The organism is Modicisalibacter ilicicola DSM 19980, assembly GCF_900128925.1.
Classification (GTDB): Bacteria; Pseudomonadota; Gammaproteobacteria; order Pseudomonadales; family Halomonadaceae; genus Modicisalibacter; species Modicisalibacter ilicicola.
In genome coordinates, this window is sequence record NZ_FQUJ01000023.1 from 1 (window position 1) to 41351 (window position 41351).

At 63.4% G+C, this 41351-nt stretch carries 33 protein-coding genes and 1 CRISPR repeat array; of the genes, 8 read left to right on the top strand and 25 right to left on the bottom strand.

Features of this window, described 5'->3' with window-relative positions:
- From BUA41_RS17615 to pgaA, 11 genes are all read right to left on the bottom strand, one after another.
- Nucleotides 1–477: NAD(P)/FAD-dependent oxidoreductase (locus BUA41_RS17615; protein ID WP_139249168.1), on the bottom strand; the 477-nt coding region annotated here is incomplete at its 3' end.
- 71 nt (nucleotides 478–548) lie between these two features.
- Nucleotides 549–1673, bottom strand: coding sequence for an acyl-CoA dehydrogenase family protein (locus tag BUA41_RS17620; protein WP_072825364.1), 1125 nt, complete (start codon nucleotides 1671–1673; stop codon nucleotides 549–551).
- A 9-nt stretch (nucleotides 1674–1682) separates the two neighbouring features.
- The gene (locus BUA41_RS17625; protein WP_072825366.1) at nucleotides 1683–2879 is read right to left on the bottom strand and encodes an acyl-CoA dehydrogenase family protein; all 1197 of its coding nucleotides are present in this window, start codon (nucleotides 2877–2879) and stop codon (nucleotides 1683–1685) included.
- A 27-nt stretch (nucleotides 2880–2906) separates the two neighbouring features.
- Nucleotides 2907–4508, bottom strand: coding sequence for an enoyl-CoA hydratase/isomerase family protein (locus BUA41_RS17630; RefSeq protein WP_072825368.1), 1602 nt, complete (start codon nucleotides 4506–4508; stop codon nucleotides 2907–2909).
- A gap of 175 nt (nucleotides 4509–4683) precedes the next feature.
- Entirely contained in the window at nucleotides 4684–5829 is a 1146-nt protein-coding gene (locus BUA41_RS17635; protein ID WP_072825370.1) for a TAXI family TRAP transporter solute-binding subunit, read from the bottom strand.
- 62 nt (nucleotides 5830–5891) lie between these two features.
- Nucleotides 5892–7901, bottom strand: coding sequence for a TRAP transporter permease (locus tag BUA41_RS17640; protein ID WP_072825372.1), 2010 nt, complete (start codon nucleotides 7899–7901; stop codon nucleotides 5892–5894).
- Between the two features lie 68 nt (nucleotides 7902–7969).
- On the bottom strand, nucleotides 7970–9133 hold the full coding sequence (locus BUA41_RS17645) for a TAXI family TRAP transporter solute-binding subunit (protein WP_072825374.1): 1164 nt from the start codon (nucleotides 9131–9133) through the stop codon (nucleotides 7970–7972).
- A 345-nt stretch (nucleotides 9134–9478) separates the two neighbouring features.
- Nucleotides 9479–9871: a hypothetical protein gene (locus tag BUA41_RS17650; RefSeq protein ID WP_139249169.1), complete on the bottom strand. Its 393-nt coding sequence runs from the start codon at nucleotides 9869–9871 to the stop codon at nucleotides 9479–9481.
- Nucleotides 9861–11111 carry a poly-beta-1,6-N-acetyl-D-glucosamine synthase gene (gene pgaC, locus BUA41_RS17655; protein WP_072825379.1) on the bottom strand — a complete coding sequence of 417 codons (1251 nt, stop codon included), beginning with the start codon at nucleotides 11109–11111 and terminating at the stop codon, nucleotides 9861–9863. The genes BUA41_RS17650 and pgaC overlap by 11 nt, the downstream gene beginning before the upstream one ends.
- Nucleotides 11108–13054: a poly-beta-1,6-N-acetyl-D-glucosamine N-deacetylase PgaB gene (gene pgaB, locus BUA41_RS17660; RefSeq protein WP_245791955.1), complete on the bottom strand. Its 1947-nt coding sequence runs from the start codon at nucleotides 13052–13054 to the stop codon at nucleotides 11108–11110. The genes pgaC and pgaB overlap by 4 nt, the downstream gene beginning before the upstream one ends.
- Nucleotides 13051–15474, bottom strand: a complete 2424-nt coding sequence (gene pgaA / locus BUA41_RS17665) for a poly-beta-1,6 N-acetyl-D-glucosamine export porin PgaA (RefSeq protein WP_072825383.1) — start codon at nucleotides 15472–15474, stop codon at nucleotides 13051–13053. Before pgaA ends, pgaB begins: the two co-directional genes overlap by 4 nt.
- A 752-nt stretch (nucleotides 15475–16226) precedes the next feature.
- Between pgaA and BUA41_RS17670 the strand changes: the two genes are divergently transcribed.
- Nucleotides 16227–17102: a DMT family transporter gene (locus BUA41_RS17670; RefSeq protein ID WP_072825385.1), complete on the top strand. Its 876-nt coding sequence runs from the start codon at nucleotides 16227–16229 to the stop codon at nucleotides 17100–17102.
- Between the two features lie 65 nt (nucleotides 17103–17167).
- Here the strand turns inward: BUA41_RS17670 and BUA41_RS17675 are convergent, their stop codons facing one another.
- The 3 genes from BUA41_RS17675 to BUA41_RS17685 all read right to left on the bottom strand — a co-directional run bounded on the left by BUA41_RS17675 (nucleotide 17168) and on the right by BUA41_RS17685 (nucleotide 19004).
- A complete protein-coding gene (locus tag BUA41_RS17675; protein ID WP_072825387.1) occupies nucleotides 17168–17806 on the bottom strand; it encodes a peroxiredoxin in 639 nt (212 codons plus the stop codon).
- Between the two features lie 43 nt (nucleotides 17807–17849).
- Nucleotides 17850–18407, bottom strand: coding sequence for a ferritin-like domain-containing protein (locus BUA41_RS17680; RefSeq protein WP_072825389.1), 558 nt, complete (start codon nucleotides 18405–18407; stop codon nucleotides 17850–17852).
- A 108-nt stretch (nucleotides 18408–18515) separates the two neighbouring features.
- Nucleotides 18516–19004, bottom strand: coding sequence for a C40 family peptidase (locus BUA41_RS17685; protein WP_245791956.1), 489 nt, complete (start codon nucleotides 19002–19004; stop codon nucleotides 18516–18518).
- Between the two features lie 199 nt (nucleotides 19005–19203).
- On the opposite strand from BUA41_RS17685, the gene BUA41_RS17690 reads away from it, so the two are divergent.
- Nucleotides 19204–20172: an ABC transporter substrate-binding protein gene (locus tag BUA41_RS17690; RefSeq protein WP_072825393.1), complete on the top strand. Its 969-nt coding sequence runs from the start codon at nucleotides 19204–19206 to the stop codon at nucleotides 20170–20172.
- Between the two features lie 70 nt (nucleotides 20173–20242).
- Here BUA41_RS17690 and gloA read toward each other — a convergent pair whose 3' ends face one another.
- From gloA to BUA41_RS17740, 11 genes are all read right to left on the bottom strand, one after another.
- Nucleotides 20243–20779 (bottom strand): lactoylglutathione lyase, encoded by a 537-nt coding sequence (gloA, locus tag BUA41_RS17695; protein ID WP_072825395.1) that lies wholly within the window; start codon nucleotides 20777–20779, stop codon nucleotides 20243–20245.
- Between the two features lie 79 nt (nucleotides 20780–20858).
- Complete coding sequence (locus tag BUA41_RS17700) at nucleotides 20859–21977, bottom strand: lipocalin-like domain-containing protein (RefSeq protein WP_072825397.1); 1119 nt, start codon at nucleotides 21975–21977, stop codon at nucleotides 20859–20861.
- Nucleotides 21974–24448 carry an FtsX-like permease family protein gene (locus BUA41_RS17705; protein WP_245791957.1) on the bottom strand — a complete coding sequence of 825 codons (2475 nt, stop codon included), beginning with the start codon at nucleotides 24446–24448 and terminating at the stop codon, nucleotides 21974–21976. Before BUA41_RS17705 ends, BUA41_RS17700 begins: the two co-directional genes overlap by 4 nt.
- On the bottom strand, nucleotides 24445–25110 hold the full coding sequence (locus BUA41_RS17710; RefSeq protein ID WP_072825399.1) for an ABC transporter ATP-binding protein: 666 nt from the start codon (nucleotides 25108–25110) through the stop codon (nucleotides 24445–24447). Before BUA41_RS17710 ends, BUA41_RS17705 begins: the two co-directional genes overlap by 4 nt.
- Nucleotides 25111–25124: 14 nt before the next feature.
- A complete protein-coding gene (locus tag BUA41_RS17715; protein WP_072825401.1) occupies nucleotides 25125–26069 on the bottom strand; it encodes a metal ABC transporter solute-binding protein, Zn/Mn family in 945 nt (314 codons plus the stop codon).
- Nucleotides 26069–26992, bottom strand: coding sequence for a metal ABC transporter permease (locus BUA41_RS17720; RefSeq protein ID WP_072825403.1), 924 nt, complete (start codon nucleotides 26990–26992; stop codon nucleotides 26069–26071). Before BUA41_RS17720 ends, BUA41_RS17715 begins: the two co-directional genes overlap by 1 nt.
- On the bottom strand, nucleotides 26989–27714 hold the full coding sequence (locus BUA41_RS17725; RefSeq protein WP_072825405.1) for a metal ABC transporter ATP-binding protein: 726 nt from the start codon (nucleotides 27712–27714) through the stop codon (nucleotides 26989–26991). The genes BUA41_RS17720 and BUA41_RS17725 overlap by 4 nt, the downstream gene beginning before the upstream one ends.
- Nucleotides 27714–27854, bottom strand: a complete 141-nt coding sequence (locus tag BUA41_RS19335; RefSeq protein ID WP_175547005.1) for a hypothetical protein — start codon at nucleotides 27852–27854, stop codon at nucleotides 27714–27716. The genes BUA41_RS17725 and BUA41_RS19335 overlap by 1 nt, the downstream gene beginning before the upstream one ends.
- A 75-nt stretch (nucleotides 27855–27929) precedes the next feature.
- On the bottom strand, nucleotides 27930–28709 hold the full coding sequence (locus BUA41_RS17730; RefSeq protein ID WP_072825407.1) for an SDR family oxidoreductase: 780 nt from the start codon (nucleotides 28707–28709) through the stop codon (nucleotides 27930–27932).
- A gap of 24 nt (nucleotides 28710–28733) precedes the next feature.
- Complete coding sequence (locus BUA41_RS17735) at nucleotides 28734–30575, bottom strand: PHA/PHB synthase family protein (RefSeq protein WP_072825409.1); 1842 nt, start codon at nucleotides 30573–30575, stop codon at nucleotides 28734–28736.
- A 117-nt stretch (nucleotides 30576–30692) separates the two neighbouring features.
- Entirely contained in the window at nucleotides 30693–31370 is a 678-nt protein-coding gene (locus BUA41_RS17740; protein ID WP_072825411.1) for a hypothetical protein, read from the bottom strand.
- Nucleotides 31371–31527: 157 nt separating this feature from the next.
- On the opposite strand from BUA41_RS17740, the gene cas1f reads away from it, so the two are divergent.
- The 6 genes from cas1f (at nucleotide 31528) to cas6f (ending at nucleotide 40228) form a co-directional block, all read left to right on the top strand.
- Complete coding sequence (gene cas1f, locus BUA41_RS17745) at nucleotides 31528–32505, top strand: type I-F CRISPR-associated endonuclease Cas1f (protein ID WP_072825412.1); 978 nt, start codon at nucleotides 31528–31530, stop codon at nucleotides 32503–32505.
- Nucleotides 32502–35837 (top strand): type I-F CRISPR-associated helicase Cas3f, encoded by a 3336-nt coding sequence (gene cas3f, locus BUA41_RS17750; RefSeq protein ID WP_072825414.1) that lies wholly within the window; start codon nucleotides 32502–32504, stop codon nucleotides 35835–35837. Before cas1f ends, cas3f begins: the two co-directional genes overlap by 4 nt.
- A gap of 489 nt (nucleotides 35838–36326) precedes the next feature.
- Nucleotides 36327–37634 (top strand): type I-F CRISPR-associated protein Csy1, encoded by a 1308-nt coding sequence (gene csy1, locus BUA41_RS17755; protein WP_084671801.1) that lies wholly within the window; start codon nucleotides 36327–36329, stop codon nucleotides 37632–37634.
- Nucleotides 37631–38602, top strand: coding sequence for a type I-F CRISPR-associated protein Csy2 (gene csy2 / locus BUA41_RS17760; protein ID WP_072825418.1), 972 nt, complete (start codon nucleotides 37631–37633; stop codon nucleotides 38600–38602). Before csy1 ends, csy2 begins: the two co-directional genes overlap by 4 nt.
- 15 nt (nucleotides 38603–38617) lie before the next feature.
- The gene (gene csy3 / locus BUA41_RS17765; RefSeq protein WP_072825421.1) at nucleotides 38618–39655 is read left to right on the top strand and encodes a type I-F CRISPR-associated protein Csy3; all 1038 of its coding nucleotides are present in this window, start codon (nucleotides 38618–38620) and stop codon (nucleotides 39653–39655) included.
- A 3-nt stretch (nucleotides 39656–39658) separates the two neighbouring features.
- Complete coding sequence (cas6f, locus tag BUA41_RS17770; protein WP_072825423.1) at nucleotides 39659–40228, top strand: type I-F CRISPR-associated endoribonuclease Cas6/Csy4; 570 nt, start codon at nucleotides 39659–39661, stop codon at nucleotides 40226–40228.
- Nucleotides 40229–40357: 129 nt separating this feature from the next.
- Nucleotides 40358–41346: a CRISPR direct-repeat array (repeat unit 29 nt; unit sequence GTTCGCTGCCGCCCAGGCAGCTCAGAAAA).
- The last annotated feature ends 5 nt before the right edge of the window (nucleotides 41347–41351 follow it).

The following is a 41351-nucleotide window of genomic DNA, read 5'->3' on the forward strand; positions in this document are numbered from 1 at the left end:
GATGCCGCGCACGATACCGTCGTCGTCGATCAAGGCTTCCTGGGCGGCGAAGCCGGGGAAGATCTCCACCCCCAGGGCCTCGGCCTGTTCGCCCAGCCAGCGGCACAGGTTGCCGGCGCTGATCACGTAGTTGGGCGACGCGCCGCCGACGTTGTGCATGGTTCGGGGCACCAGGGCGTTGGGCAGCTTCTGGGCCGCCTCGGCATTCTTGAGCAGATAGACCTCGTCGCGAATCGCCGGGGTGGTCAAGGGCGCGCCGCGCTCGCTCCAGTCGGGGAAGAGCTCGTCCAGCGCCCGGGGCTCGAACACCGCGCCGGAGAGAATGTGCGCCCCCACCTCGGAGCCTTTCTCGACCACGCACACGCTGAGCTCGCGTTCGGCCTCGGCGGCCTGCTGCATCAGCCGGCAGGCGGCGGCAAGGCCCGAGGGGCCTGCACCGACGATGACTACGTCGAAGTCCATTGATTCACGTTCCATGTCATCTCCCATGACGGTAGTGAATGACGACACTCACGAGGCGCGACAAGGGGCAAGCCGGCGCCAGGGGGTCAGGCTGCCGAGTCGAGGCGCGCCATGACGGTCTCGAGATGATAGTCGCGATCGCCGAGGGCGTGATCGAGCATGATCAGTCGCTTGGCGTAGTGAGCGACATAGCACTCCTCGGTCATGCCCATGCCGCCGTGTAGCTGAATGGCCTGTTCGGCGACGAACTGCGCGGCCTCGCCGACATAGGCCTTGGCGGCGGCCACACGGTAGTCGCGCTGCTCCTCGGGAAGCGTCAGGCTGGCCGCCGCGAGAATGGCCATCGAACGCGCCTGCTCGAGATGCAGACGCATGTCGACCATGCGGTGTTGCAGCACCTGTTGGCGACTCAATGGCGCACCGAACTGCTGACGCTCCTTGAGATACTCCAGCGTCTGCTCGCAGGCGACCTCCATGGCGCCGACGGCTTCGGCGCACAGGGCGGCACGACCCAGGGCGAGGGCCTCGCCAAGCGCGGCGAGTAAGGCCTCGCCGCTGGCCAGCAGGGCCGGGGCGGGCAGGGTGACATCGATGTCGATATCGCTGGCGCGCTGGTCATCGAGGGTGGTGTAGTCCCGACGTTGCAGGCCCTCGGCGTCCGCGGGGACGATGAACAGGCCGAGCGAGTCGTCGGCAAGACCGGCGGTGACCAGCAGTGCCGCGGCACCGGGGGCGTTGAGCACGACCTGCTTGCGCCCCTGCAGACGCCAGCCGTCGTCGCTGCGTTCGGCGCGGGTGGCCGGAGTGTCGATGTCGTAGCGACTGGCGGCCTCGTGCCAGGCCAGGGCGAGTTGATGCTCTCCCTCCAGCAGCGATGTCAGCCATCGGTCGCGTAGGGTGTCGTCGGCCAGCCTGGCCAGCAGCGTGCCGGGGATTACCAGGCCGTCGAGATAGGCCTCGGGGACCAGGCCACGGCCCAGTGCCTGCATGATCAGCATCAGGTCGATGCCGTCGCCGCCGAGTCCGCCGGCGTCTTCGCCGAAGGGCATGGCCAGCAGACCCAGTTCGGCGAAGGTGTTCCACAGCGCGGAGGGCGCGGTGCCGCGCTCCTGGATCAGCCTGCGGCGCTGCTCGGGAGTGCAGCGATCGGCGACCAGGCGGGTCACGGTCTCGTCGAGCATGCGCTGCTCGTCGCTCAGGGAAAAGTCCATGACGGCTCCTTACATGCCGAGAATCGTCTTGGCGACGATGTTCTTCTGGATTTCGTTGGCGCCGCCATAGATCGACAGCTTGCGGCGGTTGAAGTATTGCGCGGTTGCCGCGGCAGCGAAGGACTGGTCGTCGGCGAGGCTGTCGTCGTCACCGGCGAGAAAGTCGGCGAAGAATGGCAGCGCCTGGGGACCCAGCGCGCGGCGGGTCAGATCACTGAGGCGCTGACGCAATTCCGACCCGCGAATCTTGAGCAGCGAGCTTTCAGCGCCCGGGGCACCACCGTCCCGGGCGGCGGCGAGCACACGCAGGTTGGTGACTTCCAGCGCCATCAGTTCGAGCTCGGCCCGGGCGAGCTGCTCGCGAAAGCTCGGTGACTCGATCAGCGGGCGGCCATGATGGGTCTGGCGGCGCGCCACGTGCTTGAGATGACGCAGTGCCTGCTTGGCATGGCCCAGTCCGGCGATGCCGGTGCGTTCGTGGGTAAGCAGGAACTTGGCACAGGTCCAGCCTTCGCCTTCTTCGCCGACGCGGTTGGCCACCGGCACGCGCACATTGTCGAGGAAGACCTCGTTGACCTCATGGGCACCGTCGAGGGTGATGATCGGGCGCACGCTGATGCCCGGCGTGTTCATGTCGATCAACAGGAAGCTGATGCCCGCCTGCTTCTTGGCCTTGGGATCGGTGCGCACCAGGCAGAACATCATGTTGGCGTGCTGACCCAGGGTGGTCCAGGTCTTCTGGCCATTGACGACGTAGTGATCGCCGTCGCGTTCGGCACGGGTCTTGAGGCCGGCCAGGTCGGAGCCGGCGCCGGGTTCGGAGTAGCCTTGGCACCACCAGTCCTCGTTGCCGAGGATGCGCGGCAGATAGTGGCGCTTCTGCTCCTCGCTGCCGAAGCGGATGATCACCGGGGCGACCATGTTGACCCCGAAGGGGACCACCGTAGGCGCATGGGCCGCGGCGCACTCCTCCTCGAAGATATGCTTCTCGACCGGGCTCCAGCCGGTGCCGCCATGTTCCACCGGCCAGCCGGGCGCCAGCCAGCCGCGTTCGCTGAGCCGGTTCTGCCAGCGCAAGTGCTCTTCGGCACTGAGTTGTTGGCCGAGCCGGACCTTGCGCTGAATGTCCGCAGGCAGCTTGTCGGCGAGGAAGGCGCGCACTTCTTCGCGGAAGGCGTTCTCTTCAGGGGTGAACTGTAGGTTCATGGTTACCTCGAGAAAAAAGGGCGCAGCTCAGCGAGACGCAAGACTGCGAAAGGCGGGACCACCCAGGTGCTGGGGATAGCCGAAGGCCTGAATCGCCAGCACATCGATATCGCTGTCGCGATGCACCTGGCCGCCTTCAGAGAATGCCTTGGCGACCTGCTGCCAGGCGAGATCGAGCGGCTGGCGGTAGCGCTCGGCCTCCGCGTCGCTGATCTCGACGGGGACATCGCCCTTGGCCAACCAGGGGGAAAGATCCCATCCCTCGGCGTGCCAGGCAGCCTCGAGTCGCACGGTCTCAGGCGCATCGGCGATGACGCGCGACAACGCCTCTTCGAGAGCGGCGATGACACTCGCCTGACGCGTGACGACCACCTGACGTTTGAGCCGTTTGAGCGTGTTGGCCAGGGCCTGGATCAGCGCCGGGTTGTCTGCGCGATCGACCAGTTCACAGGTCGTCAGGTCCGCTTCGCGGGGTGACAGCATCAGGATGGCATCGCCGGCATCGGCGGACATGCCATGCGGGGTGCCGACATCGACCCAGGGGGCACCGACAGGCAGGGCGTCCCTGAGTGTCTGACGCCGAAAAGCGCCGACATCGGGAGCAACCAGGCAGGCCTGGATATCCTCGCCGGTGTCTGCATCGAGATTCACCAGGCGGACACCGGCCTTGGTGACATGGCTGTCGAGTGCGTCGAACAGCGGGTGATGACCGACCAGCCCCAGCGTGGTGAACGATGCATCGCTCTCGGCGCCCGGCACCTTGTGGGTGCCCCGAGTGGCGAAGAAGGCATGAATCAGGCCGGCGCGCTGGGGTGAATCCATGCATTCCATGAATAGCGCGCGCTCGTGCTTGAGTCCCTCGGCGAAGGGCAAGCGGGTCGTTGCCTCGACGGCGTCCACGATGCGAAACGGCGAGAACAGATAGGGCACCTCGTCGGCCAGGCGCTGGCGATAGTCCTCCCAGGCGGCCGCATCGGTCGCCGGCGCGGGAAGCTCGCCACTGACGCGCGGCACGTAGTGGCCTTGCAGTAGCTGCTCGGCGGCGGTTAGACCCGCGCTGAGCGGGTCCTCGCCGGTCACCACCTCGTCGACGATGCCTCTGGTCTTGGCCTCATCGGCGTCGACGAAGCGACCACTGGTGATCATGTCCAGGGCGCACTCGACACCCGCCAGCCGCGGTAAGCGCTGGGTGCCCCCGGCGCCGGGCAACAGGCCGAGCTTGACCTCGGGTAGCCCGACCCGGGTGCCGGCGAGGGCGATACGCAGATGGCAGCCAAGGGCGACTTCCAGGCCACCGCCAAGGGCGGTGCCGTGCAGTACGGCGATCACGGGTTTGTCGTTGGCTTCCAGCGCGGCGATCACGTCGGGTAGTAGCGGCGCCTGGGGCGGCTTGCCGAATTCACGGATGTCGGCACCGGCGATGAACGTACGGCCAACGGCCATCAGCACGATGACCTCGGCGTCATGGTCGTGGCGAGCACTCTCCAGCGCGTCCAGCAGCCCTTGTCGCACGGCCTGACCCAGGGCATTGACCGGTGGATTGTCGATGCGAATCACGCCTACGCGCTCGTGACGGGCATAGCTGACGGGCGAGGAGGCATCGGCACGCCGGGCTTGGTTATCTTGCATCCGAAACATCTCCGTACAGGGCGGATAGTGAAAGCCATGATGCGGGGGTAGGGGTAATAGGTCAAGTATTTTGAAATAGCATTTCGCAAAGCAAAACAAGTGGGCGGCATAAGGCAGAAAGAAAGGCCACCCGGAGGTGGCCTGAACCAGTGCCTTGGCGCGATGCGCCGGCGGTTTAGAAAACCGGGCGCATGCCGGCCGCTTCCAATGCTTCGGCGCGCGCGTCCAGCCAGCCCTGACGGAAGGCTTCTTCGTCATCCGGGGCCGAGGCGGTGTAACGGTCCCAGGCCTCGGCGAGCAACTGTTGACGCTTCAGTAGCTGATCCTGATGTGCCTGCATCTCCTCGGTCCAGATGCCCGCCTGGCGGTAGTAATCGACGACCGCTTCATGGAAGGGGATCACCCAGGTCATGTTCTGGTTCTCGACCGCGTAGCCGGCGGCGCCCGGTGCGGCATCCTTGTAGCGATCATAGTCCTCGACCAGGGTCTTGATCAGGCCATAGGCGGTGTCGTACTCCAGGTCGGCATTGGCGACCATGATCGGATAGGGATAGCTGGCGCTGTGATAACCGTCCTCGGGGATGCCGGCACCGGCGGTGACCTCATGGGGCTGGAAGTAGGGGGCGACGGCCTCCATGCGCTGCCAGCCGGCCTGGTTGTCGCGTGCTAATTGAGGCCACTGTATGCCGCGCGGGCTGGCCGCCAGGCGCTGGGCTGCGGGGGTGACGGTGGTGGTGATCGCGGCATCGGCACGTCCGCTGATGATGCCGTCGAAGGCACTGTTGTACCCCGGAAAGACCACCTTCTCGACATCGTCCCAACCCAACCCGCCGAAGGCCAGATAGGCTTCCGCGGCCTTGTTGAGGGCGTCATCGCCGCGGATATAGGCGACCCGCTTGCCCTTGAGGTCGGCAGGGGTCTCGACATCCACGTCACCGGCCACGGCCATGCCCAGACCGAACGAGGCCAGCGAGGTGCTGATGACCCGAATCGGCTGCGGACCCCAGTCGGGGCCGGCGAACATCATCACCCCCTCGGAGCCGTAATAGCTGGCGATGCCGCAGGCGCAAAGATCGACGCGGCCGGTCTTCAGCGGCGTCATGCGCAGGATGTCGTTCTCGCCGGGAATGACCCGGAACTGGGTGCCGCTGCGCTGCTGAATGATCTGGCCGATGGCCATGATCTGGGCATGGCCGCTGGTACCGGTGCCGTAGGCGGTCCAGTTCAGGGTGTCGGGCATTTCGGCATTGGCGAATGGGGAGATCGCCAAAGCGCCGAACAGCGCAGCAGTGGCGAGGGATAGAGGGGTCTGGCGTAGCATGCAAGGCTCCTGAGGTTGTTGTTGTGCGGGCGCCGAGGATGATCACTCGGCGTCGGTCGAGATCAGTGCGGCGTCACGCCGTTGCGGGGGATGGCCCGATGCCGGCTCCAGCGGGCGAGCAGGATCGCCGGTATGCCGGTGGCCAGGCCGACGCTGAGTAGCTCCAGGTTGCTGAAAGGGATCGGCTTGCCGCCGGGCAGCGCGACACAGAAGCCGGCAATCAGCACCAGGCTGCGGATGATGACTTCCATGGCCGGCGTATGGCCGAGGCGGCCGACACCGATCAGATAGCCCTGCATGGCCGAGGCGAACAATACGATCCCCAGCACGGCCTGACAGAACACCAGGACGATGCCTAGGGGAGTTCCCTGCATGATCAGCGCGGGGTTGAGCACGAACATGAAGGGGATGAAGTAGATCACGCTGCCCAGGCGCATGGCCTGCAGGCCGGTCTCCATCGGTCGTGCGCCGGCGACGGTGGCGGCGGCGAAGGCCCCCAGCGCGACCGGTGGCGTGATGAAGCTGAGCATGCCCCAGTAGAGGATGAACATGTGCACGGCCATGGGATCGAGGCCGCCACCCTGGATCAGTGCCGGTGCCAGCGCCACCGCCAGGAAGATATAGGCGGCGGTCACGGTCATGCCGATGCCTAGCACGAAACTGGTCAGCGCGCCCATGACCAGCAGCAGTGGCACACTGCCGCCCGCCAGATGGATGAAGTCGTTGGCGATGGTGCCGGACAGCCCGGTCATCGATAGCGCCCCGACCAGCATGCCGACGCCGGCCAGGATGGCGATCAACTCGGCGAACAGCTTGGCGGCGGAGTTGAGCGTATCGGTGACGTTTTTCCAGCCCCAGCGATGAGACTTGGAGAGTTGATTGATCACCAGCAGCAGGGCGGTGGCATAGAAGGGGGCCACGGCTTCGCGCTGCATCACCAGCAGCATCCATACCAACAGCACGAAGACGAAGATGAAGTACCAGCCCTCCTTCAAGGTCTGCTTGACCGAAGGCAGCTCGAGCTTGGGCAACCCCTTGATGTCGTTGCGCGCGGCATAGGCGTCGATCTGGATGAACAGGCCTAGGAAGTACAACACCGACGGGATGACCGCGGCCAGCGCCACGGTGGCATAGGGGACGTCGAGGAACATGGCCATGATGAAGGCGGTGGCCCCCATCACCGGCGGCATCAGCACCCCGCCGGTGGAGGCGCAGGCTTCCACACCCCCAGCGAATGAGCGGCTCATGCCGATACGCCGCATGGCCGGAATCGACAGCACCCCGGTGGTCAGCACGTTGGTGATCACGCTGCCACTCATGGAGCCCATCAGGCCGCTGGCGAAGATAGACACCTTGGCGGGCCCACCGCGCACATGACCTAGCAGGGCGAAGGCGAGATTGATGAAGAAGGCGCCACCACCGGTCTTCTGCAATACCACGCCGAAGATGAGAAAGCCGATCACCAGGCTAGCAAAGGCCTGCAGCGGCACCCCCATGATGCTTTCGGTGCTCATGGTGTGATAGATGGCGGTCTGTTCGAGCGTTGAGGGGAACGCCTGAATCGGTCCCGGCATGATGTCGGCGACCATGGGGTAGCCGGAGAACAGCGCCACGATCAAGGCGATGGGCCACCCCCCGGCGCGGCGCGCCGCCTCGAGTATCAGCAACCAGTAGGCGTAGCTGAACCACACCGCCGGCTCGGGGGCGGCAAAGGCCCAGCCACGCTCGAGAATGGGCTCGGCCTGAACGACGAAATAGCCGGCCACAATGGCCGTTGCAGCGAACAGCCCATAGTCATACCAGGGCACCGGCTTGTTCCGCCCCGAGGGAAACATCGGCCAGAGCAGGAAGACCAGCGGCAGCAACAGGGCCACCACCGCGTAATAGAACTGCGTCTCCAGGCCCGTGACGACGGTCAGCCATCCCAGATTGAAGAGATAATCCAGCGTCATCAAAGTGAGCAGGACGGTGACGGTGCCGGGAAGCCAGCGCAGTGCATGGGGCAGGGACCGCACTTGCGATACCTGCTCTTTCGCGGTGCCGGCTTCCTCTTGTTGACTGGCATGATTCATGGCGGGATCCGAGGGGTTGGCATGGTGAAACCGCCGGCGTCCGCCAGGTAGCGGACGCCGGCAAGGGGTTACTCGAAGATAGGCTCGAAACCGGCGTCGCGAAGAGCCGAGGCGCGGGCTTGCATCCAGGCATCGCGGAAGGCCTCCTCGTCATCCGGGGCGTCACCCGAGGTGAACGTCTTCCAGGTTTCGAGCAGCAGGTTCTGGCGCTCGACCAGCTTGTCTTGGTGGGCCTGCATCTCTTCGGTCCAGACGCCAACTTCCTTGTAGTAGTCGACGACCGCTTCGTGGAAGGGGATGACCCAGGTCATGTCCTGGTTTTCCAGCGCATAGCCTGCCGCACCCGGGGCGTTATCCTTGTAACTGTCGTAGTTATCCTGGAGCGCCTTTATCAGGCCGTAGGCAGTCGCATCCTCCAGATCGGCATTGGCAACGATGATAGGGTACGGGTAGCTGGCGCTGTTGACCGGGTTCTCGTCGGAAACGCCCCCGGCACCGGAGGTCACCTTGTGAGGCTGGAAGTAGGGCGCTACTGCTTGCATGCGCTTCCAGGCGTCGTCGTCGTTCGGGTCCAGCTCTGGCCAGCTGATACCGCGAGGGCTGCTGGCCAGCTGTTGGGCCGGTGGCGTCACAGTGGTCGTGAAGGAGGCATCGGCATCGCCGGCGATGATGCCGTCGAACGACCGTGCATACCCCGGATAGTCGACCCGCTCTACATCGTCCCAGGTCAGGCCGCCGAAGGCGAGGTAGGCTTCGGTGCCCTTGTTGAGCGCATCATCACCGCGGATGTAGGCGACACGCTTGCCTTTCAGGTCCGCCGGTGTCTTGACGTCCAGGTCCCCGGCGACGGCCAGCGATAGGCCAAATGAGGCGGTCGAGGTGGTCAGGACACGCAGCGGCTGGGGCCCCCAGTCGGGATGGGCGAACATCAATACACCCTCGGCGCCATAGTAGCTGGCGATGCCGCAGGCGCACAGATCGACGCGCCCGGTTCTCAGCGGTGTCATGCGCGACACATCGTTATCACCGGGGAGTACGCGCACCGAGGTGTCGTACTGCTCTTGCAGCATGCCGCCGATGGCGACGGCCTGGGCATAACCACTGGAGTTGGTGCCGTAGGCGGTCCAGGCCATGGTGTTGGGAAGCTCGACCTCCTTGGCAAGGGTCGCCTCGGAAAGAGCGAAAGTGAGCGGGAGTGAAGCAAACAGCACATGGCGAGCTAGACGGTGCATTAGGGTCTCCTTGGCTTGGCAAGCCTTCTTGTTTTGCTATGCGGTATCTCGTTTCACAAACTGGCTTGATAGTAGGGAGCCCCGCGTTGCGCTGTCAACACGGAACTCTTGGTATCCGCCGAGAGAATTCTGGGTGGGTGCAAGATCAGGGATGCAAGTCACTGCTGATGCAAGGTTTAGCCCAGTGTCCTGAAGATTTCGTGGCGCAGACTAGGACTAATGTCTAGTACTCGAAGCGAGATAAGTAGGGGGACGTCGCGTTTTGTTTACGACAAATGGGCGCCGGCCGGGAAGGAAGTCGTGCAGTGGTTGACGCCCCGCCTTGGGGCGGGGCGTATCAATGAACTATTGAGTTGCAAGTTCGTGATAGCCGTTTGCCTGGTGTTGGTACGTCTCGACTTGGGATGCTTGCGCCTCGAGCCTGGGCTGGGCTTCCTGCTTGGCCAGCTCGCGGCGGTAAGCGCGCAGTCGCAGGCGAAACAGGACTCGCTCGTAGAGCACCCAGGCATGCAAGACCAGGAACACGGCCACGAAGTCGAGGGCGGTGATCTTGAGGATGTTCAGGACATAGGCCTGCTCGGCCAGGAAGTTGCTGCTGCTCACGGTCATGTAGGTCTGGGCGATGAACAGCCCCCATAGACTGAGCGTGGCGAGTACCAGGCTGAGATCGCGAAGACGATACCCCCAGCCGCGGCGACGAGGGTTGCTGATGATCATGGGACCGAGCTTATTGTTCACGGAATGACTCTCCTCTGTCGGGGCTTGTCCAGATGGCGGCCTGACCGCGACGGCGAACCAGGGCCTTGGGAAATGCGATGATCACGGTGGTCATGTTCAGCAGCCAGTAGAAGAGCGGGTACCAGATACTCCAGAACAGGCAGCCGATCATGGCCCGGTCGTAGCGACTGTCGATGGCGAAGCTCACGCAGAACTGCAGCAGGCACAGCAGTACCAGAAGCCCACCGGACCAGCTCAGCAGCGCCGCTGCCGTGCTCCAGTCCGGGGTGTGCCAGGTCAGGCTGGCGAGGCTCAGCACGATCAGGGCGAACATCGAATAGCACCAGGCGACGCTGACGACGTACTCGCCGAGCAGGGGCCAGAAACGGCGATTGCGCCAGCGTATGGCCTCGCCGAAATGCTTCAGGAAGGCCTCGGCGCCGCCCTGGGCCCAGCGCAGCCGCTGCTTGTACAGGCCGCGCAGCGTCTCGGGCATGAGTACCCAGCACAGGGCATGGGGTTCGTAGCGCACCTGCCAGCCCTTGAGCTGCAACTTCCAGCTGACGTCGATGTCCTCGGTGATCATGTCGGTGCTCCAGCCGCCGATCTGGTCGAGGGCACTCTTGCGGAAGGCGCAGATGACCCCGGAGATGGTGAACACCATGCCGTAGATGCGCTGGGCGCGCTTGATCAGGCCGATGATCGAGGAGAACTCCCCGGTCTGGATCATGCCGATCGCGGTCGAGCGGGTGCGCACTCGTGGGTTGCCGGTCACGCTGCCGACGCGGGGGCTGGCGATGAAGTGTTCCACCATCCAGCTCACGGCGTCGTAGTCGAGCACGGCGTCGCCATCGATGCCCACGATGATCTCGCCGGTAGCATGCGCCAGGCCGTTGTTCATGGCACTCGCCTTGCCGCCGTTGGCCTGGTGCAGCACCTTCAGCCCGGGATGGCGCTGGGCCAGGGCGTCGAGCCGCTGCCCGGTGTCGTCCCGGCTGCCATCGTTGATGGCGATCACTTCCAGGTTGAGATAGTTCTGGTTGAACAGGTGCCCGATGGTCTCGTCGATGTTCACGCTCTCGTTGTGGCAGGGCACGAGGACCGTCACCCGGGGCGCATCGGGGTCGTTGGCGGCCCCGGAAACTCGTATCTGGCCGCGCTCCCAGTGGAAGTAGTAGTAGATTCCGCCGCAGATCCATACCGTCGCCATCAGGCTGGGGTAGGCGATGGTGAACAGCGCAAGCCCTTCCAGCGCGCTCATCGAGAAGCCTCCAGGGTCGAGGAAAGCGAGAAGTCACGGCGCAATATGCTGGTGTCCGGATGATCGTTGAGGAAGTCGTGGGGGTAGTAGCCGTAGTTCTCGATGCCTGCCTGGCGGATCACCCGCATCCAGTGGGCAAGCTGCTCGCTCGGGATGGGCGTCTGATCGCGCCAGTCCTGGGCCTGCAATTCGAACACCAGCCTGTCGGCGGGCACCTTGTCGAGCGATACGCGAGCCAGCTTCCTGAGCCAGGCATCGGGATCGTCGGCCCCTTCCATGTAGGGCATGGCCATCACGGCGGTATAGTCGTAGGCTTCGGCGAAGGCCTCGAGGTCCTGGGCGAACCAGCGCTGACTCTCGGGCTCGAGGATGGGCCGTGCGTAAATGTTGCGCGCCAGGGCGAACGGGTCGTTGTCGAGCATGCGATAGTGGTTGGCCTGCTCGCCCAGGGCGTGGGTGAAGTCGATCAGGAAGCGGGTCTTGCGCCGGGTCCAGCGCGTCATCAGGGCATCGTCCCGGCGAATCTCGGTGACGGCATCCGGAAGGCCCCATTCCTGGCGATACCAGTTCCGGGCGGCGAGGCTGGCGTCCTCGAAGTCGCTCAGAAAGGCGTCGTCGTGGAACAGCACGCCGTCGAACTTGGTATAAAGCCCCAGGTCGCGATAGATATCCTTGATGATCTCGCGGTTGCGCTCGACGTAGGGCGAAAGCCGCTTGTAGTGTTCCGGGTTGGGCTTGCCGAGTCGCACGTCGCTGACGTAGTCATGGCCCCGACCCAGATCGAAGGCCATCACCGGCATCCAGGCATACACCTTGACCTCGGCGCGCTTCTTGAGCTGCCAGGCCACGCGATTGAACAGGTCGGCCTTAACCGGCAGGTGTGCGTTGGGAAAGTAGAGTCCTTCGGCCACGCCGTCGCCGTCCACATCGGCGTAGGCCTGGAGATAGACCGTGCTGATGCCCTGGGCCTTGATCTCGTCGAGCAGCTTGTCGAGGTTGCGCCCCTGCTGGGCCTTGTCGGGATCGAAGACGTAGTCGAGATCGACATGCACGACCCGCTCGGCCTTGCGCTTCCAGGTGCGCCCGGCGAGATACTCCTCGAAGAGTTCCAGGGAGGTTTCTTGGTCGACCAGGTAGCGGCCCATGGCCCGGGTGCTCTCGTCGGTGTCGTTGATCTTCGCCAACAGACTGAAGGTGTGCGGCATGCCCACCTCGCCGGCGATATCCAGCACCGCTTCGCTGTAGGCGCCATAGGGCCAGATGATGATCCGCGGGGCCTCGCCCAGCTCGCGTTCGAGCTGGTCTCGCGCCCGGGTGAGATCGTTGCGCACCCGCTCGAGGTATTCCTGCTCGCTCTCGTAGCCGGCCGGGGTCCATTTCGGCGTGGTTGCCGCTGGCTGCTCGTTGCCCTGGGGGTTGCCAATGATGCCGTAGTGCAGGTCATGGGTATGCGAGGCGATCTCGACCAGCGGCGAGTCGTTCAGCTCGCGCAGTTGCTCCCAGCTCATGAAGCGTTCCCGGGGCAGCATGATGTTGCCGTAGGGCACCTCGCCTCCCTCGGGGACCTCCATCCAGCTGCCCACCGGGGCCACGACCGCGGGAAAGTCATAGAGCTTGAGCAAGGGAAAGACGATGTCATGGACGCTGCGGTAGCCATCGTCGAAGGTCAGCAGTACCGCCTTGTCCGGCAACGGCGATTTGCCGGCCTTGGCGTCGAGCACCTGCTGGAAGCTCACCGGCTCGTAGCCCAGGTCGTCGATCAGGTTGAAGTGCCTGACCAGCATGTCCCGGGTGATGGTCTGCGGGTAGACCTTCATGTCGGGGGTCTGGGCGACGTCGATGATGTCGTGGTAGCTGATGACACTGTATTCGGCCGGGCCCTCGCCAGCGAGGGCAGGCATCGCCAGCACGCAGGCCAGCAGGGCGGCAATCCATTTGCTCACAGGAATCTCCATTCGAAGCCGGCGTTGATGAAGTTGCCGTATTCGGGTACACCGTCGTAGACGTTCTTCTGCCGGGAAATGCCGTACTTGAAGGTCAGTTCCGGTTCGAATTCCCAGCCATGCTCGTAGCCGATCTGCCAGGTGGCCTCGCTACCGAAGTCTTCTTGCCAGTAAGTGCCGCTGCCCAGGGTCAAGGTCTGGATGAAGGCCTTGCGATAGCCCAGGGGGAGGAGATAGCCGAGGTCGATCTCACCGCTGGCACTGGCGTCGCGACGGGGGTTGTAGTAGCTGGCCTCGATATCGTCGTTGCGTGAGGTGCCGGCGAAGAGCCGCCCTTCGACGTGCCAGCGGTCGTGGCGATAGAGTGCTTCCTGCCAATAGCCGCTGATCCCCCGGCGCAGGTTGCCGTCCTCGAGGTCGAGCAGGGTCAGGCCGAGACCGCCGGAGCCCGACTCGTCTCGGGTATAACGTGCCTCGACGCCGTACAGGTCGGCGTGGATATCGTCGCGCAGGGCGCGTAGCGGCGTTTCGGCGCTGTTGATCTCGACATTGACGAGGGTGGACCAGTGGTCCGAGAAGGCGTAGCTCAACTCGCCCCACAGCAAGGGGGCGTCGTTGAGCTGTGCCCCACGACCCGCCGCCAGCGACAGGGTGGCCGGGTAGAGATTGAACTCGTACCCCACGGCGTTGTAGGCGGCATACAGCGAGGCATCGTCGTATTCGCCGAACTGGCCGATACGCTCGGCAAAGAACCGGGACCCCTTGTCGTTGCGCGGGGCTTCGAGGCGCGTCTCGTAGATCCAGTCCCGGGAGCTCTGTACCCCTTGGCCCTGGCTGTCGCCGCGTCGCGCCTCGACGATCAGGCCCCCGGCACGCTGCTCGCGCAATTCCCGGGCGAGATTGTCCCGGGCGGCACTCGGCGGGTCCTGGGCGATCTTGCCTTCGATGGCGGTCGCGGTGTCGCGCCACTGGCCGCGCGCGAGGCGCGACAGCAGTACGCCATATTCGGCATTGTACCGATCGTCCGGTGACATCAGTTCGGCGGCGCGGCGATAACTCTTCTCGGCCCGACGCGGCATGCCACGCCAGCGATTCAGATCACCCTGGTTCTGCCATAGCCAGGCATTGCCCGGGGCCTGATCGAGCATGGTGGAAAGCCGTGCCTCGGCTTGCGGCTCGTCACTGCGCCAGGCCAGGAGCATGGTCTCCAGCTGCTGGATACGCGCGTAGTTTGGGTTGTCGATGCGCTGGGTACCGGTGAAGTTCCAGCGTGTCGCCGGCTCCTCGGCCTTCCAACGCTCGAGCACGGCCTGGGCCTGGTCATAGCGCTGGGCATCGGCATAGGCGTAGACCAGCGAGGCGTAAAGCGGGTCCTCGAGGTCGCGACCCTGCTCGGGGTCGGCATCGATCAGCTTTCTATACAGGCGGGCGGCCTCGTCGGGACGATGCAATCCTGCCAGGGCATCGGCCCGGGCCTCGGTAAGGTAATTGGGCAGCGGGCCGTAGCGCTGCTCCAGGTCGGCGGCCAGCAGCTCGGCCTCCTCGAAACGGCGCAGCAGGGTCAGGGCGATCACCTTGTCGTACTCGGCACGCTGCATCAGGCCGTCGGCTGCCTCCTCGGCGGTGATGACCTCGTTCAGCGCCTCCAGCGCCTGTCGGGCGCGCCGGGGCTCGTTCAGCTGTTCGGCCAGGCGGATCCTGCCCTGGGCATCGTAGTAGCGCAGCCACAGGCGGTCTGCGTCGGTGAAGGCTTCGGGGCGCTCGCGCATCAGGCGTCGAGCGGCATTGTCGGCACCCAGGGCCACCGCCAGGCGATAGAGGGCCTGCACTTCCTGCTCGTTGCTCGGCTGACGCTCGACCAGCAGTTGCCGATTGCGTAGCTCGGCGATGGTGTCGTCGGTGCGCGATGCCAGGTAGGCCCGTGCCTCGAACCAATCGTCCGTGCGCCCGAAGCGCTCCTCGAAGCGACTCAAGGCCCAGCCCGCGGATTCGTGATGGCCCCGGTCGATGTTGGTCAGCGCCAAGCCCAGCCAGCCATCGGGTTCGTTGGGGGCTTCCAGTGTCAGGGCCTGATAGAACGCCTGGGCGCGCTCCAGGTCGCCGACCTCCCGGGCAGCGCGCCCGAGCGCTTCGAGACTGACCGGTGAATACTCCTCGAGGGTGCAGCTCTGGCAGGTCTCGAGGGCTTGGCGATAGCGTCCGTCGCGAATCCGCAGCGCGATCAGGTCATCGAGCACCGCGTCGTCGCCGGTCCTGGCGTAGAGTCGGGCCAGGCCCGCGATGGCCTCTTCCATCTGGCCCTGGCGGGCCTTGATGACCCAGGCCTCGCGTCGTGCATCGAGGTCATCTTCCTGGGCCGACGCGGCGCCGGTGCCCAGAACGCCGAGCAGGCACAGTAGCGCCCAGCTTCCCTTGGTCATCTGTTTGTCCCCCCCAACCCTCTTGCGGTCTTTACGCCGCTTCGCCTACATGAGCAGTGATGTTTCACGAGAATGTCGTTTGGGTACATCTTGTAACAAAACGACGGCGACGCGGCCATGATAGGAGGAAATGATGCAACGCACCAAGATGGTATTGACATTCTTTAAGGCTGGTTTTTTAAATTATTCTTAATGTAATTTTGATGTTTTTTGAGAGCAACTGTTTGGGTATGTATTAATAAATAAAAATTATTTTTTTAATAGTTTTAAAATTGGAATTCTGATTTTTCCCGAACATTCATGAGTAGGGGTTCGTGGAAAAATGACCTTGATCAAATTGAAGCCAGGATGAAGTGATCTGTCGGCTCGATGAGGGCAACCTGTTATGGAATCTGGATAAAAAAGGCCGACGAGAGAAGCGATCAGCGTTGGAAAGATTTTCTTCGCGCCCGGGAAGGGTCGGCGATGCGAGATGAAATGCACTGCAGGAACAATGAGTTTTCTAATGAGAGGAATCTTGAAAGAGCTAGCTTGCTCATGAGAGCTGGCTAAATTCCGTAGTAAATGTTTCTATGCTAATTGGTAGCCCAACATCTTGAAACGCCGGTGATTGATGCGAAGCAACATTTGTAACCGGAGATCGCCTCCTGCCGGACAGCGTGCGATTCTCCACCCGATGCAAGTAAAGTGAGCTGGTACCGGTACCGTCAAGCCGCCATTGTCCATTCCGACCTTCGATCAGGGAGTCGCGCATGTCACCAACGCTGTTGGGCATCGCCTACATGTGCCTCGGCGTGCTGTTTCTGGCCCTGGGCGATGCCGTGGCCAAGTGGCTGGGCGAAAGCTACGCGCCGGTACAGATCGTCTTCTTCCGCACCCTGGTCGCCGTGCCCCTGATCGTGCTGATCGCTCGTTTCAATGGCGGAATACGCACCCTGGGCACGCGACGTCCGTTCGTGCACCTGCTGCGGGGTCTGATCGCCACTGCCACCATGTTCAGCTTCATCCTGGGGCTGACGCTGCTGCCCCTGGCAGAGGTCACCGCCATCGCCTTCGCCGCGCCGCTGTTCATCGCCCTGCTCTCGGTACCGCTGCTGGGCGAGCGCGTCGAACGCTTGCCCCTGATCGCCTCCTTCGTCGGCTTCGCCGGGGTGCTGATCGTGGTGCGTCCTGGCGCGGCAGGGTTTCAGGTCGGGGCGCTGGTCGTGGTGATCGCGGCGATCTGCTACGCGCTCTTGATGATCACCGCGCGACGCTACGGAAGCCGGGAGCAGCTCTGGGCCATGGTGTTCTACGTCACCCTGGTGCCGTTGATCGTCAGCGCGCTGCTGTTGCCGCTGTTCTGGAAGCCCCCCCAGGCGGTGCACTGGGTGGGCTTCGTCGGCGCGGGTGTGCTGGGGGTGGGCGCGATGTCCTTCATTACCCTGGCGTTTCGCCATGCCCCGGCCTCCATCGCCGCCCCCTTCGACTACACGGCGATGGTCTGGGCGGTGCTGCTGGGCTGGTTGATCTGGGGAGAAATGCCCGATACCTGGGTCTATGTGGGAAGCGCGGTGATCATCGCCAGCGGGTTGATCATTGCCTTTCACGAGCGACGCGTGGCGATCAAGGCTCGCCCCTCATCATGATCTTGATGCCGGCCCCATGAAAACGCCGGCTTCTTGAGCCGGCGTGGAGAGAGGCAAGCGCAGGCTCACGACTTGTCGGGCTGCTTGACCATGCGCAGGTAGGGCTTCTTCTCGTCCCAGCCCTGGGGGAACAGCTCCTTGGCCTGCTCGTTGGTGACCGAGGGTACGATGATGCAGTCGTCGCCATCGGTCCAGTTCACCGGGGTCGCCACCTTGTAGTTGTCGGTGAGCTGCAGGCTGTCGATCACCCGCAGGATCTCATCGAAATTGCGGCCGGTGCTGGCCGGGTAGGTGATGGTCAGCCGTACCTTCTTGCTGGGGTCGATGATGAACACCGAGCGCACCGTCAGGGTATCGTTGGCATTGGGGTGGATCATGCCGTAGAGGTCGCTCACCTTGCGGTCGTGATCGGCCAGCAGCGGAAAGTTCAGCCCGCAGCCCTGGGTCTCCTGGATGTCACCGGCCCAGGCCTTGTGATCCTCGAGCGGGTCCACCGACAGGCCGATGGTCTTGACGTTGCGCTTGTCGAACTCGGGCTTGAGGCGCGAGACCTCGCCGAGCTCGGTGGTGCACACCGGGGTGAAATCCGCGGGGTGGGAGAAGAGCACCACCCAGCTGTCGCCTGCCCACTTGTGAAACTCGATCGGGCCATCGGTACTGTCCTGGGTGAAGTCGGGAGCGGTATCACCGAGTTGTATTGCCATGGTCGAACTCCTTGTTGGTAAATGGATTGTGGTCTGGGGGATATCAGGCGTCGTTCGTATGCAGCCGCTCGATGCCCTCCAGCAGTCCCGCCATATCGTCGGCGTGCTCCTCTTCCTGGGCGAGGATGTCCTCCATGATGCGACGCGAGGTGGGGTCCTTGTCTCCCAGGTAGGTGGCGATCTCACGATAGCTGTCGATGGCGATGCGCTCGGCGATCAAGTCTTCCTTGATCATCTCCTTGAGGCTGTCGCCCTCCACGTACTCTGCATGGGAGCGGCTCTGCAGTCCTTCCGGCGAGAAGTTGGGGGCGCCGCCCAGCTGCACGATGCGTTCGGCGAGCCAGTCGGCGTGCTGCTGCTCTTGCTGGGCATGTTCGAGAAATTCCTGCTTGGCGATACTCGCGCTCAGGCCGTCGGCCATGTAGTAGTGACGCTTGTAGCGCAGGGTGCAGACGATTTCCGTGGCCAGCGCTTCGTTGAGGATGTTGATCACGTTCTCGCGATCGGCGGTGTAGCCCTCGGTCACGGCGCCCTGCTCGATATGCTGGCGAGCGCGCTCGCGAAGGGTCTTCACATCGGTCAAGAATGGTTGCTGGGACATGAATCCTCTCCTTGAATCGGGAATGCCAACACAAGCGTAGAACATCAAGGGTCTACTGTGACCCATGAGGTCGCTCGGCGAAAGCGGCGGAGGCGGGCGAATCGAGACTCAGGGCGCCGGACCCACCGTACCAAGATAACGGTTCTGCCAGTAGTCCAGGTCCAGCGACGTGGTGGTGACCTGGCGCCCGCTGCCGGGAGCATGGATCATTTGCCGTTCGCCCAGGTAGATGCCCACGTGGGTCGCCTTGCTGCCGGAACCGAAGAACAGCAGGTCGCCGGGACGGACAGTGTCGCGTTCGGGCAATCGGGAAAACTGCTGATGGGCGGTGCGCGGCACCTGGATACCGGCAGCGGCATAGGCCATCTGTACCAGGCCCGAACAATCCAGGCCACGCGACGTCGTGCCGCCATAGCGGTAAGGAATCCCCAGCGCCTGGCGAGCACTGGCCAGGATCATCGCCCGTTCGATGGAGAGCGCCGACGGCGTCGACGCCTCTTCCTGCACCTTCATCTCGCGACCGGCACAGCCGGCGAGTGCCAGCATCAGCAACGTGACGATCCAGACTCGGCGACGCAGCATGCACGATGACGTCATGAGCGACCTTCGTGGGTATCGGTAGTCGTGACATTCTTACCCATAATCTAGCGTCTCTTCGCGCCGCGGGCCATTGTGGTCGAGCCTCTGTTCGCCCCGGACCGTCGCCTGGGTTGAAACGAACTCCATGATAAAACAGTGTTATAGTCGTTCGTGCCTACAATAATCACTGTTTACTTGGTTGCGAAGGAGTTCTTCCATGATCAGACAACGCTCGTTCACCTTGATTGCCGGTACGGCCCTCGCGATGGCGCCTCTGACATTCCCCATCAGCGCCATGGCGCAGCAGGAGGATGCCAGCGTGCGCTTCTCCGCGCCGGCCTGGCCCGGGGTCACCGTCAAGACCGCCATGGCCTCGGCATTGCTCGAGGCGCTGGGATACCGGCCCAGCCAGCAGGAGATCAGCGCCACCATTACCTACGAGGCGCTCAACCTCGGCGAGGTGGACGCCTTTCTCGCTGCCTGGCTGCCCGGTCAGCAGAGCATGTACGATCCCACCATGGAAAAGGGCAACCTCGTCGACCTGGGCAACAACGTCGACGGTGCGCGGCTGGGCTTCGCGGTACCGCGCTATGTCGCCGAAGCCGGCGTCACCTCGGCCGAGGACCTGGACAAGGAGGAGTTCGCCGAGCGCTTCGACCGCATCATCTACAACATCGAGGCCGGTTCCGGGATGAGCGAGATTCTCAACGGCGCGGTGGACGAGGACATCTACGGTCTGGGCGACTGGGATCTTTCCGAAACCTCGACCCCCGGCATGCTCAGCGTGGTGAAGGATGCCATCAGCAACGACGAGTGGGTGGTCTTCGGCGCCTGGACGCCGCACTGGATGAACATCGAGTACGACATCGTCTACCTCGACGACCCGGAGGACCTGTGGGGGCCGGACAGCGGAAGCAGCGACGTGCGCACCCTGCTCAACAAATCCTTTGCCGAGTCCCACCCCAACGCCCGGAAGTTCCTCGACCAGCTGACGATCTCCTCCGAGGATCAGAGCAAGATGATCATGGGCTTCGGCTACGAAGAACGCGAGCCCGAGGAAGTGGCCGAGGAGTGGATCAAGAACAACCCCGGCAAGATCAAGGCCTTCGCCGAGGGCGTGACGACCCGTGACGGCGAGCCTGCCTGGCCGGCACTGAAGCAGGCCTTCGATCTGTCCGATGCCTGATCGGCAAGGTCGGCTTGGGTGCAAGCCGCAGGGAATATCGCCCGGCACCAGGATGCCGGGCAGCGTCTTTTCAACGACCCATCTGGCTCATCAATGCCGCCTCGACGATCTCGATCCAGTAGCCGTCCGGGTCTTTCACGAAGGCGACGTTCTTCATCTTGCCCTCTTCGGGGCGTTTGACGAACGTCACCTCGTTGCTCTCCAGCCAGTGAATGGCCGTCGCCAGATCCGGGACCGAGAAGCAGATATGGCCAAAGCCCTGGGGTTCGGCATTGCCGTCGTGATAGGCGAAGTCGGCCTGGTCCTCGGTGCCCCAGTTATGGGTCAGTTCGAGTACGCCGCGCCGACTGAAGGTCCACATGGTGCGTTCCCCCACGTCCTCGGGCACCGTCTCGTCCACGTCCACCCGGGCGAGGAAATAGAGCGTGAACTGCATCTCCGGGAAATCCAGCTTGCGCAGCACGCGCATGCCGAACACCCGGCTGTAGAAGGCCAGGGAACGCTGGGGCTCCTTGATGCGCAGCATGGTGTGATTGAAGGTGAAGCCCGAGGTCTCCGGCGGTACCTTCTGCTCCACGCCGGGATGCTGTTCGGTGAATATGGTCATAGAAGCGGCTCCTTGCTGTGCGTCGTTGGCGAGTGCTCTATAGCGTAGCGCACTCGACGGATCGTCTCATTGCCGCCCCTCATTCGGGAGCGTAGCCGGTCATCTCCAGGTAGCCGACCCCCTCCTGGCTGCCCTCGACGCTCACCATGCCCTCCCAGTAGGCAAACGAGGTGTCCATCCACTGGTCCGGATGACGCGCGCGCACCGTCACGTCCAGCCCATGACCGGGCACCTCGACGCGCCAGGTCGTCGGCAGCTCGCGCCCGGCGACCCGGCTGTCATCGAGCGGCGTCAGGCGCAGCTCGTCGCCGACGAGGGGAGTGACCTCGCCCTGGGGCGTGATCCAGCTCCCCGAGAGGTAATCGCCGCCGTCCCCCTTTTCATCGCTGCCCCCGCGCAGGCGGAAGGCCATCAGCTTGGCGCCACCATCCAGATGCAGCGAGAACCAGTCCCAGCCGCTCTGGGTGGGGCCCAGCAACTGGCTGCTCCACTCCCGGTCCAGCCAAGCCCTGCCGCCGACTGCGATGACTTCGCCGTCGAGGCGCAGCTGGCCGGTGACGCGATAGAACGGCTGACTGTAGTACATCGAGCCCTGGCCATCGGCGGATTTCTGACTGAACCCGGCGTCGCCGTGGCGCACCAGCGGCCCCTCGGCATCGAGGTTCAGACGATAGCCGAAGGTCTCATCGCTTGCCTGTACCACAAGACGATCGAGGCCTGCCGTGGCGTCGGTAGCCCGCAGCGACCAGTCGTCGATCCAGGCCGCGAAGGGGGCCGCCTCCACCCCGGCCTGACCGACGCCCCCTCGGGCGAAGCGTTCGCTGAAGCGATGATCGCCCAGGGTCGACAGGGCCGCGTGGGCCATCCACAGCTGTCGGCTGGTCCAGGGCGACGGCGTCTCCAGGGCAGGATCGGCCGGCGCCATGGCCTGGCGAAACAGCGTCCACTGCACGCCGAAGGCTCGCCCGTCTTCGTCGACGAGGTTGGCGGTGAGATACCACCACTCGATGCGGTAGTCCGGGTGCGGGCCGTGGTCGGCGGGGAAGGCCAGCGTCGTGCCGGGGCGTGCCTGGCGGAAGTCGGCGGTGTCCTCGCCGAGGCCGGCATAGCTGGTCGATGTCGGCCGTTCGTCGGGCCAGAACTGCCAGCCCAGGAGCAGTGCGGCAATGAGTGTCAGCAGCAGGAGGATACGCGTCATTCGGCGGCAAACTCCTGCAAGAGCTGGCGGGGCGGAATGCGCCACAAGCGCCAGGCGGGCAACAGGGCGGCCAGGGCGGCAACCAGCGCGGCCAGCACGAGGGTCAGGAGCATCTGCCCGGGAAACAGGTGCAGCGGCAAGCGCCAGCCGAAGGCCGCGACGTTGATCACTGCCACCAGAACCCCGGCCAGCAGCAGCCCCAGGGGAATCGCCAGCAGCGCGGTGCCCAGGGCCGCGCCCACCAGCTGAACGAGTTGCAACCCGACCAGTCGTCCCCGGGACACGCCCAGCGCCCAGAGCGGTGCCAGCTGGGCACGGCGCGTCTCGGCCTGGGCCAGCAGGGTGGTCAGCAGCGCCAGCCCCGCGACCCCCAGGGTCAGCGCGTTGAGCGCCCGGGTGATGGCGAAGGTACGCTCGAACACCTCGGTGGCGGTCCGCTTGAGGGCCTGCTGGTCGATCATCGCGGCATCCCCGAGCAAGGTAAAGCGTTGTGCGAGTGCCCCCCGCAGCCGATCCAGGGCCTGCTCCCGGGCCTGGGTCGGCGCCAATACCACCCCCAGGGTGCCCGGGGGGGCATCGAACCGGGCGGCGAGACGGCTGACCGGCAGCACGATCTCGCCGCGCGGATTGCCGTAGTCCGGGTAGACCGCCGCAATCTGCATCGTCACGACGCCCCGGGACGCCTTCAATCGCAGCACGTCGCCGGGCTCCAGCCCGTGGCGTCGCGCCAGCTGCTCGTTGACGAAGGCTGCCTCCCGGGTCAGCGCGGCCCAGGCCGCCTCGCGACCGTCGAGGGTGTCGAGCAGCGGCCAGTGCCGGCGCAGGATCGGCTCCGGGGCGATGCCGAACAGCGTGACCGGAGAAGCCTCCCCTCGTTCATCGATCAGCCGGGTCTCGGCCTGGCGGGTGGGCAGCAGGGTATCGACCTCGGGACGTTGCCTGAGCCATTCGTGAAGCTCGCCGGCCTGATCGGCAGGCGGGCGCACGTAGAGATCGGCCAGCAGGCGCTGATCGAGCCAGTCGAGGAAGGTCAGGCGGAAGCCGCCGACCATGCTGCCCACCCCCAGGTTGGCGGAAAGGGCCAGCAGCAGTGCCATCATCGCCAGGGAGAGCCTGGGCAATTGCAGTTGCAGGTCGGCGACGGCCCACTGCGACAGCACGGCTCGACCGGGCAGGCGGTGGGTAAGCAAGTGCAATGCGCCACCCAGCAGTGGCGGCAGCCAGAGCGCGGTACCCAGCAGCAGCAAGGCCACCAGCGTGAAGCCCAGGGCGAGCTCCCGCTGCCCGGGCTGGCTGCCCAGTTGCCACCACAGCAGTGCGGCGACGCCCAGCAGCAAGCCGCCGACCAGCGCCTGGACACGTAGCTGGCGTTGCAGCCTGGCGCGCCAGGCCTGGACCTGGCCCAGGGCCAGGACACTCACCCGGGAGGCCCGCCACAGCAGGCTGGCGCCAGCGGTGACGAGCCCGCCGAGGGTGATGGCAAAGCCGCCCACCCAATAGTGCCAGGGCAGGGTCAACGAGCCACTCACCGTGGCATCGTAGAGGGCATCCAGGGTGGCCGCCACGTCAGGCAGCAGCAGTCGGGCCAGGATCACGCCGCTGACGATGCCGAGCAGTGCGCCCAGGGTACCGATCAGCAGCAGTTCCAGACCCAGCGCCAGGACCAGGGTGCGACCCGGCACTCCCAACGCCCGCAGGGTGCGCAGCAACCCCATGCGCTGCTCCAGGGCCAGGCCCAGGGCGGCATGCACGATGAACAGCCCCACCACCAGGGCCAGCAGGCCCATGGCGGTCAGATTGAGATGGAAACTGTCGGCGAGCTGGCCCGGCGAGGCCGGGGCGGCCGGCGAGGTGCGCACGAACGCCGACGGCAGATCGACCCGCCGGTTCGGGGCGATCATCAGCCGGGTCAATCGATGGCCCTTGTCGAGCAGCCGCGCGGCGACCGCGATGTCGGTCACCAGGGTGGCCGGCGGCAGGCCGGAATCGACTTCCAGGGGCGGCAGACGGGCATCGCTGCGCGCGAGGTCGAGGCTGTCCGGGGCCACCCGGGCACGATGGGGCGGCAATAGCCAGTCGCGCAGGGATGCCGCGTCTGCGTCCTGCCGGGCCAGGGGCGTTCCACCGGGCAGGGTCAGGGGCTCGATGCCGATCAACGTCAGCGACTCGCCGTCGGCGAGCTCCAGCTCGCCCTCGATGACCGGCGAGACCGGCACGCCGGCACGCCGCAGGGCGAGATAGTCGTCCAGGGTCAGGGGCGCGTCGTCGCGGCGCTCGACATGATCCAGGTCGCTGCTGAACAATGCCTCGGCTCGGGCGTAGCTCTCCCGGGCCGAGGCGTTGATGGCCTGCACGCCGCTCCACAGGGCGCTGGCGACCCAGAGCCCCAGCAGCAGCATGAGCAGCTGGCCGGGGTGGGGCCGATAGTGCGACAACAGTGTTGCCAGGGTGGTGCGCATGACCGCACTCATCGGCCGGGTTCCAGCAGGCGCCCGCGTGCGAGGCGCAGGCGTCGCCCCATGGGGGCGGCGACCCGGGTGCTGTGGGTGACCACCAGCAGCGCGCAGCCGCTTTCGTCGATCAGCGTCTGAAGCAGTGCCAGCACCTGGTCCGCCACGGCTTCGTCGAGGTTGCCGGTAGGCTCATCCGCCAGCAGCAATTGCGGGCGCGGCGCCAGGGCGCGGCCGATGGCCAGGCGCTGCTGCTGGCCGCCGGAAAGCTGCTCCGGATAGCGATCGTCCAGCCCGTCGAGTCCCAGCCGGGCGAGCAGGTGATCGGTCCAGGCGCGATCATCGCGGCCCGCGAGCCGCGCCTGCAGGGTGAGGTTGTCGCGCACCGAGAGACTCGGCACCAGATGGAACTGCTGGAACACCAGACCCAGCCGGTGGCGGCGAAGGGAGGCGCGCGCGGGCTCGCTCAAGGCGGAGAGGCGTTGGCCATCGAGCTCGACGCTGCCACTGTCCGGCAGGTCCAGGCCCGCGGCCAGGTGCAAGAGCGTCGACTTGCCGCTGCCGGATTCGCCCATCAACGCCAGGCTCTCGCCCGCAGCCAGCTCAAGATCGACGCTGTCGAGCACCCGCAGCGGCCCCTGGGGCGTCGGGTAGGTCTTGGTGATGCCGCTCAGTCGCAGCATGGCGCTCCTATCGGCTAGTCCTGCGTCTTGGTAGAGGTCAGACCCTCATGTAGCAAGGTAGCATTATGGCGCATCATGCCCGCATAGGTGCTGGCTTCGCCTTCCCGGGCCAGGGCGCCGGAGTAGAGCGTGCCGGCGATGGGCAGGCCGGTCTCTTCCGCCAGCTGGCGAATGATGCCCGGGTTGGCGATGTTCTCGAGAAACAGCGCCGGTACCTGATTCTCGCGGATGATATCGATCAGCCGTGCCATGTCGGCCGCAGAAGGGGCAGAGGCGGTGTTCAGTCCCGCCGGCGACAGCAGTCGCACGGCATAGGCATCGGCGAAGTAGCCGAAGGCCTCATGGCCAGTGACCACCACCCGTTGCGCCTCGGGAATGGCGGCCATCAGGTCGTGGATCTCGCGGTCCAGTGCCTCAAGTTCATCAAGATACCGCGCGGCGTTGCGACGATAGGCCTCGGCATGGGCCGGGTCGGCCTCGATCAGCCCATCGCGGATGTTGGCGACATACTGCTGGCCGCGGGCCACGTCCAGCCAGGCGTGAGGGTCGGCCTCACCATGGTCGTGGTCGTGGTCGTGGTCATGATCGTGGTCGTCGTCCCGCTCATCGTCTGCAGGGCCATCGCCCGCCAGGGGCGTGATGCCGTCGCTGGCGGTCACGCGTACGCCGCTGTAGTCGCTGGCCTCGATCAGGCGTTGCATCCAGCCTTCCAGTTGCAGGCCGTTGAACACCAGCAGGTCGGCCCGGGTCAGGTGACGAGCGTCCGTGGGGCTGGGCGAGAAGGCGTGAATGTCGCTATCCGGGGCGACCAGGGAGGTGACGTCGACATGATCGCCCCCCACCTGCCGGGTCATGTCGGCCAGGATGCTGAAGCTGGCCACCACGCGTAGCGGTTCGGCGGCATGGGCACCTGGCAGGCTGGCGGCCAGCAGCAGGGCAAGAATCCAGGCTCTGTTCATCACGTCGTACCTTCTTGGGATGTGGATTGGTCTTCCTCGGCAGAGGATTCCGGCGGCGTCGCCGTGCGGCGCAGCCGTGCCAGCAGGCTATGGTGACGCCCGCACAGCGCCGAGAACAGGTAGGCGATACCGGCCAGCAGGATGATGCAGGGGCCGGACGGCAAGCCGAAATGGTAGGAGAGCAGCAGGCCGCCGGTGCTGGCCAGCATGGCGATCAGGACGGCCAGGCCGATCAGCCCCTCCAGGCGCTTCGACCAGAAGCGTGCGGCGGTGGCCGGCAGCATCATCAGGCCCACCGCCATCAGCGTGCCCAGGGTCTGGAAGCCGGCGGTCAGGTTGAGTACCACCAGCCCCAGGAACAGGCCGTGGATCAGCCCATGACGCACGCCCTGGCCGCGCAGGAACAGCGGGTCGAGGCATTCCACCACCAGGGCCCGGAACATCAGTGCCAGCAGCAGCACGGTGACACTGCACACCGTCGCGATCAGCAACAGCGCGCCGGAGTCCACCGCCAGGATCGAACCGAACAGCACATGGGTGAGATCGACGCTGCTGCCCCCCAGGGAGACCAGCAACACGCCTGCCGCCAAGGAGATGAGATAAAAGCTGGCCATGGCCGAATCCTCGCGATGGCCGGTCATCTGCGACACCCCGCCGGCCAGGCCGGCGACCACCAGCCCCGAGAGCACGCCCCCCAGGCTCATGGCCGGCAGCGAGATGCCCGCCAGCAGGAACCCCAGGGCCACGCCGGGCAGGATGGCGTGGGCCATGGCATCGCCCATCAGGCTCATGCCGCGCAGCATCAGGAAGACCCCGAGAGAGGGCACGGCCAGCGACAGCGCCAGTCCCGCCACCAGCGCGCGACGCATGAAGCCGTAGTCGGTCAGCGGCGTGAGCAGCAGCGCCTCCAGCGTCTCGATCATGGGGTCGCTCCGCGCAGGTCCAGAGGTGGCAGCGAGGTCTGGACACCTTGAGGCTTGCCGTAGCGTTCGAGGATGGCCTGGGGCGTGGACCAGTGGCCACGGCCGCCGGCTAGCAGCAGCACGCACCCCGCCAGGCGTCCCAGCTGCTCGAGATCGTGCAGCACGACGATGATGGTGGTGCCTTGATCGGCCATGTCGCGGAGCACGTCGGTGAGCACCTCGACGGTCTCGCTGTCGACGTTGGCGAAGGGTTCATCCAGCAGCAACAGCTCGGCTTCCTGCATCAGGGTGCGGCCCAGCAGGGCGCGCTGGCGCTGGCCGCCGGAGAGCTCCCCCAGGGGGCGATGGGCAAGATGGGAAATACCCAGGCGCATCATGATCTGGCGGGCCTTGCGGTAGTGCGGCGCGCAGTAGCCCGCCAAAGCGCCATGGCTGGGCCAGGTGCCGGTCATCACCAGTTCTTCCACGCTCATCGGGAAGCTCAGGTCCAGGGCCAGTTGCTGGGGCAGCCAGGCGCGGCGCTCCCGGGGCACGCTGCAGGTGATGCGCCCGGCGACCGGCGGCAACAGGCCCATGATCGCCTGGATGAGCGTGCTCTTGCCCGCCCCGTTGGCACCGATCAGGGCGGTGATCGCCCCATCGGGAAAGCTCCCCGTGAGGTGCTCGAGTACCCTTCGCCCGCCCTGGGCCAGCTGCACGTCTTCCAGTTTCAGTCGCGCCATCAGCCCCAAGCCCCCGTGGCCCAGCTCACCGCCAGCCACAGGAGCGCCAGCGGCACCAGCGCCAGCAACAGACGCCTGCGCGCCGACAGGGACATCAGGGAGAAGTGACAGGGCCCATCCGGGCGGTGACGGTGGGGCATGACAGGGTCCCCAGGGAAAAAGCCAGGGTTATACCATAACCGCGCCAACGTCACCAGGCGAACCCGTCTCCCTCATCACAGCCGCAGGCCGCCATCCACCTCCAATACCCGGCCATGGAAATAGTCGTTTTCCATCACGAACTGCGCGGCGTGAGCGATCTCCTCGGGCTTGCCGAGGCGCTGGAACGGGATGCTTGCCTTGAGCTTGTCGAGCGCCTTCCGGGGCATCTTCTCGACCATGGCGGTCTCGCAGAAGCCCGGCGCGATGGCCGCGACGCGGATGCCATGCCGCGAGAGCTCGTTGGCCCAGGTCACGGTCATGGCCTCCACACCGGACTTGGCGGCAGCATAGTTGGTCTGGCCGACATTGCCCGATCGGCTGATGCTGGAGATGTTGAGAATGACGCCGCGCACCTCCGGGGCCTCGGCGTCGACATGCTCGATCATCCGGGCCGCTGCCTCCCGAGCACACAGGAACACGCCGCGCATGTCGATCTTCGAGACCTTGTCCCAATCCTCCAGAGAGAGCTTCTTCTCTACCTTGCCGTCCTTGGCCTTGACCAGCAGGCCATCCGCGGTGACCCCGGCGTTGTTGATGATGCCGTGCAGCCCTCCGAAGTCCTCGATCAGTTTCTGGAAGCACGCCACCACCTGGTCCTCCTGGGTGATGTCCAGCGGATAGCCTCGGCTCGTCGCCCCGGCCTGTTCGCACTGCTCGCGGGTCTGCTCGAGGCCTTCCTCGTCCATGTCGAGCAATGCCGTCTTGGCGCCACAGCGCGCCAGGCGCACCGCCATGGCGCGGCCCAGGCCGCCGGCGGCACCGGTGATCGCGATGACGCTGTCCTTGAGTTGCATGTCTTCTCCCTCCTTGGGCGGGGTTCAACGTTCGAGTACGTAGTGGCCCGGCGCCTCTTCCAGGGGCTCGTAGCCCTTGTCGGGATTGCCCATGGTCGGCGGCTCGCTCTCGCCGCTGGTGTGCTCCAGCAGCCACCGGTGCCACTCGGGCCACCAGGAGCCCTGGCGCTCCGGCACTTGCGCATGCCAGGTGTCGGCATCGACGTAGGCCGCGTCCGCTGGCTTGTCGGCGATCTGGTAGACCCGCCGCTTGTGCCCGGGCTCGCTCACCACGCCGGCGTTGTGGCCGCCGCTGGTCAACGTGAAGGTGATATCGCCGCCGAGCAGTAGCTGGTTACGGTACACCGAGCGCCACGGGGCGATGTGGTCCTTGCGGGTGGCGACCAGGAAACTCGGCAGGCGGATGTCGCCAAGCAGCACCGGCTGACCGTCGGCCTTGTAGCGCCCCTGGGCCAGGGCGTTGTCGAGATACAGCCGACGCAGGTACTGGGAGTGCATCTTGTAGGGCATGCGCGTGCCGTCGGTACTCCAGGCCATCAGGTCGAAGGTGCCCATGCGCTCGCCCAGCAGATACTCGCGCACGATCCGCGACCAGACCAGGTCGTTGGACTGCAGCAGCTGGAAGGCACCCTTCATCTGCCAATCCTCCAGGTAGCCTTGCTCGCGCATGGCATCCTCGAGGAAATGCACCTGGCTTTCGTCGATGAAGAGCTCGAGTTCGCCGGCCTCCTCGAAGTCCGTGAGGCTGGCGAACAGGCTCAGGCTGGCCAGGCGGTCGTCCTCGTTGCGCGCCATCACCGCCGCGGTGATGGACAGCAGCGTGCCGCCCAGGCAGTACCCCACGGCGTGGACCTTCTGCTCGGGCACGATGGCGTTGACCGCCTCCAGCGCTTCCATGATGCCGGTCTGGCGGTAATCCTCGATGCCCATGTTGCGCTCCTCGGGGCCGGGATTCTTCCAGGAGATCATGAACACCGTGTAACCCTGATCCACCAGCCAGCGCACCAGGGAATTCTCCGGCGAAAGATCCAGGATGTAATACTTCATGATCCAGGCCGGCACGATGAGCAGCGGCTCGGCTTTCACCTTTTCGGTCGTGGGAGTGTACTGGATCAGCTCCATCAGCTGATTGCGATAAACCACCTGGCCTGGGGTGACCGCTACCGTCTCTCCCGGGGTGAACCGCTCGGCGCCCGCCGGGGGGCGTCTCTCGACGAAACGTTCGATGTCCTCCTGGGCATGCAGGAAGCCATCGATCAGATTGCGCCCCGCCCGTTCCTGGGTGCGCTTGAGCACCACCGGGTTGGTCCACACGCTGTTGGCCGGCGAGGCCATGTCGAGCAGCTGGCGACTGATGAAATTGACCACGTCCTCGTGATGCCGGCTCATGCCCGGCATGTCCCGGGTGGCGGTGTCCCACCACTGCTGGTTCAGCAAGAATCCCTGGTGGATGACGTTGAACGGCCACTGCTGCCATTCCGGTTCGTCGAAGCGGTCGTCCTGGGCCGGAGGCGCGATGCAGGGTTCGCATTCGTGACTGGCCATGGCCTGAGGCAGATATTCGGTGAAACGACGCAGGTGCTGCTGGGCATCGAAGGCCAGATGCGCCTGCTTGCCCGGCGAGAGCAGCAGATGCGCCCACCAGTCGGCATAGGCCTGGAAGATCGAGGCCGGCGACAGCCCCGCGGTGAACTTGGCCAGCGCGGCATGATGGCGTTGACTCCATTGCCGGAAGGGGTCCACCTGTTCGGCAGATGACGGCGCCGTGCTGGCTTGCTGGTCGGCCTCGGTGGGAGCGAGGGGGCGTTGGTTACTTGGGGTGGTGGTCTGCGGCGAGCGTGACGCACGACCGGCTTGCTTGGCCATGTTGCCTCCCTGTCAAAAACTGCTGACGTATGGCATGGGCTACCAGTCACTATAGTCCTCGGGCCGGGGATGTCGAAAGGGCGAGCGGCACGCGTGCCTGGCAAGTGGCGATGACGGCTAGTAGCGGATGTGTACCCCCACCTGATTGGGGGCCAGGGTCCAGGCGTACTGATAGTCGAGGTGCATGCCGCCTAGGGAGAGTCGTGCCGGCTGAAAGCGGTTCAGGGCATGCCCGGCCTGGGTGGGCTGAGTGCGCAACTGCAACTCGCTGACCAGCATGCCGGTGGCGAAGCTGATCGCCCCGTCCCCCGGGCGATCGTCACCCAGGCCGATCGCTAGGCCGCCCAGGGTATTCACGATCAGCGAGTCTACCCGTGCCTGCCAGGAACGACGCGCCCGCTCCTCCGCCGCCACTTCGCGCATCAGGTCTCGAGCCTGCTCGAGATCGCCAGCCGCTTGCAGGCGTTCGAACTCACGCCGGGCAGCCGGATGCGGCTGGGTATCCAGGAACATCCCACTCAGGGCCAGCGCGGATTTCACCGTACCCACCCGCGCGTCGAAACGATCGTCGTCGTCATCCGCCTCGCTGGCTTCATAGGCATTGACCGCCAGGCTCGTCGCGTAGATCCCCGTCCATCCGTAGTGCCAGATCTGCGCCTGGCGCTCGCCGCGCGACAGGGCATCTTCATAGGCCTGCCACTCTGCCTGCTGGCTGGATTGGGCCCAGGTCGCGGTGGGCGTCAGGCACAAGAGGAAAAGGAGCAGGGCGGCCGGGGTGGGGTGGATGGTGGGCATGGGGATTTCCAGAGAGTCCTTAATGGGGTGTCAGGGAGTATAGGGTAGGGCAATCGAGGAATTAAAATGCCTCGGCTTGGCTTTTCGAAACTTTAGAAGGTGGCGAAAGATGCTTAGATGACTGAAGCCAAGGAAATTCCAACAGGCAGGGATCAATATGGATGACTTCTCACCCACATCGCTCAAGACGATTCTGCATTCAAAGCGAGCGAATCTATATTATCTTCAGCATTGCCGTGTCTTGGTCAATGGTGGGCGTGTGGAGTATGTCACCGATGAAGGGCGCCAATCGAAGTATTGGAACATTCCCATTGCCAATACGACTTCGATTCTGTTGGGAACCGGCACCTCGATTACTCAAGCAGCTATGCGCGAATTGGCCAAGGCGGGTGTGCTGGTCGGCTTCTGTGGCGGTGGAGGCACACCGCTCTTTTCCGCCAATGAAGTCGATGTAGATGTCGCCTGGTTCAACCCGCAAAGCGAATACCGGCCCACCGAGTATCTGCAGCACTGGGTGCGCTTCTGGTTCGATGACGAGAAACGTCTCGAGGCGGCCAAACGCTTTCAACTGGCTCGGCTCTCACGCATCGAAACCCATTGGCTTGGTAGCAAGCCATTGCTCGATGCCGGCTTTACTCTCTCGTCGGATCGCTTGAATTCGGCCTTGGGGCTGCATCGCGAGGCCATTATCAAAGCCCCAAGTACCCTCGACTTACTGACTCTGGAAGCACGCTTGACCAAGACGTTATTCAAGCTCGCAGTACAGGCAGTGGATTATGGCGAGTTCACTCGCGCCAAGCGCGGTAGTGGCACGGACCCGGCCAACCGATTTCTCGATCACGGCAACTATCTGGCCTATGGTCTGGGCGCCACCGCTACCTGGGTACTGGGCATTCCTCATGGCCTGGCGGTACTGCACGGCAAGACCCGGCGCGGTGGGCTGGTGTTCGATGTGGCAGATCTGGTCAAGGATGCGGTCATTCTGCCGCAAGCCTTTATCTCGGCGATGCGTGGCGATGAGGAGCAGGAGTTCCGCCAGGCCTGCATCGAAAGCCTTACTCGCAGCGAATCCCTGGATTTCATGATCGACACCCTGAAGGAGATCGCCATCGATCTAGGGGGCGTCGAGTCATGAATGTGCTGATCGTCTCCCAGTGCAACAAGAACGCGCTCAAGGAGACCCGGCGCATTCTCGATCAGTTCGCCGAGCGTCGTGGCGAGCGGACCTGGCAGACGCCCATCACCCAAGCGGGTCTTGATACCTTGAGGCGCCTACTGCGTAAAACAGCGCGCAAGAATACCGCCGTGGCCTGCCATTGGATCCGCGGCCGAGATCATAGCGAACTGATGTGGATCGTCGGTGATGCCAGCCGTTTCAATATGCAGGGCGCCGTGCCCACCAATACGACCCGTCGCAATATTCTGCGTACTGAGGATGAAAATGATTGGCACAGCGGGCGTTTGATACATCTTCTGGCATCGCTGGCGGCGCTTTTTCATGACCTAGGCAAGGCTAGCCGCGCTTTTCAAGACCGGCTTCATGGCCGCCTCGAAGGCCGCAACCTCTACCGCCACGAATGGGTATCGCTCAGATTGCTGGAGGCCTTCGTCGGCGAGGATGAAGATGCCGCCTGGCTATATCGACTCGAACACTTCACTTTTGATGATGATGCCTGCTGGCTAGACCGGCTCAAATGCGATGGGCTGATTAATGGTCAACAACAGTCGAAAACACCGTTTGCGGGAATGCCGCCGCTTGCCGCAGCGATCGGTTGGCTGATTCTGAGCCATCATCGCTTGCCCGCATTGCCGGCTTTCGATGAGAACGGACAACAGAAATGGTCCGGTGCCCGAGGAATACTCAATGCTGCTATCTTGCCTGCGTTGCCAGAGGCTTTCACCGCTGCCTGGAATGAAAGGGTAGAGAACACCTCGCCGGCAGAGGTTGCGCCCTACTGGGAGTTTCCCGAGGGGCTGCCCGTTACGAGTGATGCTTGGCGCCAACGCAGTCAGCGACTGGCGCGGCAACTGCGAGTCGTCAGTATCACTGCACCACCGCTGGAATCGCCCTATGTGATGCATCTAGCACGCTTGGCTATGATGCTCGCGGATCATCACTACTCGAGCCTGACCGATGCTGGCCGCCTGTCCGGCGATTGGTCTACGGCGCTATATGCGAATACGGCTGCCCTGCATGGCAAGCGTCGGCTGTGTCAGCCGCTTGACGAGCACTTGTTAGGCGTGACACGCACGGTGGGCGAAATCGTTCACCGTCTGCCGGACATGGAAAAAGGCTTGCCGCGCATTGCGCGACACAAGGGATTGCGACAGCGTAGCCGCGACAGCCGCTTTCGTTGGCAGGACCAGGCATTCGACCTGGCAGTAGGTGTGCGAGACAAGGCCCGTGAGCAGGGTTTTTTCGGGGTCAACATGGCTTCCACCGGCTGTGGCAAGACAATCGCCAACGGTCGAATCATGTACGCCTTGAGCGATCCTGAAGAGGGGGCGCGCTTCTCGATTGCGCTTGGTCTGCGAACGCTTACGCTGCAAACCGGGCAAGCTTACCGGGAAAGATTGGGGCTGGGCAGCGACGACTTGGCCGTTCGGGTCGGGGGTAGTGCCAGCCGAGCATTATTCGAGCATCAGCAGCGAAAAAGCGGCGGCTCGGAGTCGCGAGCCGCTTTGCTGGATGAGCAGAGTCATGTCCATTTCGAAGGACGGATCGATGAGCACCCTCTGCTGTCACGGGCTACACAAGATCCACGTGCCCGCGCGCTGATCAGCGCGCCCGTGCTGGTGTGTACGATTGACCACTTGATACCGGCGACGGAAAGTTTGCGCGGCGGCCACCAGATCGTACCTATGCTGCGGTTGATGGGCAGTGATCTCGTGCTCGATGAGCCGGATGACTTCGATATCGACGACCTTCCCGGCCTGACGCGTCTTGTTTATTGGGCCGGGCTGCTTGGCTCACGGGTACTGCTTTCCTCCGCCACGTTGTCGCCGGCATTGGTGCGCGGCCTGTTCGAGGCATATCGAACCGGCCGCGCAGAGTATCAGCGCCATCGAGGTGTTCCTGGAACCCCAGTGAGCCCTTGCTGCGCTTGGTTCGATGAGCACGGCTGCACCCAGCAGATATGTGCCGAGGGCGAGGAGTTCGATGCCGCCCACATAAAGTTTGCTCGGCAGCGTGCCGCCCGGCTCAGCGGTCAGGCTCCGGCTCGCCGGGGGTATCTCGTCCCGCTGTCTGCGCCCTCCGCTCACCCGGAGGATGTTTATCAGGCAGTGGCACAGACAATACTTACGCAAGCGTGCGCCCTCCACGAACAGCACCACGCCGTTGACCCCCACAGTGGCAAGCGAGTCAGTTTCGGTCTGGTGCGCATGGCCAACATCGAGCCATTGGTGGCCGTTGCTCAGGCGCTTTATCGGTCGGATATTCCGGAAGATCGGCAGATTCATCTATGCGTTTACCACTCGCAGTTCCCTTTGCTGCTGCGCTCGCGCTTGGAGGCCCGGCTGGACCGAGTGCTGGATCGGCGCGAGGAGAACGCCGTGTTCGGTCTTGTCGATATTCGTACAGAGCTTGATGGCAGCCCTGCTAGGAATCAGTTTTTCATCGTGCTTGGTTCGCCGGTCACGGAAGTCGGTCGTGACCATGATTACGATTGGGCGATAGTCGAGCCCTCTTCAATGCGCTCTATCATTCAGCTCGCTGGCCGCATACGGCGCCACCGTCCCGAGCCCGCTCATGCGCCTAATATTGCCCTGCTTGATACCAACGTCCGTCATCTGAAGCGGGCTGCACCGGTATTTAGCCGACCGGGCTTTGAAACAGAGAAGCGCTGGCCGCTGGTGACGCATCAACTGGCGGAGCTATTGAGAGCCGATGAGATCGAACACATCGACTCGCGCCCGCGACTGATGCCGGCAGAAGTGCTCGATCCCACCCAAAAACTCGTAGACCTCGAACACACACGACTTGCCGCGCTCATGGTCGAGGCAGCCGCCACTCCCGGGCAGCGACGCAAACGTCGCGGCGAGCCGGCGCAGGTCGATCTGGGGGCGTATCTCTTTTATCGCACCTCATCGATGACCCTCGGGGCGCTGGCAATGCAGCAACAGCCTTTTCGGGAAGACAACGAGCCTGAGTGCGAATTCGTGCTGCTGCCGGATGAGGGCGAGGAAGACTACGGTTTCTGGCGGGTGGACCAAGAGGGAAGGGACGAGAGGCTGACGCCTGTGGAGTCCGAACTGGATCGCCTGCCGGATGACGTCTTCAGCCATGCACGCATCGCGCCATGGAACGAGCCCGACTACATGGCTGCGCTGGCGGATCAGGCCGAGGCCATGGACATGACCATAGAGCGTTGTGCCCGACGCTTCGGGCGCATCCGCTTGAAAACGAGCTACGCCCCGCAGGGGTGGCATTTTCATCCTGCGCTGGGGTTCGTGAAGCGGAAATAAAGCAGCCGCCCTGGATAGGTTGGCTGCTGCTGCCTGTGCGGCAGCGAACGAGTTTCAAGCGTTTTAGGACGCTGGCCACTATTTCTAAGCAACCTGTTCGGTTGCAGGTGGGATTCTACCATCCAAACGGTAGGTGTTGCTCTTGAGGGTTTGTAGAATATTAGGATGCTAGACACTAGGTTTGATATTTAATGCAGGCCAGTATATTGTGTCTTCAAGCTCAGATGCTGTGAGTGAGGTGCTCGCCCTATGAGTGGCCGCTCAAAGGGCGAGTAAAGCACCGATAACATCTGGTCTGCTTTCGCAAGCGCAAGGAGGTATGAGGATGATTAGTTATCGTCCCGTTAGAAGAGATGGATAGTTCGATCCAAAGCTGCCCCAAGCGTTACCGCGCTTGGGGCTCATTATGACATGCCTTTGGTATGCCACCCAAGATAAGGCAGATAAACGATGTCAGCAGACCCCCAGCCCCACAGGTCAATACGTGACATGATCGAGTGGTTTATTCATGACCGCTTCGCGACCAAGGTAGAAAAGCTCGCAACAGGTGACCCCAGCTATCTCGAACTCCAGCAGCAGTTTGAGCCGGAAACCTGGCTTGCCAATGCTGCCCATCGTGTCAGTCAGCTGCAGGTAGTCACGCATTCACTGAAAGCAATTCATCCTGATGCTAAGGGCACGAATCTCTACGTCGAGCCCGGCCCACTTGTGCAAAACGGACTGGTGGGCAGCCACTGCCTGCCAGCCGATTTTCAGGGTGACGTCGTCGGCAATGCCGCGGCACTAGATGTCTACAAGTTCCTCAAGCTGGAGTGGCAGGGGCGCTCGCTACTGGGGCTGGCGCTCGATTTCGATGAAGTATTGATTGATGCCTTGAGCCAGGATCGAGAGAAGGCCAAAAGCTGGATGCGTGCCTTCGCCAGTATTACCGAGCCCAAGGGCAAGCCAAGCTCTCATGTTCGGGGCAAACAGATATATTGGCTGGTCGGCGACGATCCCACCGATAACGAAAGCTATCACCTGTTGGCGCCGCTCTATGCTACAGCGCTTACACACCGCTTCTACGCGCAAGTCAGTCCCAATGCCTGGTTCTTTGGTGATCACAATAAGGCAGCACGCAAGGCACTGAAGGATAAAGCGCCCTTTGAGGGAGGCTATATCAGCTACCCCAATTTGGCAGCCCAGAAGATGGGCGGCACCAAGCCACAGAACATCTCGCAGCTTAATAGCGAGCGAGGTGGGCAAAATTATCTGTTGGCGTCACTGCCTCCAAATTGGGAGTCGCGTGAAATTTACGCACCGATGCGAGAGCCGTTTCGAGCGTTCAAGCGACGTCCGGCTGTCCGGAAGATCGTCGATGAGTTGAAGCGCTTTCTGGAAGTGGGTCCTGCCAAGAATATGCACACACGTGATCTGCGCGATGACTTGACCGTTATGTTGGTCGACGAACTGATGCTATTTACCTTTGATATCCACTCATTGACGCCTGGCTGGACGACTGACGAAAAGTGTCAGCTGGCTCCAGAAGAGCAGTACTGGCTGGACCCGGGGCGAGCCGATGAAGATGGTGAGTTTGCCGAAGCGCGACGTCGATCTGATTGGCATGCAGCCGTAAGTTCACGTGCTGCCATCTGGCTTAATCGTGAATTGGGCCATAAGAGCCGTCTGCACTTCGGCGATGCAGAGCATCATCGCTGGGAGCGCCAATTCGAAGGCGTTATGACCGAGTTCCGCCGTCAGCTCAACGATCTGCAGGACGCATTGCGTGATGAAGAAGATATGGAGGCCCTCGCATGATCAATCATCTCTTGGTGCTTCCTCGGCTGCGCATCCAGAACGCCAACGCTATCTCTAGCCCAATGACCTGGGGCTTCCCCGCCATGAGCGCGTTCATAGGCATGATGCAGGCGCTAGAGCGCAATCTACCGGAGGATATCAAACTGGTCTTCAACGAGATTGGTGTGGTGTGTCACCGCATCGACCCCCAAGTCACGGAAGGTAGCTTCACGCGCGCCTTTCACCTAACCCGCAATCCGGTAGATAAGACAGGCAGTACAGCTGCCATCGTTGAAGAAGGCCGAGCGCACCTGGAAGTCTCGTTATTGATCGGTGTCGAGGCAGACGGCGGAGATGACCTGGAAAGCGCAGAGCGACGACAAGCGATTGCCCAACGACTGTACCGGCAGGTTCAGGGGATGCGCATCGCGGGTGGAAGCGTGGTGCCGCCGCACCCCGGCGAGCGGTGCTACCGACCGGAATTGATCAGTTTCGATGCCAAGGAGGCAGAAAGTGCCAATCAATGGCGACGCCTCAAGCGTCGATTACTGCCGGGTTTTGCCTTGGTGTTACGTGACGATCGGCTTATCGAGCACACCGCCACGCTTCAGGAAAACGACACCAGCGCTACGCCGCTGGACGCCTGGCTAGACCTCTCGCGAATCAATTACGAGTGCCGTGTCACGCAGGGCGCGGATGGCAAGAAGCAAGCGAGCTGGGAAATTCGCCGCCCTTACCCCGGCTGGCTGGTACCAATCCCGGTTGGTTACGGCGGCATTTCCGAGCTATTCGATCCCGGCGAGGTGGCCAATGCCCGCGCCACTGACGTGAAGTTCCGGTTCGTCGAAAGCCTTTATTCGATCGGTGAGTGGGTAAGCCCTCACCGTATTCAGGATCCCGAAGCCCTTATGTGGTTTGTGGAAAATGACCTGAAACACAACATCTATCGCCTAAGTAACGCCTACACCGATACCTTGATCAACGACTGAAACAGGAGCCTTATCGTGGCCAAGAACGATACTCTCAAGACCGCTTCCGTCCTCGCCTTCGAGCGCAAGCTCGACCCATCCGACGCGCTGATGTATGCCGGCGCCTGGGCGCAGCGCGGAAGCATACAGGACTGGCAGCCCATCAGCATTCGCGAAAAATCCGTGCGCGGCACCATCTCCAATCGCCTGAAAGCCAAGGATCAGGATCCCGCCAAGCTGGATGCCGCCATCGAAAATCCCAACCTGCAAACCGTTGATGTCGCCACGCTACCCAGCGATGCGGATACTCTGATGACGCGCTTTACCCTGCGGGTATTGGGCGGCGCAGGCAAACCTTCCGCCTGCAACAATGCGGATTATCAGGCCAAGCTGAACGAAACGGTAAAAGGCTACGTCAGTGAACAGGGCTTCACCGAACTGGCGAAGCGCTATGCCTACAACCTCGCCAATGGGCGTTTTCTCTGGCGCAATCGTATGAGCGCCGAGCAGGTCGAGGTCCGCATCAGTCTCGTGGAGCAAGGGCAGGCCACCAGCAGCTGGACCTTCGATGCGTTGAACCTCTCGCTACGTGGCTTTGAAGCTCCGCAAGCGGCACAGCCCGATCTGGAGGCGCTGACTGCTCGAATTCGTGACGGCCTTAGTGGCGAGCGTCATGTCCTGCTGGAAGTCGTCGCCTTTGCCCGAATTGGAGAAGGGCAGGAGGTCTTTCCTTCCCAGGAACTGATACTTGATCGCGGGCGCGGCGACAAGAGCAAGACGCTGTATGAAGTCGATGAGATCGCCGGCATTCACTCACAGAAACTCGGCAACGCCATTCGCACCATCGATACCTGGTACCCGCTGGAAGAGGGCGAGGATCTTGGCCCCATCGCCGTCGAACCCTATGGTTCCGTGACGACCCAGGGTCGTGCTTATCGCCAGCCCAAGCAAAAAGCCGATTTCTATTCGCTTTTGGATGGCTGGATCATCAAGGATCAGGTGCCTACGGTGGAGCAGCAGCACTTCGTGATGGCGACATTGATTCGCGGCGGTGTGTTCGGCGAGGCGGGCTGAATCATGGATCACTACATCGACATCCGGCTGCGACCGGACCCCGAGTTCTCCCGGGTGATGCTGTTGCGAGCGCTGTATAACAAGTTGCACCGTGCCTTGTTCGATCTGGATGCCCACGATATCGGCGTCAGCTTTCCCGAATACCGGCTTGGCGTGCAGGCCCGCACCCTGGGGGAGCTACTTCGTCTCCATGGCAATCGGCAAAGGCTCGAGCAACTGATGGAGAGTGACTGGCTAACCGGTATGCGCGATCACGTCACGTTGAGCAATGTGCAAGCGGTACCCGAAGGAGCAGCCCACGTTGAGGTAAAGCGTCGGCAGTTCAACACAGGCAGCGAAAGCCGCGCCAAGCGCTATGCGAAACGCCACGGTGTAAGCCTGGAGGAAGCGCGGCGGTTATACGCCACACCGGCCTCACGCCGCATCGAGCTGCCGTTCGTGAAGATCAATAGCCGTTCAAGCCAACAGCGCTTCTGCCTGTTTATCGACCATGGCAAGCCGCAGAAGGAGCCCGTGCAAGGTGCGTTCAACCACTACGGTCTAAGCCACGATGCCACGGTACCCTGGTTTTGACCCTTTTTTGCAAGGGATAAATGAAGGGCGGTAAAACAACGGGTTAGCGGTGTCGTCTTTAAAAGGGTGATACCGTGCCTTTTACAGGAGGCTCTTTAAAAATCAGACAATTAGCGCTATTTTCTTCTAGTTCGCTGCCGCCCAGGCAGCTCAGAAACCACCAAGCACGAGCCAAGCGCAGCTTGTCAGGTTCGCTGCCGCCCAGGCAGCTCAGAAAGATGATGTGCGGTCCCTGGTCGATGTGCATGAGTTCGCTGCCGCCCAGGCAGCTCAGAAATGGTCGAGTGGGATCGGTGAGGGTGTTTGTCCGTTCGCTGCCGCCCAGGCAGCTCAGAAAACGATGACGATGCCGCTCCAGAGCAGCAATTTGTTCGCTGCCGCCCAGGCAGCTCAGAAAAGGCGTGTACCGATCTCGTTGATGGTAATTGCGTTCGCTGCCGCCCAGGCAGCTCAGAAAAAATTGTGAAAGGTGCGACGTTTTGTCTGTAAGTTCGCTGCCGCCCAGGCAGCTCAGAAAACCGCCATTTGAGGGTGTCGATGTTGATTGGAGTTCGCTGCCGCCCAGGCAGCTCAGAAAACGGCTCTGACCAATGCGGGAACCGCCATCGCGTTCGCTGCCGCCCAGGCAGCTCAGAAAAAGCACCAGACGTGAACATCCGAAAGCACCGCGTTCGCTGCCGCCCAGGCAGCTCAGAAAATCACGCACCTTCGATGCCGGGAGGTTCATAAGTTCGCTGCCGCCCAGGCAGCTCAGAAAACGGCTCTGACCAATGCGGGAACCGCCATCGCGTTCGCTGCCGCCCAGGCAGCTCAGAAAAAGCACCAGACGTGAACATCCGAAAGCACCGCGTTCGCTGCCGCCCAGGCAGCTCAGAAAATCACGCACCTTCGATGCCGGGAGGTTCATAAGTTCGCTGCCGCCCAGGCAGCTCAGAAATGGCTTGGTGACGCGCATCAATTCTCGAACCAGTTCGCTGCCGCCCAGGCAGCTCAGAAAATCCCGCTGAGGCGCATTTTCTATCTGGAGACGTTCGCTGCCGCCCAGGCAGCTCAGAAAAATAGCTTTCCTTGAGTTCGACCGCAACAGCCGTTCGCTGCCGCCCAGGCAGCTCAGAAAAGGTGG

What these genes read in the sequence shown, in the direction of transcription:
- BUA41_RS17720 (WP_072825403.1), bottom strand. Translation starts at nt 26,992, where the DNA reads ATGATCGAGACGCTGGAGGCGCTGCTGCTCACGCCGCTGACCGACTAC.
- cas1f (WP_072825412.1), top strand. Translation starts at nt 31,528, where the DNA reads ATGGATGACTTCTCACCCACATCGCTCAAGACGATTCTGCATTCAAAG.
- BUA41_RS17705 (WP_245791957.1), bottom strand. Translation starts at nt 24,448, where the DNA reads ATGAGTGCGGTCATGCGCACCACCCTGGCAACACTGTTGTCGCACTAT.
- pgaA (WP_072825383.1), bottom strand. Translation starts at nt 15,474, where the DNA reads ATGACCAAGGGAAGCTGGGCGCTACTGTGCCTGCTCGGCGTTCTGGGC.
- BUA41_RS17700 (WP_072825397.1), bottom strand. Translation starts at nt 21,977, where the DNA reads ATGACGCGTATCCTCCTGCTGCTGACACTCATTGCCGCACTGCTCCTG.
- BUA41_RS17725 (WP_072825405.1), bottom strand. Translation starts at nt 27,714, where the DNA reads ATGGCGCGACTGAAACTGGAAGACGTGCAGCTGGCCCAGGGCGGGCGA.
- BUA41_RS17740 (WP_072825411.1), bottom strand. Translation starts at nt 31,370, where the DNA reads ATGCCCACCATCCACCCCACCCCGGCCGCCCTGCTCCTTTTCCTCTTG.
- BUA41_RS17675 (WP_072825387.1), bottom strand. Translation starts at nt 17,806, where the DNA reads ATGGCAATACAACTCGGTGATACCGCTCCCGACTTCACCCAGGACAGT.
- BUA41_RS17670 (WP_072825385.1), top strand. Translation starts at nt 16,227, where the DNA reads ATGTCACCAACGCTGTTGGGCATCGCCTACATGTGCCTCGGCGTGCTG.
- BUA41_RS17685 (WP_245791956.1), bottom strand. Translation starts at nt 19,004, where the DNA reads ATGACGTCATCGTGCATGCTGCGTCGCCGAGTCTGGATCGTCACGTTG.
- csy1 (WP_084671801.1), top strand. Translation starts at nt 36,327, where the DNA reads ATGATCGAGTGGTTTATTCATGACCGCTTCGCGACCAAGGTAGAAAAG.
- cas6f (WP_072825423.1), top strand. Translation starts at nt 39,659, where the DNA reads ATGGATCACTACATCGACATCCGGCTGCGACCGGACCCCGAGTTCTCC.
- BUA41_RS19335 (WP_175547005.1), bottom strand. Translation starts at nt 27,854, where the DNA reads ATGCCCCACCGTCACCGCCCGGATGGGCCCTGTCACTTCTCCCTGATG.
- BUA41_RS17680 (WP_072825389.1), bottom strand. Translation starts at nt 18,407, where the DNA reads ATGTCCCAGCAACCATTCTTGACCGATGTGAAGACCCTTCGCGAGCGC.
- csy2 (WP_072825418.1), top strand. Translation starts at nt 37,631, where the DNA reads ATGATCAATCATCTCTTGGTGCTTCCTCGGCTGCGCATCCAGAACGCC.
- BUA41_RS17620 (WP_072825364.1), bottom strand. Translation starts at nt 1,673, where the DNA reads ATGGACTTTTCCCTGAGCGACGAGCAGCGCATGCTCGACGAGACCGTG.
- BUA41_RS17715 (WP_072825401.1), bottom strand. Translation starts at nt 26,069, where the DNA reads ATGAACAGAGCCTGGATTCTTGCCCTGCTGCTGGCCGCCAGCCTGCCA.
- BUA41_RS17640 (WP_072825372.1), bottom strand. Translation starts at nt 7,901, where the DNA reads ATGAATCATGCCAGTCAACAAGAGGAAGCCGGCACCGCGAAAGAGCAG.
- BUA41_RS17635 (WP_072825370.1), bottom strand. Translation starts at nt 5,829, where the DNA reads ATGCTACGCCAGACCCCTCTATCCCTCGCCACTGCTGCGCTGTTCGGC.
- gloA (WP_072825395.1), bottom strand. Translation starts at nt 20,779, where the DNA reads ATGACCATATTCACCGAACAGCATCCCGGCGTGGAGCAGAAGGTACCG.
- pgaC (WP_072825379.1), bottom strand. Translation starts at nt 11,111, where the DNA reads ATGAGCGCGCTGGAAGGGCTTGCGCTGTTCACCATCGCCTACCCCAGC.
- BUA41_RS17710 (WP_072825399.1), bottom strand. Translation starts at nt 25,110, where the DNA reads ATGCTGCGACTGAGCGGCATCACCAAGACCTACCCGACGCCCCAGGGG.
- cas3f (WP_072825414.1), top strand. Translation starts at nt 32,502, where the DNA reads ATGAATGTGCTGATCGTCTCCCAGTGCAACAAGAACGCGCTCAAGGAG.
- BUA41_RS17630 (WP_072825368.1), bottom strand. Translation starts at nt 4,508, where the DNA reads ATGCAAGATAACCAAGCCCGGCGTGCCGATGCCTCCTCGCCCGTCAGC.
- BUA41_RS17625 (WP_072825366.1), bottom strand. Translation starts at nt 2,879, where the DNA reads ATGAACCTACAGTTCACCCCTGAAGAGAACGCCTTCCGCGAAGAAGTG.
- BUA41_RS17730 (WP_072825407.1), bottom strand. Translation starts at nt 28,709, where the DNA reads ATGCAACTCAAGGACAGCGTCATCGCGATCACCGGTGCCGCCGGCGGC.
- BUA41_RS17690 (WP_072825393.1), top strand. Translation starts at nt 19,204, where the DNA reads ATGATCAGACAACGCTCGTTCACCTTGATTGCCGGTACGGCCCTCGCG.
- BUA41_RS17735 (WP_072825409.1), bottom strand. Translation starts at nt 30,575, where the DNA reads ATGGCCAAGCAAGCCGGTCGTGCGTCACGCTCGCCGCAGACCACCACC.
- BUA41_RS17645 (WP_072825374.1), bottom strand. Translation starts at nt 9,133, where the DNA reads ATGCACCGTCTAGCTCGCCATGTGCTGTTTGCTTCACTCCCGCTCACT.